The sequence below is a fragment of the Noviherbaspirillum aerium genome, assembly GCF_008929045.1.
Lineage (GTDB): Bacteria > Pseudomonadota > Gammaproteobacteria > Burkholderiales > Burkholderiaceae_D > Noviherbaspirillum > Noviherbaspirillum aerium.
In genome coordinates this window covers 225,585-282,841 of record NZ_VFAH01000005.1, presented here as the reverse complement: position 1 = coordinate 282,841, position 57,257 = coordinate 225,585, and the positions used below count along the sequence as shown (strand labels likewise).

Annotated in this window: 55 protein-coding genes and 1 tRNA gene (2 of these 56 cut by a window edge); 23 read left to right on the top strand and 33 right to left on the bottom strand. The window is 60.8% G+C overall.

The genetic code is table 11. From position 1 onward, the window contains the following. The 4 genes in view from FH061_RS10670 to mpl are tightly spaced (at most 15 nt apart) and all read right to left on the bottom strand, a layout consistent with a single transcriptional unit that may run on beyond the window. Positions 1-1,962, bottom strand: partial view of a ribonuclease catalytic domain-containing protein gene (locus tag FH061_RS10670; RefSeq protein ID WP_151635740.1) — the 5' portion only. Its footprint begins 27 nt before the window's first position; 1,962 of the gene's 1,989 nt are visible here — the first part of the coding sequence; its start codon is at positions 1,960-1,962; the stop codon falls past the left edge of the window. A gap of 15 nt (positions 1,963-1,977) precedes the next feature. Next, positions 1,978-2,580: a chorismate--pyruvate lyase family protein gene (locus FH061_RS10665; RefSeq protein ID WP_151635738.1), complete on the bottom strand. Its 603-nt coding sequence runs from the start codon at positions 2,578-2,580 to the stop codon at positions 1,978-1,980. After that, complete coding sequence (locus tag FH061_RS10660; protein WP_151635736.1) at positions 2,577-3,161, bottom strand: YqiA/YcfP family alpha/beta fold hydrolase; 585 nt, start codon at positions 3,159-3,161, stop codon at positions 2,577-2,579. The genes FH061_RS10665 and FH061_RS10660 overlap by 4 nt, the downstream gene beginning before the upstream one ends. Continuing rightward, complete coding sequence (mpl, locus tag FH061_RS10655) at positions 3,158-4,534, bottom strand: UDP-N-acetylmuramate:L-alanyl-gamma-D-glutamyl-meso-diaminopimelate ligase (RefSeq protein WP_151635734.1); 1,377 nt, start codon at positions 4,532-4,534, stop codon at positions 3,158-3,160. The genes FH061_RS10660 and mpl overlap by 4 nt, the downstream gene beginning before the upstream one ends. Before the next feature lie 153 nt (positions 4,535-4,687). Between mpl and FH061_RS10650 the strand changes: the two genes are divergently transcribed. From FH061_RS10650 to FH061_RS10610, 9 genes are all read left to right on the top strand, one after another. After that, complete coding sequence (locus FH061_RS10650) at positions 4,688-5,302, top strand: hypothetical protein (protein WP_151635732.1); 615 nt, start codon at positions 4,688-4,690, stop codon at positions 5,300-5,302. Beyond that, entirely contained in the window at positions 5,299-5,823 is a 525-nt protein-coding gene (locus FH061_RS10645) for a TlpA family protein disulfide reductase (RefSeq protein ID WP_151635730.1), read from the top strand. The genes FH061_RS10650 and FH061_RS10645 overlap by 4 nt, the downstream gene beginning before the upstream one ends. Before the next feature lie 81 nt (positions 5,824-5,904). Further along, positions 5,905-6,342 (top strand): type II 3-dehydroquinate dehydratase, encoded by a 438-nt coding sequence (gene aroQ / locus FH061_RS10640; RefSeq protein ID WP_151635728.1) that lies wholly within the window; start codon positions 5,905-5,907, stop codon positions 6,340-6,342. 80 nt (positions 6,343-6,422) lie between these two features. Beyond that, the gene (gene accB / locus FH061_RS10635) at positions 6,423-6,896 is read left to right on the top strand and encodes an acetyl-CoA carboxylase biotin carboxyl carrier protein (protein WP_151635726.1); all 474 of its coding nucleotides are present in this window, start codon (positions 6,423-6,425) and stop codon (positions 6,894-6,896) included. A 101-nt stretch (positions 6,897-6,997) separates the two neighbouring features. Beyond that, positions 6,998-8,377 carry an acetyl-CoA carboxylase biotin carboxylase subunit gene (gene accC, locus FH061_RS10630; protein WP_151635842.1) on the top strand — a complete coding sequence of 460 codons (1,380 nt, stop codon included), beginning with the start codon at positions 6,998-7,000 and terminating at the stop codon, positions 8,375-8,377. Between the two features lie 15 nt (positions 8,378-8,392). Beyond that, positions 8,393-9,301 (top strand): 50S ribosomal protein L11 methyltransferase, encoded by a 909-nt coding sequence (gene prmA, locus FH061_RS10625; protein ID WP_151635724.1) that lies wholly within the window; start codon positions 8,393-8,395, stop codon positions 9,299-9,301. A gap of 5 nt (positions 9,302-9,306) precedes the next feature. Beyond that, complete coding sequence (locus tag FH061_RS10620; protein WP_151635722.1) at positions 9,307-10,533, top strand: DUF3426 domain-containing protein; 1,227 nt, start codon at positions 9,307-9,309, stop codon at positions 10,531-10,533. A 46-nt stretch (positions 10,534-10,579) separates the two neighbouring features. Then, positions 10,580-11,515, top strand: a complete 936-nt coding sequence (locus FH061_RS10615; RefSeq protein ID WP_151635720.1) for a carbohydrate kinase family protein — start codon at positions 10,580-10,582, stop codon at positions 11,513-11,515. A 33-nt stretch (positions 11,516-11,548) separates the two neighbouring features. After that, positions 11,549-12,004, top strand: coding sequence for an outer membrane lipoprotein (locus FH061_RS10610; RefSeq protein WP_151635718.1), 456 nt, complete (start codon positions 11,549-11,551; stop codon positions 12,002-12,004). Between the two features lie 69 nt (positions 12,005-12,073). On the opposite strand, the gene FH061_RS10605 is transcribed toward FH061_RS10610, so the two are convergent. The 11 genes from FH061_RS10605 to FH061_RS10555 all read right to left on the bottom strand — a co-directional run bounded on the left by FH061_RS10605 (position 12,074) and on the right by FH061_RS10555 (position 23,761). Next, a complete protein-coding gene (locus tag FH061_RS10605; protein WP_264158735.1) occupies positions 12,074-12,331 on the bottom strand; it encodes a DUF167 domain-containing protein in 258 nt (85 codons plus the stop codon). A gap of 38 nt (positions 12,332-12,369) precedes the next feature. Beyond that, positions 12,370-12,912, bottom strand: coding sequence for a YggT family protein (locus tag FH061_RS10600; protein WP_151635714.1), 543 nt, complete (start codon positions 12,910-12,912; stop codon positions 12,370-12,372). Positions 12,913-13,008: 96 nt separating this feature from the next. Beyond that, on the bottom strand, positions 13,009-13,626 hold the full coding sequence (locus tag FH061_RS10595) for a histone (protein WP_151635712.1): 618 nt from the start codon (positions 13,624-13,626) through the stop codon (positions 13,009-13,011). Between the two features lie 233 nt (positions 13,627-13,859). Beyond that, positions 13,860-14,039, bottom strand: a complete 180-nt coding sequence (locus tag FH061_RS10590) for a hypothetical protein (protein ID WP_151635710.1) — start codon at positions 14,037-14,039, stop codon at positions 13,860-13,862. A 112-nt stretch (positions 14,040-14,151) separates the two neighbouring features. Continuing rightward, positions 14,152-15,342: a ribonucleotide-diphosphate reductase subunit beta gene (locus tag FH061_RS10585; protein WP_151635708.1), complete on the bottom strand. Its 1,191-nt coding sequence runs from the start codon at positions 15,340-15,342 to the stop codon at positions 14,152-14,154. Between the two features lie 97 nt (positions 15,343-15,439). Further along, positions 15,440-18,379 carry a ribonucleoside-diphosphate reductase subunit alpha gene (locus FH061_RS10580; protein ID WP_151635706.1) on the bottom strand — a complete coding sequence of 980 codons (2,940 nt, stop codon included), beginning with the start codon at positions 18,377-18,379 and terminating at the stop codon, positions 15,440-15,442. Between the two features lie 370 nt (positions 18,380-18,749). Then, entirely contained in the window at positions 18,750-19,343 is a 594-nt protein-coding gene (gene ampD / locus FH061_RS10575) for a 1,6-anhydro-N-acetylmuramyl-L-alanine amidase AmpD (RefSeq protein WP_151635704.1), read from the bottom strand. Next, positions 19,340-20,806: a sigma-54-dependent transcriptional regulator gene (locus FH061_RS10570; RefSeq protein WP_151635702.1), complete on the bottom strand. Its 1,467-nt coding sequence runs from the start codon at positions 20,804-20,806 to the stop codon at positions 19,340-19,342. The genes ampD and FH061_RS10570 overlap by 4 nt, the downstream gene beginning before the upstream one ends. 48 nt (positions 20,807-20,854) lie before the next feature. Continuing rightward, positions 20,855-22,534, bottom strand: a complete 1,680-nt coding sequence (locus FH061_RS10565; RefSeq protein ID WP_151635700.1) for a two-component system sensor histidine kinase NtrB — start codon at positions 22,532-22,534, stop codon at positions 20,855-20,857. A gap of 166 nt (positions 22,535-22,700) precedes the next feature. Then, positions 22,701-22,955: a PP0621 family protein gene (locus FH061_RS10560; RefSeq protein WP_151635698.1), complete on the bottom strand. Its 255-nt coding sequence runs from the start codon at positions 22,953-22,955 to the stop codon at positions 22,701-22,703. Continuing rightward, on the bottom strand, positions 22,952-23,761 hold the full coding sequence (locus FH061_RS10555) for a cytochrome C assembly family protein (protein ID WP_151635696.1): 810 nt from the start codon (positions 23,759-23,761) through the stop codon (positions 22,952-22,954). Before FH061_RS10555 ends, FH061_RS10560 begins: the two co-directional genes overlap by 4 nt. 344 nt (positions 23,762-24,105) lie before the next feature. Between FH061_RS10555 and ffh the strand changes: the two genes are divergently transcribed. Then, the gene (gene ffh, locus FH061_RS10550) at positions 24,106-25,473 is read left to right on the top strand and encodes a signal recognition particle protein (RefSeq protein WP_151635694.1); all 1,368 of its coding nucleotides are present in this window, start codon (positions 24,106-24,108) and stop codon (positions 25,471-25,473) included. 529 nt (positions 25,474-26,002) lie between these two features. Beyond that, positions 26,003-26,509 (top strand): SWIB/MDM2 domain-containing protein, encoded by a 507-nt coding sequence (locus FH061_RS10545; RefSeq protein ID WP_151635692.1) that lies wholly within the window; start codon positions 26,003-26,005, stop codon positions 26,507-26,509. A 252-nt stretch (positions 26,510-26,761) separates the two neighbouring features. Here FH061_RS10545 and FH061_RS10540 read toward each other — a convergent pair whose 3' ends face one another. Together FH061_RS10540 and FH061_RS10535 are read right to left on the bottom strand one after the other, a co-directional pair. Next, a complete protein-coding gene (locus FH061_RS10540) occupies positions 26,762-27,391 on the bottom strand; it encodes a lytic transglycosylase domain-containing protein (protein WP_225984590.1) in 630 nt (209 codons plus the stop codon). Between the two features lie 8 nt (positions 27,392-27,399). Continuing rightward, the gene (locus tag FH061_RS10535; protein WP_151635690.1) at positions 27,400-29,124 is read right to left on the bottom strand and encodes a proline--tRNA ligase; all 1,725 of its coding nucleotides are present in this window, start codon (positions 29,122-29,124) and stop codon (positions 27,400-27,402) included. A 197-nt stretch (positions 29,125-29,321) separates the two neighbouring features. Here FH061_RS10535 and FH061_RS10530 point away from each other — a divergent pair, with 197 nt between their 5' ends. Continuing rightward, on the top strand, positions 29,322-29,897 hold the full coding sequence (locus FH061_RS10530) for an RNA pyrophosphohydrolase (RefSeq protein WP_151635688.1): 576 nt from the start codon (positions 29,322-29,324) through the stop codon (positions 29,895-29,897). A 55-nt stretch (positions 29,898-29,952) separates the two neighbouring features. Beyond that, a complete protein-coding gene (locus tag FH061_RS10525) occupies positions 29,953-30,483 on the top strand; it encodes a CNP1-like family protein (RefSeq protein ID WP_225984589.1) in 531 nt (176 codons plus the stop codon). Between the two features lie 87 nt (positions 30,484-30,570). Here FH061_RS10525 and proB read toward each other — a convergent pair whose 3' ends face one another. The 4 genes from proB to rplU all read right to left on the bottom strand — a co-directional run bounded on the left by proB (position 30,571) and on the right by rplU (position 33,636). Beyond that, the gene (proB, locus tag FH061_RS10520; RefSeq protein WP_151635686.1) at positions 30,571-31,689 is read right to left on the bottom strand and encodes a glutamate 5-kinase; all 1,119 of its coding nucleotides are present in this window, start codon (positions 31,687-31,689) and stop codon (positions 30,571-30,573) included. A 127-nt stretch (positions 31,690-31,816) separates the two neighbouring features. Next, a complete protein-coding gene (gene obgE, locus FH061_RS10515; RefSeq protein WP_151635684.1) occupies positions 31,817-32,926 on the bottom strand; it encodes a GTPase ObgE in 1,110 nt (369 codons plus the stop codon). Between the two features lie 104 nt (positions 32,927-33,030). Further along, positions 33,031-33,288, bottom strand: a complete 258-nt coding sequence (gene rpmA, locus FH061_RS10510; protein WP_151635682.1) for a 50S ribosomal protein L27 — start codon at positions 33,286-33,288, stop codon at positions 33,031-33,033. Between the two features lie 36 nt (positions 33,289-33,324). Beyond that, positions 33,325-33,636 carry a 50S ribosomal protein L21 gene (gene rplU, locus FH061_RS10505; RefSeq protein ID WP_151635680.1) on the bottom strand — a complete coding sequence of 104 codons (312 nt, stop codon included), beginning with the start codon at positions 33,634-33,636 and terminating at the stop codon, positions 33,325-33,327. A gap of 280 nt (positions 33,637-33,916) precedes the next feature. On the opposite strand from rplU, the gene ispB reads away from it, so the two are divergent. The 9 genes from ispB to yacG all read left to right on the top strand — a co-directional run bounded on the left by ispB (position 33,917) and on the right by yacG (position 42,129). Further along, on the top strand, positions 33,917-34,867 hold the full coding sequence (gene ispB / locus FH061_RS10500; protein ID WP_151635839.1) for an octaprenyl diphosphate synthase: 951 nt from the start codon (positions 33,917-33,919) through the stop codon (positions 34,865-34,867). Positions 34,868-34,907: 40 nt separating this feature from the next. Further along, a tRNA-Pro gene (locus FH061_RS10495) sits at positions 34,908-34,984 on the top strand. A 120-nt stretch (positions 34,985-35,104) separates the two neighbouring features. After that, a complete protein-coding gene (locus FH061_RS10490) occupies positions 35,105-36,370 on the top strand; it encodes an HlyC/CorC family transporter (protein ID WP_151635678.1) in 1,266 nt (421 codons plus the stop codon). 221 nt (positions 36,371-36,591) lie between these two features. Continuing rightward, entirely contained in the window at positions 36,592-38,283 is a 1,692-nt protein-coding gene (gene pilB / locus FH061_RS10485; protein ID WP_225984599.1) for a type IV-A pilus assembly ATPase PilB, read from the top strand. Between the two features lie 13 nt (positions 38,284-38,296). Further along, a complete protein-coding gene (locus FH061_RS10480; RefSeq protein WP_151635674.1) occupies positions 38,297-39,529 on the top strand; it encodes a type II secretion system F family protein in 1,233 nt (410 codons plus the stop codon). Further along, entirely contained in the window at positions 39,529-40,395 is an 867-nt protein-coding gene (locus FH061_RS10475) for a prepilin peptidase (protein ID WP_151635672.1), read from the top strand. The genes FH061_RS10480 and FH061_RS10475 overlap by 1 nt, the downstream gene beginning before the upstream one ends. A gap of 26 nt (positions 40,396-40,421) precedes the next feature. Next, positions 40,422-41,039, top strand: a complete 618-nt coding sequence (gene coaE, locus FH061_RS10470) for a dephospho-CoA kinase (protein ID WP_151635670.1) — start codon at positions 40,422-40,424, stop codon at positions 41,037-41,039. 140 nt (positions 41,040-41,179) lie between these two features. Then, entirely contained in the window at positions 41,180-41,935 is a 756-nt protein-coding gene (gene zapD, locus FH061_RS10465) for a cell division protein ZapD (RefSeq protein WP_151635668.1), read from the top strand. Positions 41,936-41,943: 8 nt separating this feature from the next. Then, complete coding sequence (gene yacG, locus FH061_RS10460) at positions 41,944-42,129, top strand: DNA gyrase inhibitor YacG (protein ID WP_151635666.1); 186 nt, start codon at positions 41,944-41,946, stop codon at positions 42,127-42,129. Positions 42,130-42,150: 21 nt separating this feature from the next. Here yacG and FH061_RS10455 read toward each other — a convergent pair whose 3' ends face one another. From FH061_RS10455 to FH061_RS10415, 9 genes are all read right to left on the bottom strand, one after another. Then, entirely contained in the window at positions 42,151-43,719 is a 1,569-nt protein-coding gene (locus FH061_RS10455) for a sigma 54-interacting transcriptional regulator (protein ID WP_151635664.1), read from the bottom strand. A gap of 124 nt (positions 43,720-43,843) precedes the next feature. Beyond that, the gene (locus FH061_RS10450) at positions 43,844-44,380 is read right to left on the bottom strand and encodes an Rrf2 family transcriptional regulator (protein WP_151635662.1); all 537 of its coding nucleotides are present in this window, start codon (positions 44,378-44,380) and stop codon (positions 43,844-43,846) included. Further along, positions 44,377-45,672: a D-amino acid dehydrogenase gene (locus tag FH061_RS10445; protein WP_151635660.1), complete on the bottom strand. Its 1,296-nt coding sequence runs from the start codon at positions 45,670-45,672 to the stop codon at positions 44,377-44,379. Before FH061_RS10445 ends, FH061_RS10450 begins: the two co-directional genes overlap by 4 nt. Before the next feature lie 14 nt (positions 45,673-45,686). Beyond that, positions 45,687-46,874: an alanine racemase gene (alr, locus tag FH061_RS10440; protein WP_151635658.1), complete on the bottom strand. Its 1,188-nt coding sequence runs from the start codon at positions 46,872-46,874 to the stop codon at positions 45,687-45,689. A 266-nt stretch (positions 46,875-47,140) separates the two neighbouring features. Then, the gene (locus tag FH061_RS10435; RefSeq protein WP_151635656.1) at positions 47,141-47,548 is read right to left on the bottom strand and encodes an NUDIX domain-containing protein; all 408 of its coding nucleotides are present in this window, start codon (positions 47,546-47,548) and stop codon (positions 47,141-47,143) included. Positions 47,549-47,562: 14 nt separating this feature from the next. Next, on the bottom strand, positions 47,563-48,438 hold the full coding sequence (locus tag FH061_RS10430; RefSeq protein WP_151635654.1) for an ATP-binding protein: 876 nt from the start codon (positions 48,436-48,438) through the stop codon (positions 47,563-47,565). An 8-nt stretch (positions 48,439-48,446) separates the two neighbouring features. Beyond that, a complete protein-coding gene (argJ, locus tag FH061_RS10425; protein WP_151635652.1) occupies positions 48,447-49,685 on the bottom strand; it encodes a bifunctional glutamate N-acetyltransferase/amino-acid acetyltransferase ArgJ in 1,239 nt (412 codons plus the stop codon). Positions 49,686-49,899: 214 nt separating this feature from the next. After that, positions 49,900-52,665 carry a preprotein translocase subunit SecA gene (gene secA / locus FH061_RS10420; protein WP_151635650.1) on the bottom strand — a complete coding sequence of 922 codons (2,766 nt, stop codon included), beginning with the start codon at positions 52,663-52,665 and terminating at the stop codon, positions 49,900-49,902. Positions 52,666-52,877: 212 nt separating this feature from the next. Then, on the bottom strand, positions 52,878-53,831 hold the full coding sequence (locus FH061_RS10415) for a M23 family metallopeptidase (RefSeq protein WP_151635648.1): 954 nt from the start codon (positions 53,829-53,831) through the stop codon (positions 52,878-52,880). 52 nt (positions 53,832-53,883) lie between these two features. On the opposite strand from FH061_RS10415, the gene FH061_RS10410 reads away from it, so the two are divergent. After that, positions 53,884-54,396: a DciA family protein gene (locus tag FH061_RS10410; protein ID WP_151635646.1), complete on the top strand. Its 513-nt coding sequence runs from the start codon at positions 53,884-53,886 to the stop codon at positions 54,394-54,396. 145 nt (positions 54,397-54,541) lie between these two features. On the opposite strand, the gene lpxC is transcribed toward FH061_RS10410, so the two are convergent. From lpxC to FH061_RS10395, 3 genes are all read right to left on the bottom strand, one after another. Next, a complete protein-coding gene (gene lpxC / locus FH061_RS10405) occupies positions 54,542-55,477 on the bottom strand; it encodes a UDP-3-O-acyl-N-acetylglucosamine deacetylase (protein ID WP_151635644.1) in 936 nt (311 codons plus the stop codon). Between the two features lie 125 nt (positions 55,478-55,602). Continuing rightward, on the bottom strand, positions 55,603-57,087 hold the full coding sequence (gene glpK / locus FH061_RS10400) for a glycerol kinase GlpK (RefSeq protein WP_151635642.1): 1,485 nt from the start codon (positions 57,085-57,087) through the stop codon (positions 55,603-55,605). Between the two features lie 116 nt (positions 57,088-57,203). Continuing rightward, on the bottom strand, positions 57,204-57,257 hold the final stretch of the coding sequence (locus FH061_RS10395; RefSeq protein WP_151635640.1) for an ABC transporter substrate-binding protein. The gene runs 1,671 nt beyond the window's last position; only the last 54 of its 1,725 coding nucleotides appear in the window; the start codon falls outside the window, past its right edge; its stop codon occupies positions 57,204-57,206.

The following is a 57,257-nucleotide window of genomic DNA, read 5'->3' as shown; positions in this document are numbered from 1 at the left end:
TTCGGTCTCGCTTGTGGCGATTTCACCATCGATGCTTTCCGTACTTTCAACTTCCGGAGCGCTTGCGCTTGTCAATTCGATCAGGCGGGCCTCGATGTTGAGGTCGACCTCATCCCAGCGGATCAGATCCAGCTTGACCTGGGTACCGCGCGCCGCCTGCGGCATGGCCGGCAGGCGAATGATGAGCGGAATGTCAACCAGCCTGAGCACCTCATCCTTGAGCACCACGGCTTCCACATGTTTGGCGTTTTCCTGCGACAGCCAGCGCAGACACCAGAAACGTTCCATGTTGCTCTGGAAATCGGCATAGGCGCCATAGGCCGCATCGAACGCGGACACCACCGCGAACAGGTCGGCATCCTTGGGCTTGAACGGCGCCGCCAGCGGGGCGGTGACGCCGTGTTCGATACAGGCAAGGATCTGCCACTGGTTGACAAGGTCGGTATAGCGGCGCAGCGGCGAGGTGCTCCAGGCATACTGGTCGACCCCCAGTCCCTGGTGCGGCGCCGCATGCGTGAGCATGCGCACCTGCATCTTGGCCGCCCAGCCGCCGCCGGATGCTCCCTGCGTGCGGTAGATGCCGGGCACGCCGTGGTCGTGCATCAGCTTGCCCCAGGTGCTGTTGGCGAAAATCATCAGCTCGGCGACGATCTTGTCGAGCGGCGCGCCGCGCTTGCGGCGCACGATGGAGACGATGTCGTCCTCGACATAGAAGTTGAAGTCGACCCGGTTGTTCTGCTCGGGCCGGAGTCCGAAGCTCTCGCGCTTGGCCATGCGGCCCTGTTCGAGCACCTGCGACCATTGCCACAACAGCGCGATGTCGCTCTTGTAGGGATAATCGCCGGTGCCGGCCGCGAGATTGTCTTCGGTGACCAGCGCATCGAGGTCGTTGTGGCGCAGATTGGCTGCGATCGGTACTGCCTCGGCGCGGGTTTCGGTCGAGATGATGGACCAGTCCGCGGTATTGAGCGTGGCATACAGCGACAAGGCGGGACAGGTGCGGCCTTCCGCCAGCGTGAAGGCGTCTACCAGTTCATCGGGCAGCATCGTGATCTTGTCGCCGGGCATGTACACGGTGGACATGCGCTGGCGGGCGATGCCGTCGATCGCATCGCCGCGCCGGATGCCGAGTCCCGGTGCCGCGATATGAATGCCAACGCGGATCTTGCCATCGCCGAGTTCGACCACCGAGAAGGCATCATCGATTTCGGTCGTGGTGACGTCATCGATGGAAAATGCCCCGACCTCCGCCACCGGCAGCTGCGGCGACTGCGGTATGGCGATGGCCGGGAAACCCGTGCCCTTCGGGAAGTATTCCTGCAGGAAGCGCATCATGTGCAGCTGCTTTGCCGAGGCGATGCCGCCGACGGCGAGCATCAGGCGCTGCGGCGTGGTCTGCAGCTCCGAGCAGGCGGCTTCCAGCGCCTTGTACTCGATGCCGTTCTTGTCCGGCTTGAACAGCAGCTGCATCACGATCGGCTTGAAGCTGTCGGGCAGACGGCCGGCCTTGAGCTCTTCCACATACTGTGCCTGGATCAAGGCCTGCTGCTTTTTCTTTTCGATGCCGGCGAGCGCCGCCTTGAGCGAATCTTCCGGGGCCGCCTTGTAACGTCCCTTGCCCTTCTTGTAAAAATAGATCGGCGCGTTATGCAGGCGCAGCAGCAGGCCGGCCGCTTCATGCGGCTTGGGATCATGGCCGAAATATTCCGTGCCGAGTTCGGCGAATCCGAATTCCTCCTGTCCCGCGACCTCCCACAGGAAGTCGAGATCGATGTCGTCGGCGATGGTCTTGGCATCGGACAGCAACTGTGCCGGCTCGGGCGAGGAAAACTGCAGCAGCACGTCGCGCGCCTTGACCTTGGTCCGCTTGCCGGATTGCATTTCGACCTGGTAGGCCTCGCCCTGCTGGGAAAGAACCGCGCCGGCCTTGAAATCGCCGGACTCTTCAAAGAATAGATTCATGGATTGCTTCGCTTTTCAGCGTGTTGATTCGTCATGTCGCCCAAGCTGCTGCCGTGGAGTCGACCCGAGGTCGGCGATGGCTGGAAGAAACACTTCGGTCACCAGCAGTACGCCCTTCTTTCTTTGATACAGGCATCGTCGCGCAAACAGCGGCGATGCGAATACTTGTCCTTCCAGTGCGCGGCTTGCGCGGCGCGTCAGCGGATGCTGCGCGGGCAGTCGCGCGTATTGCAGCCGGCCGCGCGCAACGCGCGGATCGCCGAACAGCGTGGTGCCCAGCGACCGGTCGCCCAGGGTGCCGAAGAACGGCCAGTCGGCGGCGCTTGCCGCCAGCGGCACGACGGTGTGCGCAAACACTACCGGCCTGCCGTCGCAGCGCAGCAGCACTTCCCTTTCCTGCACCTGCAGCGGACGCGGCAAACCCGCGAGCTGATATTCATCCCGCAGGCACACGCCGCGTGCCTGGCGCAGGCGCTGCACGCGGAATTGCCCGCTGCGTGCGCTGAGCTTCTGCGTCAGCGACATGTCGTCCACCAGCCAGTCGCGCAGCATGCGCTCCGGGCATACGGCATTGACATGCGTGCTCCAGCGCGCATGCGTGAAGGAACGAGCGGTCACCGCGGCGATCCCGTCTCGATGCCGCAGAACTGCAGTACCCGGTCGGCATAATCCGCGAATTCGGAAATGCCGTGATCGCTGCCGTTGATGACGATATGCCGCGCTCCCGGATAATGCGCCACCATCTCCTGCCAGTCGAGCACTTCATCGCCCGTGGCTGCAATCAGGAAATAGCGCTGCGGCAAGCTGATCCTTTCGACCGCGAGCGATTTCAGCTCATCGATATATTCCCGCTTGAATTCGAAGCGTTCATTCGAATGATAGGCCGTTGTGACGCCGACATATTTTTCCAGGTCGCGCGGCGGCTGCACCGCGGGATTGAGCAGCACCGCACGGCAGCCCAAGGCTTCCGCCAGATGGGTGGCGTAGTATCCACCCAGTGAGGAACCGACCAGGCAGAGCTCATCGGGTGTTGTGCCGGCGGCAATTTCACGCGCCAGGGCGATGGCTTCGCGCGGCGACGCCGGCAGTTGCGGACACCGGTATTCCGAAGCGCGGCCGAGCGCCTCCATCCTCTGCGCCAGGACGCGCGCCTTGAACGACTGCGGTGACGAGCGGAAGCCGTGCAGGTAAAGAATCATTGCGCCAGCGCGTCCAGGATCTTCTGATGCACGCCGCCGAAGCCGCCGTTGCTCATGACCAGCACATGGTCGCCCGGGCGGGCCGCCTTCACGATCGCCTGGACCAGTGCACCGATATCGTCATAGGCGCCAGCCTTTTGTCCGAGCGGCGCGAGCGCCTCGCCCAGATTCCAGCCGAGCGCATCCTTGCCCGCCCTGGCGCCGTAGCCGAATACGAGGTCGGCATCGACCAGGCTGCCCGGCAGCGCTTCCTTCATGGTGCCCAGTTTCATGGTGTTCGAACGCGGCTCCAGCACGGCAAGAATGCGCGACGATCCGATTTTCTTGCGCAGGCCGGCCACCGTGGTGGCGATCGCGGTGGGATGATGGGCGAAGTCGTCGTAGACCGTGATGTCGCGCACCGCGCCTCGCACTTCCATGCGGCGCTTGACGTTTTCGAACTTCGACAGCGCTTCGATGGCGACCGCGGGCACCACGCCGACATGGCGCGCCGCGGCGATCGAGGCCAGCGCATTCATCCGGTTGTGCTCGCCGGTGAGCGCCCAGTTCACGGTGCCCTGCAATTCATTATTGAACAGCACGTCGAAGCGGCCGTCATCATGCTCCGTGAGCGACCAGCCCTGGCCTTGCGCAACACCGAACCATTCCTGTTCGCTCCAGCATCCGCGGTCGACCACCCGGCGCAATGATTCTTCCCGCGCATTGACGATCAGTCGTCCGACGCCGGGAACGGTCCGGACCAGGTGATGAAACTGGGTTTCGATGGCGCCCAGGTCGGGGAAGATGTCCGCATGGTCATATTCAAGATTGTTCAGGACCGCGGTCTTGGTCCGATAGTGAACGAACTTGCTGCGCTTGTCGAAAAACGCCGTATCGTATTCATCGGCCTCGATCACGAAAAACGGGGATTCCTCGCCCTTGCCGGAAAGCCGCGCGGAAATGCCGAAATTCATCGGCACGCCGCCGATCAGGAAGCCGGGATCATAGCCCGCGTCTTCCAGTATCCAGGCCAGCATCGACGAGGTGGTCGTCTTGCCGTGCGTACCCGCCACCGACAACACCCACTTGTTGCGCAGGATGTGCTCGCCTATCCACTGCGGGCCGGATACATAAGCCAGGCCGCGGTTGAGGATTTCCTCCATCAGCGGATTGCCGCGGGATACGACATTGCCGATCACATACAGGTCGGGCTGAAGGCTGACCTGAGCGGGATCGAAGCCCTCGATCAGCTCGATGCCCTGCGCCTGCAGCTGGGTGCTCATCGGCGGATAGACATTGGCGTCGCAGCCGGTTACCTTGTGGCCGGCCTGTTTTGCCAAAACTGCAAGTCCGCCCATGAAGGTACCGCAGATGCCGAGAATGTGGATGTGCATTTGTGCTGTTTCAATGAAAAGGAAATCTGACTGGAATGCCGAAAGAAAGGTCCAATGACAGGAGGTCAAATCCGCCGGTGGCCGGCGAATCCGGAATTTTACCCGACCGGCGCCTGCCCGCGTCCACCCGCCTTACGGAGTATCATCAGTCAGATGAGCAACTTTACAAATAATACCGACATGCTGCGCGCGGAAATCGCCGCAGCCGCCGCCCGCATGATCGCCGAAGACGGCGCCGACTATGCCACCGCCAAGCGCAAGGCGGCAAAGCAGCTGCTGGGCAATACCAAGGTGCGCGGCGAGTACATGCCCGACAATGCGCAGATCGAAGAGGAAGTACGCGCCTACAATGAATTGTTCTTCGGCGACACTCAGCCGGCCAGGCTGTTGCATCTTCGCAAGCTGGCGGTTCGGCTGATGACGGATCTGCAACTGTTTTCCCCCTACCTGACCGGCGCCGTCCTTAACGGCACTGCCGGCGAGCACTCGGACATCCATCTGCAGCTGTTCCCGGAAAGCGCCAAGGATGTGGAAATTTTCCTGATCAACAAGAATGTCGACTTCGAAGTCTCGGAGACGGCCCACTTCAAGGGACGCGGAGAACCGGTGGAAACCGTCAGCTTCATGTGGCACAACGAAGGGGTGCATCTGGCCTTGTATGAAACGGATGACTTGCGCGGCGCCCTCAGAACGCCGTCCGACGGTAAAATGGCGCGCGCCAATATCGAGGCGGTACTTCAACTGATCGCGGAAAGCGAAGGGACATGAAAAGAACTTGGGGAATTTTCGGCGCAGTTGCCGTTATTTGCATTGCTCTTGGCGCTTATATAGGCCACAAGCAGACGAGCCCGCAGCAGGCCGACACTTCTGCGGTCGCGGCGCTGTTCTCCCAATCCATGCCGGATGCACAGGGCAAGCCGCAGGAATTGTCGCAATGGAAAGACCGTCCCTTGGTGGTTAATTTCTGGGCAACCTGGTGCGCACCCTGCGTTGAGGAAATGCCGGAATTGTCGGCACTGCAGTCCGAGCTGGACGTCGGGAAGAAAGCCCAGATCATCGGCATCGGCATTGATTCGCCATCGAACATCGCTGAATTCGTCGGCAAGTACAAGATTACCTATCCTATTTACGTGGGCGGCCTCAACGGAACGGAATTGTCCCGTCAACTCGGCAATCAGGCAGGCGGCCTCCCGTTCACCCTGCTGATCGACAGTACGGGAAAGGTCCGCAAATCGTATCTGGGCCGTCTGAAAATGGATGAATTGCGCAAGGATATTGCGAGTTTATAAATCAAACGCCATCTTTTTCTTGCCAATCAGCATCATTTGGCGGCAAAATGCGGCATCGTCGTCAAACGGAATCTGATCTAGATGGCAAAAAAAATTCTTCTGGTCAATGGCCCGAACCTGAATCTGCTGGGCACACGTGAACCGGAGGTGTACGGATCGACGACGCTTGCCGATGTAGAGCAAGCCGCTGCCGCCCAGGCCTCGGCTGCCGGCGCGGTCCTTGCCACTTTTCAGAGCAATCATGAAGGCGCCCTGATCGACCGCATCCATGCCGCCCGCGGCGAGGGCATCGATGCCATCATCATCAATCCGGCAGGTCTGACGCATACCAGCGTCGCCTTGCGCGATGCGCTTGCCGGCGTTGCCATTCCCTTCGTTGAAGTCCACATCTCCAATATCCACAAGCGTGAAGCCTTCCGCCATCACTCCTACCTGTCGGAGATCGCCGTCGGCGTGATCTGCGGCCTTGGCGTGGATGGCTATGGCGCAGCCATCGATTTCGCGCTCAAAAAGCTTTAAGTTTCCTTATCTCGCCACGAACCACTTATAATCGTGGCGGCTCCAATTGGTAAAAAAATATTAATCTGAGGGATTTTCATATGGATCTACGAAAACTCAAGACGCTGATCGACCTCGTGGCCGAATCAGACATCGCCGAACTGGAAGTGACAGAAGGCGAAAGCAAAGTCCGTATCGTCAAATCCTCCGGAGCGCCGCAAAGCCAGGTCGTGATGATGCAGCCGCAGTCGATGCCGCAGACCGTGTCGGTCCCCGCGCCGGCCGCCACGCCGCAAGCCGCGAGCGCGCCGGTCGCTCCCGCCGCACCGGCCGAACCGGAAGGCCATGTGGTGAAGTCGCCGATGGTCGGCACCTTCTACCGCGCTTCCGCGCCCGGCAATCCCGCGTTCGTCGAAGTCGGCGCAACGGTCAAGGAAGGCGATACGCTGTGCATCATCGAAGCGATGAAGCTCCTCAATGAAATCGATGCCGATGCTTCCGGCGTCATCAAGCAAATCCTGGTAGAGAACGGCCAGCCGGTGGAATACGGCCAGCCGCTGTTTGTGATCGGTTGAGCGTTCCGCAGCAGGAATCCATGACTGCATCATGGAGCCTGCCGCACCGCAAGACAGTCCCCGAACGCATTCCAACGCATCACAACGCAATTCACCCCACCATGTTCGAAAAAATTCTCATTGCCAATCGTGGTGAAATCGCGCTGCGCATTCAGCGCGCGTGCCGTGAAATGGGCATCAAGACCGTAGTCGTCCACTCCGAGGCCGACCGCGAAGCGAAATACGTCAAGCTTGCCGACGAATCCGTCTGCATCGGCCCGGCGCCGTCGGCGCAGAGCTATCTCAACATGCCGGCCATCATCAGCGCCGCGGAAGTGACCGACGCCGAGGCGATCCATCCCGGCTACGGCTTCCTTTCCGAGAACGCCGACTTTGCCGAACGCGTGGAAAAGTCGGGCTTTGTCTTCATCGGCCCGCGGCCGGAATCGATCCGCATGATGGGCGACAAGGTTTCGGCCAAACAGGCCATGATCAAGGCAGGCGTGCCCTGCGTTCCGGGCTCGGACGGCGCACTGCCGGAAGATCCGAAGGAAATCATCCGCATCGCCCGCAAGGTGGGCTACCCCGTCATCATCAAGGCGGCCGGCGGCGGCGGCGGACGCGGCATGCGCGTGGTCCATACCGAAGCGGCATTGCTCAATGCCGTCACCATGACCAGGTCCGAAGCCGGCACCGCTTTCGGCAACCCCGAGGTCTACATGGAGAAATATCTGGAGAATCCGCGCCATGTGGAAATCCAGATCCTCGCCGACGAATACAAGAATGCGATCTGGCTGGGCGAACGCGATTGTTCGATGCAACGCCGCCATCAGAAAGTGATCGAAGAAGCACCGGCGCCCGGCATTCCGCGCAAGCTGATCGAGCGCATCGGCGACCGCTGCGCGGAAGCCTGCCGCAAGATCGGTTATCGCGGCGCGGGCACCTTCGAGTTTCTGTATGAGAACGGCGAGTTCTACTTCATTGAAATGAACACGCGTATCCAGGTGGAGCATCCGGTCACCGAAATGATCACCGGCGTCGATCTGGTGCAGGAGCAGATCCGCGTTGCCTGCGGCGAGAAGCTGCGCTTCCGCCAGCGTGACATCGAGCTGTCCGGCCATGCGATCGAGTGCCGCATCAACGCGGAAGACCCGTTCAAGTTTACGCCGTCGCCAGGCAGGATCGTTGCATGGCATGCCCCGGGCGGTCCCGGCATTCGCGTCGATTCGCATGCGTATGCCGGCTATTTCGTGCCGCCGACCTACGATTCGATGGTGGGCAAGGTAATTGCCTATGGCGCAACCCGCGAGCAGGCGATCCGCCGCATGCAGATCGCGCTGTCGGAAATGGTGGTCGAAGGCATTCAGACCAATATTCCGCTGCATCGCGAGCTGATGGTGGATGCGCGCTTCTTTGAAGGCGGCACCAATATCCACTATCTTGAACAGAAGCTGGCGGCCAAGCCGGATCTGCAGAAGGCCAATGCCAAGAACGGCAAGTAAACAACAAGGTGCATCATGAGCTGGACTGAAATCGTCATTGAAGTTGCACGCGACCATGCCGAGGCGCTGTCCGACGCATTGATGGAAGCAGGCGCATTGTCGGTTTCCGTGGAAGATGCTGATGAAGGCACCGACGCCGAACGCCCGCTTTTCGGCGAGCCGGGCATGGAGCCGACCGAGACTGCGTGGGACCACAGCCGCGTCGTGGCGCTGTCGGAGCTGGATGCCGACCACGCCGCGATCGTCAACGAGGCGGCTGCCGCCTGCAGCATCGAGCCGCCCCGGTTCATCCTGCGCCCGGTGGCCGAGCAGGACTGGGTCAGGCTGACGCAGTCGCAGTTCGAGCCCATCCATATCGGCAAGAACATCTGGGTCGTGCCCAGCTGGCATGACGCTCCCGATCCCAATGGCCTGGTGCTCGAACTCGATCCCGGCCTTGCCTTCGGCACCGGCAGCCATCCGACCACCCGGCTGTGCATGGAATGGCTGGAAAGCCATCCGCCGCAGGGCGCCTCGGTGCTCGACTACGGCTGCGGCTCCGGCATTCTGGCGCTGGTGGCCAAGAAGCTTGGCGCGGCGACGGTCTACGGCGTCGACATCGATCCGCAAGCCATCGAGTCGGCCCGCTATAACAGCGAGCGCAATCATTGCGAGATCGAGTATCACCTTCCCGAGGAATTCGCCGGCGCCGGGCATCCCCAGACCTTTGACGTGGTCGTCGCCAATATTCTTTCCAGCCCGTTGAAGCTGATGGCGCCGATGCTGTCATCGCGCGTTGCTCCCGGCGGCATGCTGGTGCTCTCGGGCATCCTGGCCCGCCAGGCCGATGAAGTGGCTGCCGCCTACGCACCCTTCATCTCGATGTCGGTCTGGGCCGAACATGAAGGCTGGATTGTCCTCGCCGGCCGCGCCGCCGGACACTGATCGCAATGGCGCTGGCTACCCAATGTCCGCATTGCCATACGACATTCCGGGTCGCGCATGACCAGCTAAAACTGCGTGCCGGACTGGTACGCTGCGGCGCCTGCAAGCAGATTTTCAACGGCATCGAAAATCTGCTGCGTCCCGAGGAATTCCAGACCCCAGGGAAACCGCAAGGCCCGTCCGTGGCAAGTGCGGCAACTGCCCCCGTTCCCCCGGCTGCTTCCTCCTCCTTTGCCCAGGCATCGCCGGCATTCGCGGCGCCCTCTGGAAAGCAGGACGCGCATCACTCCCTGGATCAGGCGGATGCCGGTTCCGAATCAAGCGGCTCGACAAACGGCTCGACAAGCAACCCGGCAGCCGCCATGCCGGAGCAATCTGCCACGCCGGCGACCAGCGATACCATCCCAAGCGGCGATGTTGCGCATGAAGCGCCAAGCGCCTCCATGCCCCCGCGGTCGGACGACCATTCCCCCCAAGCCGCGGGCGACGGGGAAAGTCCGCCCGATCCTTTGTTGCGCATGACCCTGATGGATATCGCGCATTTACCCCTGCGCCCTTCCCGCGATGAGCCTGCTCCCGCAGCGGATGCCCAACATGATCCGGTGGAGCGGGCCATTGATGACCTGCAATCCAAGCCATGGAGAAGCAAGCCGGCGGATTCCGACGATGCGGACGCGCTCGATCAGGCGGATGCTTCCGATTATGAAGAACCGGGGTTTGTCCGCGAGGCGCGCCGCAAGCAGCGGATGACTCGCGGCCTGAATGTCTTCATGGTGCTGGCCTCGGCGCTCCTGCTGGGGATATTGCTGGCGCAGGCCGCCTACGTTTTCCGCGACCAGATTGCCGCCTATATTCCTCAGATCCGGCCGCTGCTCGCAGCCGCCTGCGCCCGCAGCGGATGCCAGGTCGGTCTGCCGGCCGAAGTGGACTCGGTCTCGATCGAGTCCAGCGAGCTGCAGGCCCTGGCACCGGACAGCGATAGTTTCGGCCTGACGGTTCTCCTGCGAAACCGCGGCAATACCGCACAGGCCTGGCCGAGCATTGAGCTGACGCTCAACGACAGCAGCGAAAAGCCGCTGCTGCGCCGGGTATTCGCACCGCGCGACTATCTTCCCGCGGGCCAGGATCTGAATCAGGGTTTTCCGGCAAAATCCGAACAGGCTTTCAAACTTCATTTCCGGCTATCGCAACTGAAGGCGGCCGGATACCGGGTCTACGTGTTCTACCCCTGAGTGCCGGATCCGTTTCCGCCTTTCCACATCACTGGACAACAACATCATGACATCCCTTATCTGTGGTTCGCTCGCATTCGATTCCATCATGCAGTTTGGCGGACGCTTTTCGGAAGCGCTGCTGGCCGACCAGCTGCACAAGATCAATGTGGCGTTCCTGGTGCCGGCGTTGCGGCGCGAATATGGCGGTTGCGCAGGCAACATCGCGTACAACCTCAAGCTGCTTGACGGCGATCCCCTGATCATGGCGACGGTCGGCCAGGACAGCGCTCCCTATCTGGAACGGCTTGACCAGCTGCAGATTTCGCGTCGCTGCGTGCGTGTCATCGATGAAACCTATACCGCGCAAGCCTTCATCACGACCGATGCCGACAACAACCAGATCACCGCCTTCCATCCCGGAGCAATGACCATGTCGCATCTGAACAAGGTCGCCGACGCCGGCCAGGTCACGCTGGCCATCGTCGCGCCGGACGGCCGCGACGGCATGCTGCAGCATGCGCAGCATTGCGCGGAATTGAACATCCCGTTTATCTTTGATCCGGGTCAGGGCCTGCCGATGTTTAACGGCCCGGAACTGGAACGTTTCATTGAACTGGCCACTTATGTTGCAGTCAATGATTATGAAGCGGAACTATTGACCGAGCGGACCGGCCTGTCGCTCGAACAGATCGCTGCGCGCGTGTCGGCCCTGATCGTCACGCGCGGCGAACAGGGAGCCGACATCTTTGCCGGCAGCAAGCGCGTCGAGATTCCCTGCGTGGCTGCCGAACGAGTCGTCGACCCCACAGGTTGTGGCGATGCATTCCGCGCCGGCCTGCTGTACGGTCTGACCAAGGGCATGGACTGGGAAACCACCGGCCGCCTGGCAAGCCTGATGGGGGCCATCAAGATCGCGCATCAGGGCGGGCAGAATCACGCGCCCGCGCTCGCCGATATCGAAGCACAGTTCGAACGGGCCTTCGGCTACCGCTTCCAATAGGCGTCCACATATCTTGTTGCAGGAGGAAGCAGTATGCATTTCAAGAGCCTGACAATGACTGCGATACTCGCCGCCTTGGCGCTTGCCGCCTGCTCCTCCACGCCCGCACCGCCCCCCGTCACTTCCTCGACCCAGGGTGTCACCATGGTCCAGACGGGACAGGTGACTGAAGTGAAGGACGTTACCCGGCATGACGGCCGCAGCACCGGGCTGGGCTCGTTCATCGGAAGCATTCTTGGCGGTATTGCGGGCAGCAACATCGGCAGCGGCACCGGCAGCGCCGTCGCCGGAATTGGTGGCGCGATTGCCGGAGGCATGGCGGGCCAGCACGCCGAACAATCGAATTCGAGCACCAACAGGACGGAAGTCACGGTCCGTTTCGACAATGGAGAGGCACGCACTTATGCCGTCGCAGCGGAAGACAATTTTCGGGTGGGCGAAACGGTGCGCGTCACTTCCAGCAACGGCGTGGCGCGCGTCACCCGTTGATCATCGCGGCAAGCCGGCGGCGCTGCCGCCCGGCTTGCCGGCTTGAGACAGGCCAACTCCGGCAGCGCATTACAGCAGCGATATCACGCTACGTATCGCCTCATCTGCCTTCGCGCCCGAAATTTCCACCAACTTGCGTCTGCTGGCCTGTCCATGGCTGATTGCCACCCTGCTCTTCGGGATGTCAAGCAGGTCGGCGATAAATCTGATCAAGGCTTCGTTGGCCTTGCCATCCACGGGCGGCGCCTGCAATCGGATTTTGACGGCATCATCATGCAGACCCGCTATTTCGCTCTTCCTGGCATTGGGCTGTACCTGTACGGTCAAGCGTACTCCCGTCTCACTCGGAATGCACCATACCGTGGTCATAGCAACGAGGTAATGACCGTCCTCGCCACCATCATCGCAATCTGAAGCAGAATAAGAGCCACCAGCGGACTCAGGTCGATATTGCCGACCAGCGGTACGACGCGGCGCAGAGGACGCAGCAGCGGATCATTCAAGGCATGGATGAAAGGGGCGAGCGGCGCATGAGGGTTCACCCAGCTGAAAATGGCTTCAATGATGAGCAGGCCGATGAAGCCATAGAAGACCCATTCACAGAAACGCAGCAACGACAGCACCACCAGGAAATCGGGCGCGAAGCGAGACGCGATCGCGAGATCGATGGCGACCGACAAAACGATGATCAGTACCGCGCCGATCAGACTAGCCCAATCATATCCCCCCACGCCCGGCAGCAGGCGTCGCAATGGACGCACAAGCCAGTCGGTCAACTGGAAGATGAACTGCCCGAGTGACGTCGGGGGTCTTACTCTTACTACCTGCATCCAGAATCGCAACAACAGAACACCACCAAGTACACTTGCGATGGTATCGACGATCAAGGTAAGTATGCTAGTCAGCACTATCTGGTCTCCACATGAAAAAGCCCGTTGTGCGGCTAAGGGCCACGCAACGGGCATTTTGCCTGAACTTAATCAGGCGCGTGAGCAATCTCTGCTTTAAGGACGTGTGCCGGTCGGAAACGGCCAAGCCGCTGCCGGGTTCAACACAGTCTTCACTGCAGGTGCAGCCGCGGGTTTGGCAGCGGGTTTTGCTGCAGGCTTCTTGGCGGCAGCGGCCTTTTTCGGAGCTGCTGCTTTCTTAGGGGCTGCGGCCTTCTTAGGAGCTGCGGCCTTCTTCGGAGCTGCTGCTTTTTTAGGAGCTGCGGCCTTCTTCGCTGCAGGCTTCTTGGCAGCGGCGGCTTTCTTGGGAGCCGCTGCTTTCTTAGGAGCTGCTGCTTTCTTCGCTGCCGGCTTCTTGGCTGCTGCCGCTTTCTTCGGAGCTGCTGCTTTCTTCGCTACCGGCTTCTTGGCTGCTGCCGCTTTCTTAGGAGCTGCTGCTTTCTTCGCTACCGGCTTCTTGGCTGCTGCCGCTTTCTTAGGAGCTGCTGCCTTCTTCGCTACCGGCTTCTTGGCTGCTGCTGCTTTCTTCGGAGCTGCCGTTTTCTTCGCTACCGGCTTCTTGGCTGCTGCTGCTTTCTTCGGGGCTGCTGCTTTCTTCGCTGCAGGCTTCTTGGCTGCTGCCGGCTTCTTCGCCGGGGCTGCCTTCTTAGCAGCCGCTTTCTTTGCTGTTGCCATTTGTTTCTCCTTCACGTGATGGAAAATTCAAACTTCGAGGTTGGAAACCCGCCTGTCCCATCGCGATGAGCCATGCGGATTATTCATCGGCACAAGCAAGCGTCTGCTTGCACTAATGAATTCGGCACCAGCTGAACTGCTGCATCACCTCAAACATGCAGCACTTCAGCCTCTTCCAGCTACGCCTCTCTTCTGCAAATCACTGCTGCGCGTCAGCAATGATGGAGGACTTCTTACCGCGCGCAAATGGCGCTGCGATTGCCGTAGCCAAAAAAAACGCCGGCAACAAAGCCGGCGCGGGAATACGCTTTCAGAAAAACCACCAGGTTTTTCAGAGAAAAAGCCGCCTTGCCCGACGGCGTCGGGGTCAGCGGCGTTAACAGTAATGATCCTGTCGTTCGTCTACTGTCCATCAAATTTGGTGATAGTCCTTGAGTGATCGGTCAGCCTTCTTGTTTCGTTTCCGGCACCTTGTTGGCCGACCGTTTTATCTCCATCACCTCGCTCTTTACGAGTCGAGAGTTTTTATTCCCAGCTCAGTGCACCACCGGTCTGGTATTCGATCACGCGAGTCTCGAAGAAGTTGCGCTCCTTCTTCAGGTCGATCATCTCGCTCATCCACGGGAAGGGATTCTCTTCCTGGGGGAACATTGGATCGAGACCGATCTGCTGTGCTCGACGATTCGCGATGAACCTCAGGTACCCTTTGAACATCGGCGCATTCAATCCAAGCACTCCACGCGGCATTGTATCCTCTGCGTAGCGATATTCCAACTCTACCGCGCGCAAAAACAACGATTTAATCTCTTCGCGGAATTCCGCGGTCCACAGATGCGGATTCTCGAGCTTGATTGTATTGATGAGATCAATCCCGAAGTTGCAGTGCATCGACTCATCGCGCAGGATGTATTGATACTGCTCAGCTGCACCCATCATCTTGTTCTGACGGCCGAGCGCGAGGATCTGCGTGAAGCCGACATAGAAGAACAGGCCTTCCATCAGGCAGGCGAACACGATCAGCGAACGCAGCAGCGTCTGATCGGCTTCGACGGTGCCGGTCTTGAATTCCGGATTGGTCAGCACGTCGATGAACGGGATCAGGAATTCATCCTTGTCGCGGATCGATGCGACTTCGTGATACGCGTTGAAGATTTCGCCCTCGTCGAGGCCGAGCGATTCCACGATGTACTGGTAGGCATGCGTATGAATTGCTTCCTCGAATGCCTGGCGCAGCAGATACTGGCGGCACTCGGGCGCCGTGATGTGGCGGTAGGTACCCAGCACGATGTTGTTGGCGGCCAGCGAATCGGCCGTCACGAAGAAGCCGAGGTTGCGCTTGACGAGGCGGCGCTCGTCTTCGGTCAGGCCGTTCGGATTCTTCCACAGCTCGATATCGCGCTGCATGTTGATTTCCTGCGGCATCCAGTGGTTGGCGCAGCCGGCCAGATACTTGTCCCAGGCCCACTTGTACTTGAAGGGCACGAGCTGGTTGACGTCGGTCTGGCCGTTGATGATGCGCTTGTCGGCGGCATTGACGCGGCGCGAAGCATCTGCGGCCGGAGCCTTGGCTGTCTGCGACGGCGTCAGTCCGGCATTGGCGAACTGGGCGCCGAGGGACTGCGATGGCGATGCGGACGGAGTGACCGGCGCCAGCATCGGTTGCGGAGCCTGAGCGGGTTTGGCGGCTGGAGTTACTTCGTCATCCCAACTAAGCATGGTTATTCTTCCTTACGAATATTGTAGTGGTACTAGCGTGATGTTCAAGCCGGCACCGCAAACAATCGATGATTGCGGGCCGGCTTCATGCCGAATATTACTGGCAGGCTTCGCATTCATCGAAGCCGGGATCGCCCGGGCGCAGCATGCATGCCGGTCCGGCGAGCTCAACTTCCGCTGCGGATGCGGCAGGGACCGCCGGGGCCGCAGCCACGGGTGCGGACGCACCCACGCCGCTGCCTACGCCCGACGTGACGGACACCGCATTGAGCGCACCGGCCTTGGTGGTCGATTTTTCGGCATGGGTGGCGCCGATCGTGCGCAGGTAGTACGTGGTTTTCAGTCCGCGCAGCCATGCCAGCTTGTATGTTTCGTCGAGCTTCTTGCCCGATGCGCCGGCCATGTAGATGTTCAGTGATTGCGCCTGGTCAATCCATTTCTGGCGACGGGATGCCGCTTCCACCAGCCACTTCGGCTCGACTTCGAATGCCGTTGCGTAGATCTCGCGCAGATCCTGCGGGATGCGGTCGATCTTGGCGAGGCTGCCGTCGAAATACTTGAGGTCGGCGACCATCACTTCGTCCCACAGTCCGCGCGCCTTCAGGTCGCGCACCAGGTGCTCGTTGATCTCGGTAAATTCGCCCGACAGGTTCGACTTCACGTACAGGTTCTGGTAAGTCGGCTCGATGCAGGCGGACACGTCGATGATGTTGGAAATGGTCGCCGTCGGAGCGATCGCCACACAGTTCGAATTGCGCATGCCGAACTGCTTGATGCGGGAGCGCAGGGCCGACCAGTCCATGGTCTCAGTGGTATCGACCTCAAGATAGCCGCCGCGTTCCTCTGCCAGCAGCTTGAGGGAATCCTGGGGCAGGATGCCGCGATCCCACAGCGAACCGCGGTAGGAGCTGTAACGGCCGCGTTCTTCCGCCAGTTCGGTCGATGCCCAGTAGGCGTAGTAGCAGACGGCTTCCATCGAACGGTCGGCGAATTCCACCGCGTCCATCGATGCATACGGGATGCGCATCATGTGCAGGCAGTCCTGGAATCCCATGATGCCCATGCCGACCGGACGGTGGCGCAGGTTGGAATCACGTGCCTTCTTGACCGCGTAATAGTTGATGTCGATCACGTTGTCGAGCATGCGCATCGCGGTGCGGATGGTCTTCTCGAGCTTGGCGTGGTCCAGCTTGCCGTCCTTCATGTGCGCCGGCAGGTTGACCGAACCGAGATTGCAGACCGCGATTTCGGATTCGTTGGTGTTGAGCGTGATCTCGGTGCACAGGTTGGAGCTGTGGACGACGCCGACATGCTGCTGCGGGGAACGGATATTGCAGGGATCCTTGAATGTGATCCACGGATGTCCGGTCTCGAACAGCATCGACAGCATCTTGCGCCACAGGTCGAGCGCCTGGACTTTCTTGAACAGCTTGAGCTCGCCGCGCGCAGCCTTGGCTTCGTAGCCGGTGTAGGCATCCTCGAAGGCCCTGCCGTATTTCTCGTGCAGGTCGGGAACATCGGACGGCGAAAACAGCGTCCATTCGCCCTTCTCCATCACGCGCTTCATGAACAGGTCGGGAATCCAGTTCGCGGTGTTCATGTCGTGCGTGCGGCGGCGGTCGTCGCCGGTGTTCTTGCGCAGGTCGAGGAATTCCTCGATATCCATGTGCCAGGTTTCCAGGTAGGCACAGACCGCGCCCTTGCGCTTGCCGCCCTGGTTGACCGCGACGGCGGTGTCGTTGACCACCTTCAGGAAGGGGACCACGCCCTGGGACTTGCCGTTGGTGCCCTTGATGTGGGCGCCGAGCGCGCGCACCGGGGTCCAGTCATTGCCCAGGCCGCCTGCGAACTTGGCCAGCAGCGCGTTTTCCTTGATCGCCTCGTAGATGCCGTCGAGGTCGTCGGCGACGGTGGTCAGGTAGCAGGAGGAGAGCTGCGAACGTTGTGTGCCGGAATTGAACAGCGTCGGCGTCGAGCTCATGAAGTCGAACGAGGACAGCAGGTTGTAGAACTCGATCGCGCGTTCTTCGCGGTTGATTTCGTTGAGGGACAGACCCATCGCGACACGCATGTAGAAGGCCTGCGGCATTTCGATGCGGGTGCCTTCGATATGCAGGAAGTAGCGGTCGTACAGGGTCTGCAGGCCGAGGTAGCCGAACTGCAGGTCGCGGTCCGGCTGCAATGCTTCGGCCAGCTTCTTGAGGTCGAACTGGGCCAGCTTGGTGTCGAGCAGATCCGCCTCGATGCCCTTCTTGATGTATTGGGGGAAGTAATCGATGTAGTGCGCCGCGGCATCGGCCTGCGCGACTTCCTGGCCGAAGACTTCCTTGCGGATGGTGTGCATCAGCAGACGCGCGGTCACCCTGCTGTACGCCGGGTCCTTTTCCATCAGCGCGCGGGCAGCCAGGATGGCGGACTTGTGGAGCTCTTCGACGGGAACGCCGTCGTACAGATTCTTGACGGTCTCGGCCAGGATGGCTTCGGCATCGACATGCTTTTCCAGGCCAACGCAAGCTGCCGCGATGAGTGCGCGCACCTGGTTGATGTCGAGCGGACGGCGCTGGCCGTCTTCGATGACATGCATCTGCGGCTCGTCGGACGGCTTGGCGGCCTGCTGCTGGGCGCGCTCTTCCATGCGTTTGGCGCGATACAGCACATAGGCGCGGGCGACATCATGTTCGCCGGAACGCATCAGCGCCAGTTCCACCTGGTCCTGGATGTCTTCGATATGGAAGGTCCCGCCCGCCGGCTGGCGGCGCACCAGCGCCGACACCACACCGGCGGTGAGCTGCTCGACCAGTTCACGCACGCGTGCCGAAGCGGCACCCTGCCCGCCGTTCACGGCGAGGAAGGCCTTCGTCATCGCAATGGAAATCTTCGACGGCTCGAAGCCAACAACTGCACCATTGCGGCGAATGATCTTGTAATCGCCGAGGTTGATGTTCATGTTGGCTGTGGAAGCTGAGGTAGGAGCATGAGGAGGGACCAGGCCGAATTCTGTGCCAGACTTTAGTGAAACTTCTTGCGTTGAGTGCATCTCGCCTCCTGACGTATCGCGACAGCTGTGCAGCTGTGGTGGTTATTAATTAGAACGCCCCTTGCAGGCAACGTTCGCTGTCCAATGCAAACCGGTCCCAGCAGCGCGAGCGACACCCTGCCGGGGTCTGGCATCGCACCGTTCGGATTGCATTCGTATGGGAGAGCTGTTCGCTGCCCGCCCGCAACTGCATGTTTACATTGAGGAACTACTTGAACAGCCCTTATTGGGGGTATCGGGGGTGACTACTAGATCTAGTGGTGCATGCCTCGATTGATACTAATTCTAGTGCCGGGTGGGGAGCTATGCAACCCTTTTTATTTGATGCGCAATAAAAATAGGCCTGTTCGGCGCTTGACATTTTTGCGATTCACTCAGGAAATTTAAGCGGATTCGACGACGATTTCTGGACCGATTGATGAATCAAGGACTTGCGATAACGATGCCAGTCGAAGAAGGGACCGGGGTCGGTTTTGCGTCCCGGCGCGATATGTTCATGGCCTGCCACGGCCGCGAGCGGATAGCGCCGGCACAGCGCCTCGGTCAGCTCGGCGAGCGCTTCGTATTGTGCGGATTCGAACGGCTGGAAGTCGCTGCCCTCAAGTTCGATGCCAATCGAGAAGTCGTTGCAGCGCTCGCGTCCGCAGAACGAGGACAGGCCGGCATGCCATGCCCGGTGATTCGCCGAAACGAATTGCATGACGTGGCCGTCGCGGCGAATCAGAAAATGGGCCGAGACTTTCAGCGACCGGAGCTGATCGAAATAGGGATGCGCCTCGCAGTCGAGGCGATTGCCGAACAGGTCGGCGATATAGGGTCCGCCGAACTGGTCGGGCGGCAGGCTGATGTTATGAATGACGAGCAGGTCGATCGCGGTGCCGGGAAGGCGCTCGTCGAAATTGGGCGACGGCTGGCGCTCGGCATTGCTCGCCCAGCCATCCTCATCTATGAGGCAGGTTTTCATTGTTTTGGCTGTGAAATGGATAGGCGCTGCATGCGGTATTGCATCTGCCGGTGGCTCAAGCCAAGCATTTCGGCTGCTTGCGGCAAGTCGAATCGAGCGCTTTCCAGCGCGCCCAGGATGATCCCGCGCTCCACCTTGTCCAGTTGCTCGACCAATGAAACGGGGCCGGAGGATCGAGCCGCCGGCTCAGCGGACCGGACCGATTCGGCGGCTTCGGCGGGAGCCGGAGAAGCATGCGCCGCGGGAGCCGAAGGAATTGCCGCTGATCGGCCGGCCGCTTGTGCCGCCTCGGGCGGCGGGGATGCGGTGCGCCTGAGCGCAAGGTCCGCCACTTCGATGACGCCGTCGTTGGCGAACGCCATGGCGCGCTCGAGCACGTTTTCAAGCTCGCGCACATTGCCGGGGAATGAATAGCCGCGCAGCGCTTCGAGCGCGGCCGGCGACAATACCGTGGGCGTTCCGGAACCTGAAAGGCGGGCGAGAATCGCATCCGAGAGCAGTCCGATGTCGTCGAGCCGTTCACGCAGCGGCGGCAGCCGCAGTTCGATCACATTGAGCCGGTAATAGAGATCCTGCCGGAATTTGCCGTTCTCGACGCACTCGGCCAGATTTTGATGCGTTGCGCTGATCAGGCGCACATCCACCGGTTCCTCCGTGGTCGCACCCACCTTGCGCACCCGCCGTTCCTGGATGGCGCGCAACAGCTTGACCTGCATCGGCAAGGGCAGGTCGGCGACTTCATCGAGCATCAGCGTGCCGCCGTTGGCCGCCTGGAAGAAACCTTCGCGATCATCGTTGGCGCCCGTGAATGCGCCCTTGCGATAGCCGAAGAACTCGGCTTCCATCAGAGCTTCCGGGATCGCACCGCAATTGACGGCGATGAACGGCTTGTCCGCCCGCGCGCTATGCGCATGGATGTCGCGCGCCGCCAGTTCCTTGCCGCTGCCGGATTCGCCGGTGATCGCTACCGGCGCCATGCTGCGCGCAAGACGGATGATCTGCGCGCGCAGGTCCTGCATCACGCCCGACTGCCCTACCAGCGGCGATGCGCTTCCGGGAGCCGGCATCGGAGCTCCGGCTGCTTGCGAGTCGGTCTTGCGAATGCGCAAAGCCGATTGCACCATCAGGCGCAGCTGGTCCAGGGCCACCGGCTTGCTGAGATAATCGAAGGCGCCCGCCTTCAGTGCCGATACCGCATTGTCGGTGCTGCCATACGCGGTGATGACCGCGATAGGCGTGTTCTTGTGAAGAGCGCTGACTTCACGCACCAGTTCAATACCCAATCCGTCCGGCAGCCGCATGTCGGTCAGGACCAGTCCATATTCCGTTTGCGCCAGCCGGCTGCGGGCAGCCGCGAGGCAATCGGCACTGTCGACGTCGAGGCCCATCTTGATCAGCGTGATCTCGAGCAATTCGCGCAGATCGGCTTCATCATCGACCACCAGGATGCGAGGTGCAGTCATGTCTATATATATAGTAGGGTTGAACTGGAAAAGCGAGCCGCCAGCCGTCTAGACGGCGAAGGTGATCACAAAGCGCCCGCTCGGTTCGTCCAGCGCGCCGCCCGGCGAATCCGTCCGGTATTCGTAATCCAGCATGGCGTCGTTATTCAAACACAATTCCCGCGCGACGTAGAGGCCCAGGCCGGTACCCTTGCTGGAGGTGGTGTAGAACGGCTCGAACAGATGCGCCCGCACTTCGGGGGTAATGGCTGGACCATCGTCCTGTATATGGAGTTCCAGACGATTGGCCATGGGTAACACTGCATGGATGCAAATGCTGCCCGGCCGGCCGCTGGCATATCGGAGCGCGTTCGAGAGCAGATTGACGACGACTTCGCGCAGATGCAGCGCGTCGAAGCGGACTTGAAGCTGCGCCATGTCTTCCAGCCGGATGAGGTCCGGCGCCATCTTGTGGGTCGCCCTGAGTTCACCCACGAGCTCCGACAGGAACGGCGCCAGTTTCACCGGATCGGCCTGCGCATGGGCCTTGCGCGACAGCTTCAGAATATCCTCGATCATGCGGTTGAGACGCACCACGTTGTCGCTGACGATGTTCAGAAGGCGCTTGTGGGTCGGCTCAATGACATCTTCGCCAAGCAGCGACGCCGCATGCGAAATGGCCGAGAGCGGATTGCGCACTTCATGCGCGATGCTGGCAGTCAGGCGCCCCATGGAGGCAAGTTTGAGCTGCTGCGCCTGGTTTTCGATCTCACTGACGTCCTGCAGAAAGATGACGGTACGGTCATTGGTGAGCCCGGCCCCCTCGACGGTGGCGAAGCGCAGTTTGAGATGTGCCGCAAGCTCCCGCCAGGCATCACGCGTACCGCCGCGGGTATTGCCTCCCACGGGCTTGACCTTGACATAGATCGAGGCCCCGTCATGCGCCATTCGCACGGAATCCCCCTTGCGCCATGCCGTGAAGGCATCGGCGATCGGCGCCAGCGCGGGCAGATCGGCCAGCTTGTAGCGCGGCTGACCATAGGCGACGGACATGCCCAGCATGCGCTCCGCCGCCGGATTCCCGGCAAACACCTCGGTATCGTCGCCCACCACAAGAATGCCGTCGCCCATATCGGCAATTACCAGCCGGTTGATGGCTTCCTGCAGCTGCAAGTCCCTGCCCCGCTGCGCGGCCAGAGCCTCCTGCTTGATCAGCCTGGCCGCCAGGCGGTTGACCAGGAAGACGGCGGCGAAAAAGGCCGCGCCGTACAAGCCGGCCTGGGAAGGCGATACTTCGGCAACCGAACTGAGCGCCTGAAGAACGCTTTCGGCCAACAGAGTCAGGGTGACGATCGATACGAAAAACAAGGCGATCACCAGGGGTGCCAAAACCGCAGCCCCCGACAGCGGAAACAGGTAAAGAATCGCAAGTCCGCTGCGCGCGCCGCCGGCAAAGACGTACAGCAATGAAATGGCGCCGATATCGATGGCCACCTGAGTCAGAAGCTGCAGCATGAAACGCCGGCGCACATAGGCCGACATCAGGCCGAAGCCGATGGCAGTCAGCAAGTACAGAACGCAGGTTTGCCAGTCCGCAAAACGGTCGGCGCCCCTGTCGTCGCGGATGGCATTGAAGCTGAAATAGGCCAGCAGCACCACCGTGATCAGGATGCGGGTAATGCAATAGGTCTGGAGCGTTCGCCAGAAGGTGTCGCGGCTCTCCGGCAACGTGGCAGGTGTCGTGTACATGGATTATCGTCCGTCCGTTATCCGGATCGCGGACGGCTCCGGTCTGCACAGCGCCTGACGAGCTGCAGTTCGGTCAGGCTCCGCGCCTGCCGTGCTCGGCGTACGTCCGTGCGTGTGCCCTCCCCGACGCCACTCCGAACCGGTCGCGACGCTGAGCAAACACAGCCTAGCGCCGGTCATGCTGAAGGCGATGCGCTTCGCTGCAGAAAGGCGCGCCTGCTGCGCCGATCACAGCTTCGGAATACGGCAAATGGATGCCGCACTGGGTGCAGGGAATCATGATTTCCGCATCGCCGGTGCCGGTGCGCCCGGCTGATTCCCGTGGGCGCTTGCGGGATGCCTTCGCCTTCTGCTTTTTCCTGCTGAGGAAAACCCAGAAAACGATCAGTGCCGCGAGCAGCACCCATATCAAAAGTTTCATGCGAGGCTCCGGTGCAGCACCACTTCAAGCACGAAGCGGCTGCCGACATAGGCAAGCAGCAGCGTGGCAAAACCGGTGAGGGTGAAGCGCAGCGCGGTCTTGCCGCGCCATCCTCGCCAGACGCGTCCAGCCAGCAACAGGCCGAACAGCATCCAGGACAACATCGTGAAAATGGTCTTGTGATCCCAGCGGAAGGCCGTGCCGAACAGCTCTTCGGAGAAGAACACGCCCGATAACACGGTCAGTGTCAGCAGCGTAAAACCGAAGCTGATCATGCGGAACAGCAGCTTTTCCATGGTCAGCAGGGCGGGCAGCCGCTCGATCGCCACGGCCAGCCAGCGGCCGCGCGCCTCGCTCGGGGATGCATGCAGCTGCGACTCCTGCAGCGCCATCAGCACCGCATGGAATGCCGCAATCGTCAGCGAGCTGTAAGCTAGGATGGCAATGGCGACATGCCACGGAAACAGGGCGGAGCGTCCCTGCAGGGGAATCAGGCTGCCCGGGAACATCACTGGCAGCATGACTGCCAGCGCCGCCGTTGGCAGTACCAGCACGCGCAGTCCGTCGAGCGAGAAATTGCGGTTTTCAAGCCAGTATGCCGCGACGGAAATCCACAGGGTGGCCGACAAGACGATCGCAAAACCGATGCGCAGCGTACCGGGACTGAGCATGTCCGCCCACAATGCCCCGCCGTGCAGCGCCCAGCCGATCGCGGTACCCGTTGAAATGGCCGTGCGCTGCTTCGATGGCAGGGCGGCACAGGCCGCATAAAGCAGGGCTGCCAATACGAAAAAATAGGTATGCATTCTGCAGGGAGGTGTTGGCCGGGTTCGTTGGAAATCCGAGTTTACTACACCATGTGTGTCCGGTGCGGGTCTGGTTCCGGCATCCGAGGAGTCGTTGCCATGACCGCTACGCCGCGGTTGCTGCCAGTCCCGGCCGGCGGGAATGCCTGCCGGAGTCTCGGCGGAAGAAGCGGGAACGCGTTTTTTCTTCGCTGGCGCAAAGCTTTGCATCCTGGCATGTTTGCTTGCCACCGGAAGAAGAGCGCGTTCCGCGCAGCGGGAGGAAAGGCGGCATCGGGTAGAATGAACGTTTTCCGCTGCCCTTTCGCGCAGCGTCTGTTCAATCGCAGAGATACCGTCATCCCATGCTCGACAATCTGACCCAACGGCTTGCCAAAGTCGTCAAAACGATGCGCGGCGAAGCGCGTCTGACCGAATCCAATACCGCGGACATGCTGCGCGAGGTCCGCCTCGCCCTGCTCGAAGCCGACGTCGCGCTGCCCGCCGTGCGCGAATTCATTGCCCGCGTCAAGGAAAAGGCCGTGGGCGAGGAAGTCATCGGCTCGCTGACGCCGGGACAGGCGCTGGTCGGCGTCGTGCAGCGCGAGCTGGCGTCGCTCATGGGCGGCGATCTCGGCCCGGAAGCATCCCAGCTCAATTTTGCAACGCAGCCGCCGGCGATCATCCTGATGGCCGGCCTGCAGGGTGCCGGCAAGACGACAACCGTCGGCAAGCTTGCCAAATTTCTCAAGGAACAGAAGAAGAAAAAGGTGCTGACCGTCTCGGCCGACGTCTATCGTCCGGCGGCGATCGGGCAGCTGCAGACGGTGACGGCCCAGGTCGGCGCCGATTTCTTCCCGTCCCAGCCGACCGACAAGCCGGTCGACATCGCGCTCGCGGCGCTCGACTATGCAAAGAAGCATTATCACGACGTGCTGATCGTCGATACCGCCGGCCGGCTGGGCATCGACGAGGCGATGATGCAGGAGATCGCCGCCCTGCACGGCGCGCTCAAGCCAATCGAAACCCTGTTCGTCGTGGATGCGATGCTGGGCCAGGATGCCATCAATACCGCCAAGGCCTTCAACGATGCCCTGCCGCTGACCGGCATCGTTCTGACCAAGCTCGACGGCGATGCCCGGGGCGGCGCGGCACTGTCGGTACGCCATATCACGGGCAAGCCGGTCAAGTTCGCCGGCGTGGCCGAAAAGCTGGACGGCCTGGAACCCTTCGATCCGAACCGCATGGCCAACCGCATCCTCGGCATGGGCGACATTCTTGCCCTGGTCGAGGAAGCCCGCAAGGGTGTCGATGTGGAGGCCGCAAAAGGCCTGGCCGACAAGATCAAGGGCGGCGGCAAGTTTGACCTCAACGATTTCAAGTCGCAGATCAGCCAGATGAAGAAGATGGGCGGACTGTCCGGCCTCATCGACAAGCTGCCGGCGCAGTTCCAGCAGGCGGCCGGCAATGCCGACATGGATCAGGCCGAAAAGCAGGTGCGCCGCATGGAAGGCATCATCAATTCCATGACGCCGCAGGAACGCGCCAAACCCGAGCTGATCAAGGCCTCGCGCAAGCGGCGCATTGCGGCGGGGGCCGGCGTGCAAGTCCAGGAAGTCAACCGCATGCTGGCGCAGTTCGAGCAGATGCAATCCATGATGAAAAAGCTCAAGGGCGGCGGCATGATGAAAATGATGCGCAGCATGAAGGGGATGATGCCGGGCGCAAGGTAGTCAACCCTGGCGTTCCCTATCCTATAGCGCGGCGGTTTCTGCCTGATACAGCCCTTCGCCGCCGCGCCTTCCTCCTTCCCTTCCCCGCCTTTCCCTATTCTCCTGAAACTGAAGTTTCGTTGGCACGCCGGCTGCTGCCGCGTCCGAACGGGATGGATCATGCCCGGCGACGGCCGTCCGATCTCACGGCCGCCGAAGGCGCTGCTCCCCGGTCCGCATGCATCCATCGGCCTTGCCGCGCCAGGATGTCCTGCATTTATCTGCTCTTATGGTCCGCGCCACTTCGACCGCGGTCCATTGCGGCTTTCGTGCAGCGATTCCGATGACGGCATCGGACGTACTGGACGCACACGGACATCGTCCTGTTCCGATTCATGTGTTTTCCCCTATGAAGAAAGGCCTTGACTGCCTCTAGAGAATTCATAACAAAACGATCAAAAAACACTTGCATACCTCGCAAAACCGCACCACTATTAGCGTTGCGTGATATGACGCAATTTCCCACACACTTTGTGAAGGAGGCTTGAAGATGGCAACAGCCAAGAAACCCGCGGCCAAGACGGCCGCCAAGAAGCCCGCAGCGAAGAAGGCCGCGGCAAAACCCGCAGCGAAGAAAGCCGCTCCGGCGAAGAAGGCAGCAGCACCCGCCAAGAAGGCCGCTGCAAAGCCGGCGGCAAAGAAGGCAGCAGCAAAGCCCGTAGCAAAGAAGGCAGCCGCTCCGGCAAAGAAGGCGGCAGCACCTGCGAAGAAAGCCGCACCGGCAAAGAAAGTCGCGAAAGCGCCCCGCAAGCCGAATGCTGCATTCATGAAGCCCCTGACCCCGTCCGAAACGCTGGGCGCGGTAATCGGCGCCAATCCGCTGCCGCGCACTGAAGTCACCAAGAAGGTCTGGGACTACATCAAGAAGAACAAGCTGCAGGATGATGCGAACAAGCGCATGATCAATGCAGACGATAAGTTGAAAGCCGTGTTTGGCGGAAAGAAGCAAGTGTCCATGTTTGAAATGACCAAACTCATTTCCAGCCACCTGCAATAATTTGTCTTTCCGGAAGCCAAACAAAAACGCCCGCATCGCGCGGGCGTTTTTGTTTGTGCGGGGCTTTCCACAACAGGATTTCAAGCCCCTTATACCGGCCCTCAAGTCATACCCGGCCGGTGTGACAGATCAGGAATCCATGGCGGAGCGATGGACGATGGATGACGAGCGCAACGCGGCCAGGCGGAAAAAGACCCGATCTCATGGCATGTCTCCGGATTGGGATTCCATGAAAACCTGCCCAACTCAGCTTTACTGCTTGCCCGGGGTTGGCTCTTCCGTGAATTCCCAGCGCTTCCATGCCGCCAGAACCGCGTTGGGATATTCGGGTTTGCCCCGGCTGCCGTTGTAGCGGCCAAGCGCCAGATACAGATTTCCCTTCTCCATGTCGAGATAAAGGCGAAGGATCGAGCAGCCGTAGCGCAGATTGGTCTGCATGTTGAACAGCTTGCGGCGGTCGCCGTCGCCGATGACCCGCGTCCAGAAAGGCATCACCTGCATGTAGCCGTGAGCACCCACCGGCGAGACCGCATACTTGCGGAAGCCGGATTCGACCTGGATCAGGCCCAGCACCAGCGAGGGATCGAGCCCTGCCCGCTTGGCCTCGTACCAGGCGGTTTGCAGAAATTCCCGCCTGACTTGCATGTCAGGCAGACGCTTCTTGAGCCGTTCCGACATTTCGCCCAGCCAGCGCAGGTATTTGATCCGGTCCTCGATATCGGAAAATTCCGGCTTCGGCGGACGAGGATCGCTGATGGCTCGCGCAAGGGCGAGGCGGACCGGATCCGCCAGCGCCTCTTCCTTCTGATTGCCGGCATGGGCGCAGACCGTAGCCGCCAGGGCCGCGAGCACGGCGAGGCGGCGCAGAGACAGGCATTTCACGCTGTCGCTCAGGCTGCGAGTTTGGCCTTGATGAAGTCGAGCATCTCGGACGCCGGCACGGGCGTCGCCGCAGCATCGCGGCGCCCCTGGTATTCGAGCTTGCCTTCCTTGAGGCCGCGATCGCCGACGACAATGCGATGGGGCACGCCGATCAGTTCCCAATCGGCAAACATGACCCCGGGACGTTCTCCGCGGTCATCCACGATGACATCCACTCCGGCGGCCAGCAGGCCCTCATACAGCCGGTCCGTTTCAGCTTTGACGGCTTCGCTGCGGTCGTACCCCATCGGGCACAGGACGATCTCGAACGGAGCGATCGAGGTTGGCCAGATGATGCCCTTGTCGTCGAAGTTCTGTTCGATCGCCGCCCCCAGGATGCGGGTGATGCCGATGCCGTAGCAGCCCATCTGCATCAGTTGCGGTTTTCCGGTTTCGTCGAGATAGGTCGCCTTCATGTCCTCGGAATAGCGGGTTCCAAGCTGGAACACATGTCCCACCTCGATGCCGCGCTGGATGGCGAGCGTTCCCTTGCCGTCGGGCGAAGCATCGCCTGCCGCCACATTGCGCAGGTCAGCCACCATCGGCTCGGGCAGATCGCGTCCCCAGTTGACGCCGGTATAGTGGAAGTCCTCTTCATTGGCGCCGCATACGAAGTCGGCCATCATGGCGGCGGCACGGTCGGCGACCACCTTGACCGGTTTCTTCGTGCCGATCGGTCCGAGATAGCCTGGCTTGGTGCCGAACCATTCCAGGATTTCACCTTCGTTGGCGAAACGGTAATTGGTCAGGCCGGCTACCTTGCTTGCCTTGATTTCATTCAACTCATGGTCGCCGCGCAACAGCAGCAGCCATATTTCCTTTTCCGCATCCTCTTTTTCTACCGCGAGGACGATCGACTTGACGGTTTGCGACAGCGGCAGCCCCAGCAATTCGGCGACATGCTCGCATTTCGCCTTGCCCGGCGTGGGCGTTTTCGCAAGCGCTTGCGCCGCGGCCGCACGCTCGCCGGCCGGCGCGAGGGCTTCGGCTGCTTCGATATTGGCTGCGTAGTCCGAGTCCGGGCAATAGACCAGTGCATCTTCGCCGGTATCGGCGATGACATGGAACTCATGCGAACCTGATCCGCCGATGGCGCCGTTGTCGGCCGCCACCGCGCGGAACTGCAGTCCGAAACGGTCGAAGATGCGCACATAGGCGTCGTACATCGACTTGTAGGATGTTTGCATTCCTTCCACATCGCGGTCGAACGAGTATGCATCCTTCATCGTGAATTCGCGGCCGCGCATCAGGCCGAAACGGGGGCGGCGCTCGTCGCGGAACTTGGTCTGGATATGGTAGAAGTTGATCGGCAGCTGCCGGTAAGACCGGATCTCGGTGCGGACGACATCCGTGATCACCTCTTCGGAGGTCGGCTGGATGGCGTAATCGCGGCCGTGCCGGTCCTTGACGCGCATCAGTTCGGGACCCATCTTGTCCCAGCGGCCGGTCTCCTGCCACAGTTCGGCGGGCTGGACTACCGGCATCAGCAATTCGACCGCGCCGGCACGGTTCATTTCTTCACGCACGATATTTTCCACCTTGCGGATCACGCGCAGCCCCATCGGCATGTAGGTATAGATGCCGGAACCGAGACGTTTGATCATCCCGGCGCGCATCATCAGCTTATGGCTGATGATTTCGGCGTCGGAGGGAGCTTCTTTAAGGGTGGAAATAAAAAATCGTGATGCGCGCATGGCGGTGAATTCTTTTTAAAAAGAGAGGGTTATAATCGACTCAATTTTAAAGGATTAGCTGGCTGATGCATCCATTCCCGACACATTTGATTCGCGCTTCCGCTGCCGGCCTGCTCACGCAGACTTGCAGTGCCCTGGCGCATGCAAAATTTGTAACGATGAGGATCGTCTAGCCGCAGAAAGTTTTGAGGTGCAACATGCTGGATCGGGAAGGCTTCCGCCCGAACGTCGGCATTATTCTGCTCAACACCCATAACGAGGTGTGGTGGGGTAAAAGGGTGCGCGAACATTCGTGGCAATTTCCACAAGGCGGCATCAAGTTCGGGGAAACTCCCGAGCAGGCGATGTACCGTGAACTGGAGGAAGAAGTTGGCCTGAAGGCCGAACATGTCAAGATTATCGGCCGCACGCGCGATTGGCTGCGTTATGAAGTCCCGGATCGCTTCATCAAGCGGGAGATTCGCGGACATTACAAGGGACAAAAACAGATCTGGTTCCTGTTGCGCATGGTTGGCCGCGACTGCGACATCAACCTGAGGGGTACCGACCATCCGGAATTCGATGCGTGGCGCTGGCACAATTACTGGGTGCCGCTCGATGTGGTGATCGAATTCAAGCGCGAGGTTTACCAGAAGGCGCTGCAGGAGCTGTCGCGGTTCCTGACCAGGCCGCCTCACGGCCAGCGGCATGGCGGTGCACGCTATCTCCGTCAAAGCCATGGCGGCCGCAATGCGGTAGAGATACAGCCCGCAGCCAAACCGAAAACAGATTGAGATGCAGCGCGGGCCGTGCATGCGGCCCGCGCTGCATGCCAAGAGAGGACATTCAATGACCGCAGGATTTTTCCGCACGGCGGTGGCGGCAAGCGTGCTGCTTTTCGCCGCGAACGCACAGGGCCAATCCCGATTCGAGGAAGACTTCGACGACAAGGACAAGCCCTGGCAGGAAGTCGCCATCCAGCTTCCGGCAGCGCCGAAGCCCGAGAATCTGTTGCCGTTCTATGCCAGCGGAAGCCAGTCGTTCGCCATCGATGCGGCCTCCGTATCGCGCGGCGCGGACAACGTGGTGCGCTATACGCTGATCGCCACCAGCGATGCCGGCGCGCGCAATGTCAGTTACGAGGGAATCCGCTGCGAAAACTACGAGCGCAAGCTCTATGCGTTCGGCCAGCCGGACGGTTCCTGGTCGCGTTCCCGGCGAGATCAATGGGAAAGAATTACCGCCAACGCAGTGAACCGGCAGCATGCCGTGCTGGCGAAGGATTATCTATGCGAACAGCTTACCGTCGCGGGAACGGCCGAGCAAATGGTCGCCAGGATCAGGAACAAGCGGCCGCTGACTTCGCAGTTCTACAAGTAGCAAGCCGCACAAGCAACAAGCCTGACAGGGCCGGATCAGCGGCTTGTCAGGCTTGTCTGGTTTATGGGGCCGGCGTGATTCGCGGGCTCAGAGCAAGACCATATTGTCGCGGTGTATCAGCTCCGGGTCTTCCATGAATCCGAGAATGGAGAGAATCTCGGTCGAGGGGCGGCGCATGATGCGGCGCGCCTCCGAACTGGAGTAATTGCTCATGCCGCGCGCCACAGCGCGTCCCTGCTCGTCGACGCAGGTAATGACGTCGCCGCGGCCGAAATCGCCGGCCACTTCAATCACGCCGATCGGCAGCAAGGACTTCCCTTCGCCGGTCAGTTTCTGGACCGCTCCGGCGTCAAGTACGACCTTGCCGGCCGTCTGCAGATGATCGGCCATCCACTGCTTGCGGGCAGTCAGTTGCGCCGTCTGGGCGGAAAGCTGGGTGCCGATTGCCTCTCCCTGCGCCAGGCGGGTCAGCACCTGTTCTTCCCTGCCCCAGGCAATGACGGTATGCGCCCCTGATGTCGCGGCACGCTTGGCGGCCAGGATCTTGGTGAGCATGCCGCCGCGGCCGATGCCGGTGCCGGCACCGCCGGCCATGGCTTCGAGCGCGGGATCGCCGGCCTTGGCCTCGTGCACGAATTGCGCCGACGGATCCTTGCGCGGGTCGGCGGTATACAGCCCCTTCTGATCGGTCAGAATCACCAGCGCATCGCCTTCGATCAGGTTGGCAACCAGCGCGCCAAGCGTATCGTTGTCGCCGAACTTGATTTCATCGGTGACGACCGTGTCGTTCTCGTTGATGATGGGAATGACGCCGAGATGCAGGAGAGTGAAAAGCGTGGAACGCGCATTCAGATAACGCTCCCTGTCCGCGAGGTCGGCATGGGTCAGCAGAACCTGCGCGGTCCGCAGCGCATGGTGCCTGAAGCTGGTCTCGTAGATCTGCGCCAGCCCCATCTGCCCGACCGCCGCGCATGCCTGCAATTCATGAATCGAAGTCGGTCGGCGGTCGAAGCCGAGACGCTGCATGCCTTCGGCAATCGCCCCCGAACTGACCAGCACCACTTCCTTGCCAAGCGCGCGCAATTGCGCAATCTGCTCAGCCCACTTTGCGATGGCAGCCGCATCAAGACCCTTGCCGTCGTTGGTCACCAGCGACGAGCCGACCTTGATGATAAGACGTTTGGCCTTCTGAATGACAGAATTCATATGTATTGGAATCGGATACACGCAAGGACGCGAAGATACGCTAACGGCTTGCCGGCGACGCGTTCACCGCGCGAACCGGCACCATGAGGCGCCGTGTCCGCACTGCGGAGGCAGCAAGCCGTGATCATTATTCCATGACTTTGAAGCGCGGGTCATCCGGATCAATGGAGTTGATGGCCCGTGCCTGCTCGGTGATCTGGGTCTCCTCGGACCTGAACTCCTGCTGGCGCTGCTCCGCAAGGTACTCGTAGATGGCCATGACGAGGTCTTCGCAGCCTTCACGCGTCAGTGCCGATATTTCAAATACCGGCCCTTTCCAGCCGAAGCGCTTGATGAAATCCTTGACTCGTTTCTTGCGCTCGTCTTCCGGCACCACGTCGAGCTTGTTCAATACCAGCCAGCGCGGCTTGTCATGGAGCGATTCATCGTATTTCTTCAACTCCTTGACGATCGCCTTGGCTTCCTTGACCGGATCCACCGTCTCCTCGAATGGAGCGAGATCGACGATATGCAGCAGCACACGGGTACGCTGCAGATGGCGCAGGAATTGATGCCCCAGGCCGGCGCCTTCCGCCGCGCCCTCGATCAAGCCGGGAATGTCGGCAATGACGAAGCTCTTTTCGTGACTGACCCGCACCACACCCAGGTTGGGATGCAAGGTGGTGAAGGGATAATCCGCAATCTTGGGACGCGCGTTGGAGACCGCGGTAATGAAGGTGGACTTGCCCGCATTGGGCATGCCGAGCAGGCCCACATCGGCAAGCACCTTCAATTCCAGCTTGAGTTCGCGGCGCTCGCCTTCCTTGCCGTCGGTTTTCTGGCGCGGAGCACGATTGGTCGACGACTTGAAATGGATATTGCCCCAGCCGCCTTCGCCACCCTTGGCCAGCAGGACCACCTGGCCATGATCGGTCAGGTCGGCGATGATTTCGCCGGTGTTGTAGTCGCTGATGAGGGTGCCGACCGGCATGCGCAAGGTCACATCGTCCGCGCCCTTGCCATAGCAGTCGGAACCGCGTCCGTTTTCGCCATTCTTTGCCTTGTGCAGCTTGGAATAGCGGTAATCAACCAGCGTATTGATATTCCGGTCGGCCACAGCCCAGATACTGCCGCCCTTGCCGCCGTCGCCGCCGTCCGGACCGCCGAAAGGACGGAATTTTTCGCGGCAAAACGACGCGACGCCGTTACCGCCGTCACCAGCAATGACTTCAATTTTTGCTTCGTCGATGAATTTCATGATTTGCCGCCAAAAATTGCTGTAAAAACTAAAAAGGCCCTACCGCCGGCAGAGCCTTTTTCATGGAAGGCTTTCGCCTTGTTACTGCTTTGTCAGTTCAGGCCTTATGCCGGCTCGACAATAACAGTGTGGCGCTGCAGGGCGCCTTTGGTGGTGAACTTCACCTTGCCGTCGATCAGGGCGAACAGGGTGTGATCCTTGCCCATGCCGACGTTTTCACCAGCGTGCACGCGTGTGCCGCGCTGACGGATGATGATGCCGCCAGCATTGATGGCTTGACCGCCGTAGACCTTGACGCCCAGTCGTTTCGACTCGGAATCGCGGCCGTTGCGCGTGGTGCCGCCGCCTTTTTTGTGTGCCATTTCAGACTCCTTGGTATCCGGTTAGCTCGTCAACGATTAGGCGTTGATCGAGACGATTTGCAATTCGGTGTAGTTTTGACGATGGCCCTGACGCTTCTGGTAGTGCTTGCGGCGGCGCATCTTGAAAATTTTCACCTTATCGTGGCGACCGTGCGCCACTACCGTAGCCTGGACCTTGGCACCATCGACCAGCGGCGCACCAAATTTGATGGTGTCACCAGCGCCCACTGCGAGCACTTGATCAAGGGTGATTTCGGAACCAATGTCTGCCGGTATCTGTTCTACTTTAAGTTTTTCGCCAGCAGCAACCTTGTATTGCTTGCCGCCGGTTTTTATGACCGCGTACATGTGAAACCTCATCAGATAGTTTAAATAACTTTTCCCCCGACCTCGAAAGCTTGCGCATTCGTTGCATATCCGCAATCGGGAAAACCCCTGATTATACATGGACTTAGATTGAGCGTCAAAATGCTTTCGCGCTTGAAATCCAGTCGACCGCCGCACCGCGGATTGGTCCGGAAGATGGTTAGCGGAGAGCCATGCTTGTCGTCGTATAATTCCGGAAATTCATGAATTTGCAGGTTTCATCTTGTCTGCCCCCTCCCAGCCCTCTTTCCAACAAAGTGTCATCCAGCCGATCGCTTCCGACATGGAGGCCGTCAACACGGTCATTCGCCAGCAGCTTTATTCGACGGTGCCGCTGGTCAATCAGATTGCGGAATACATCATCGGCGCCGGCGGAAAACGCATCCGCCCGATACTTGTGCTGCTGACGGCCAATGCATTCGGTTATCGCGGGACCCATCACCACGACCTGGCGGCGGTAGTGGAATTCATTCATACGGCCACGCTGCTGCATGACGATGTCGTGGACGAATCCTCGATGCGCAGGGGCCGGGAGACCGCGAATGCGATGTTCGGTAACGCCGCCTCGGTACTGGTGGGCGACTTCGTATACTCGCGGGCATTCCAGATCATGGTGGCAGTGCGGAACATGCGCGTCATGCAGATCCTGGCGGACGCAACAAACGTGATCGCCGAAGGGGAAGTGCTCCAGCTGCTCAACATGCATGATCCGGATGTCACCGAAGAACGCTACCTGCAGGTCATCCGCTCGAAGACAGCCAAGCTTTTCGAAGCCGCGGCCGAACTGGGAGCCCTGATCGCCGGCGCATCCGAACCCGATATCGCTTCCGCCGCAGAATATGGCCGCTCGCTCGGCACCGCCTTTCAACTGATCGACGATGTCCTGGACTATTCAGGCAATGCCAGCGACATCGGCAAGAACATCGGGGACGATCTGCGCGAAGGCAAACCCACGCTGCCACTGATCCACCTGATGCAGCATGGCACGGAGCAGCAGCGGGAGCTGGTACGCGCCTGCATCACGAACGGCGACGAACAGCACTTCGACGAAATTCTGTCGGCCATCACCACGTCCGGCGCGCTCGACTACACAAAACAGGAAGCGGACAAGGCTGCCAATCGGGCTGCGAATGCGATTGCCTCATTCGCAAATAGCCAATTCAAGGATTCTTTGCTACAATTGTGCGCTTTCGCAGTCGACCGAAATCATTGACCGGATTTTCCCGGTGATGATTGGTTCGGAGAATTGCAAGCGGGGTGTAGCTTAGCCTGGTAGAGCGCTACGTTCGGGACGTAGAGGCCGGAGGTTCGAATCCTCTCACCCCGACCAGTCTTCATTGGCATGAAGTTGTAAAAAATCTATAAGAAGTGTCTCGGCAATTCCAGCGTTTCCGCATCGCCGAGATCATCTTCCAGACGATTTTCATGCACATTTTCCTTGGGTGACCCGTTGGACGCAGTCCCCTTATGGGCCCAGATACTGGGTCTTGCCTTCCTCTTATTTCTCTCCGGTTTTTTCTCCATATCCGAAACGGCAATGATGGCGCTGAGCCGCTATCGCATGCGGCATCTGGCTTCCGCAGGCAGCCGGCGCGCCAAGCTCGTCCTGCACCTCCTTGAACAGACCGAGCGCCTGCTCGGCGTCATCCTGCTTGGCAACAACATGATCAATTCGGCCGCTTCTGCACTGGCCGCCACATTTGCCATCTACTACTTTGGCGAAAGCAAATATGCGCTGGCCCTGGCCTCGACCGCTGTTTCCTTCGCCATCATCATCTTCGCAGAGATCACGCCGAAGGTCATCGGCGCAGCCTATCCGGAACATATCGCCATGGGAGTCGCGCCCGTTCTGCGCGTCCTGATGGTGGTAATGAACCCATTGGTGTGGCTGACGAATCTCATTGTCAAATTCCTTCTGCGCCTCATGCGCATTCCCGAAAAAAGCGCGGAAACATCCGTATCGACCGAGGAATTGCGCTCGATCGTGCTGGAAAGCGGGCATTTCATCCCGAAAAAACATAAGAGCATTCTGCTGAACCTGTTCGCGCTGGAAGACCTGTCGGTCGAGGATGTGATGACGCCACGCGCCCAGATCGAAGCGCTGAATCTGTCCATGCCGGTCGAGGAAATCAGGCACCAGCTTGCCACCTGCTATCACAACAAATTGCCGGTGTATGAAGGAGAAATCAACCGGGTCATCGGGATCCTGCACGTACGCAAGGCAATCGCACTGCTCGACCAGGAGGCCGAACTGACATCGGAACATTTCCGCCAGCTGCTCACGCCTCCCTATTTCATTCCGGAAGATACCGGAGTCTTCGCACAGCTTCAGTACTTCCAGGAGAATCACGAAAGACTGGGAATCATCGTCGACGAGTACGGCGAAGTGCAAGGACTGGTCACCCTGGAGGACATCATTGAAGAAATGATCGGCGAGTTCACCACTTCGATGCCGGGCACGACACGCGCGGACACCTTCGCCTGGGATGACAAGGGCGAGTGCCTGGTCGAAGGCGTCATGACGCTGCGCGACATCAACAAGCATCTCGGGCTGAATCTGCCCCTCGATGGACCGAAAACCGTGAATGGCCTGCTGCTCGAGGAACTGCGCGACATCCCGGAAGCCAGTGTCAGCCTGAAAATGAATGACTGCATCATTGAAATCATTCAGGTTCAGAACCAGGCGATCAAGGTCGTCAAGCTGATAAAACCCTGACCAACGCATTTCGCACCTCCCGCATCGCAAGCGGATCCCCAGGCCAAAGCGTTTCCTGGATGTGACAGATCCCCTGCATTATTCATGTCTCTTTGTCCCATTTGCTTTACAAATCAGATGCCTGTAGGCATCATCTAATGCAATTTGGACGACTCTGACCTCATCCCGGCTTACTTATCTACATGGCGGCGGTTCTCCCCAATCAGGCAGCAAATCCAGTGATGTCCGGCCTTGCGCGCGCGCTTGTGCAAGCCGGCAAGCTGACTGCGCAGCAAGCCGATACGCTCGGCAAGCAGGCTGCCGCGGAAAAGCTGCCGTTCATTGACGTCCTTCTGCAAAGCGGCAGCATCGATGCCCGTGCGCTTGCCGCATTCTGCTCGGAGACCTTCGGTTATCCGATGGCGGATTTTTCCGCTTTCAACCTGAGCCATCTGCCTCAGAACATCATCGATATCAAGCTGGCGCAGAAGCAGCGCGTCATTGCCCTTTCCAAGCGCGGCAACAAGGTATCGGTCGCCATTTCCGATCCGACCAACAGCCCTGCTCTGGACCAGATCAAATTCCAGACCCAGCTGACGGTGGAGCCGATCATCGTCGAGCATCCGCTGCTGGTGCAGCTGATCGAGAAGCTTGGCAAGACCACCGAGGAAAATCTCGATGAACTGATCGGTGACGATCTGGAAATCGATCTCAGCGAAGAGGAAGCCGCGGCACCGGCTGCGGGCGAATCGCTGAATGCCGATATCGACGACGCTCCCGTTGTCAGGTTCCTGCAAAAGATACTGATGGATGCAATCAACATGGGTGCATCCGATCTGCATTTCGAGCCGTTCGAAAAGTTTTACCGGATCCGCTTCCGGGTTGACGGCGTACTGCGCGAAGTCGCCCAGCCGCCGCTGGCGATCAAGGAAAAGCTGGCCTCGCGCATCAAGGTCATTTCCAAACTGGACATCTCGGAAAAGCGCGTGCCCCAGGACGGGCGCATGAAACTGGTGGTATCCAAGAACAAGGCGATCGATTTCCGGGTGAGCACGCTGCCGACGCTGTTCGGCGAAAAGATCGTGATGCGTATTCTCGATCCGAGCCAGGCGCAGCTGGGCATCGATGCGCTCGGCTACGACCCGGATCAGAAGGAGCTTCTGCTCAAGGCGATCGAGCGTCCCTACGGCATGGTGCTGGTAACCGGACCTACCGGTTCCGGCAAGACGGTGTCGCTTTACACCTGCCTGAATATCCTGAACAAGCCCGGCATCAATATTTCGACGGCCGAGGATCCGGCGGAAATCAATCTGCCGGGAGTCAATCAGGTCAATGTCAACGACCGTGCGGGCCTGAGCTTTGCCGCGGCGCTGAAGGCCTTCCTGCGCCAGGATCCGGACATCATCATGGTCGGCGAGATCCGCGATCTGGAAACCGCGGACATCGCGATCAAGGCAGCGCAGACCGGCCACATGGTATTTTCCACGCTGCACACGAATGATGCGCCGTCGACGCTGACACGCCTGATGAACATGGGCGTGGCCCCGTTCAACATCGCCTCGTCGGTCATCATGATCACCGCGCAGCGGCTCGCCCGCCGCCTGTGCACCTGCAAGCAGCCGGTGGTCATCCCGGACGAGGCCCTGCTGGAAGCGGGCTACCGGGAGGACGAACTGGACGGCACCTGGACGCCCTACAAGCCGGTCGGCTGCGAGCGCTGCAGCGGCAGCGGCTACAAGGGCCGCGTCGGCATCTACCAGATCATGCCGATCTCCGAAGACATCGAGCGCATCATCCTGGCGCACGGTACCGCACTGGAAATCGAAGAGCAGGCCCGGCGCGACGGGGTGAGGACCCTGCGCGAATCAGGGCTGGTCAAGGTGAAACAGGGATTGACGAGCCTGGAAGAAGTGCTCGGCTGCACCAACGAATAGCAAGGGGAACACTATGGCAATTACTGCCAGCAGAAGCGCCGGCGCTTCAGGCGTCAAGGAACAGGTCTATGTCTGGGAGGGCAAGGACAAGTCGGGCAAGACGGTCAAGGGCGAACAGCGTGCCAACAGCGAAACCATCGTCAATGTAACGCTGCGCCGCCAGGGCATTCTGGTTACCAAGGTCAAGAAGAAGACCTTCTCCAGCGGCAAAAAAATCAGCGACAAGGACATCACCTTGTTTACCCGCCAGCTGGCGACGATGATGAAGGCAGGCGTGCCGCTTCTGCAATCCTTCGACATCGTGGCCAAGGGCCATGCCAATCCGTCTGTCGCCAAGCTGATCCACGACATCCGCACCGATATCGAGACCGGCAGCAGCCTGAACCAGGCGTTCCGCAAGTTCCCTCTGTATTTCGACAGCCTGTTCTGCAATCTCATCGCCGCCGGCGAACAGGCCGGCATCCTGGAAGACCTGCTGACCCGCCTCGCGGTCTACAAGGAAAAGACCCAGGCCATCAAGGGCAAGATCAAGTCGGCATTGTTCTATCCGATCTCCATCCTGGTGGTGGCCTTCGTCGTTACTTCAGTCATCATGATCTGGGTCGTGCCGGCGTTCAAGGACGTGTTCGCAAGCTTCGGCGCCGACCTTCCCGCCCCCACGCTGTTCGTGATGGCGATTTCGGATTTCTTCGTCGCCAACTGGTACATCATCTTCGGCGGCCTGTTTGCCGGACTCTATCTGTTCTTCCAGTCCTGGAAACGCTCGCCCAAGGTGCAGCGCTTCATGGACAAGGTGCTGCTGCGGGCGCCGATTTTCGGCGAAGTGATCCGCAAGGCGACCATTGCGCGCTGGACCCGGACACTGGCCACCATGTTCGCCGCCGGCGTACCGCTGGTGGAGTCGCTCGACTCGGTCGGCGGCGCTTCCGGCAACACCATCTATATCGATGCGACCAAGAAGATCCAGACCGAAGTCAGTACCGGCACCAGCCTCACTTCGGCAATGCAGAACGCCAACGTTTTCCCCAACATGGTCACGCAGATGGTGGCCATCGGCGAAGAATCGGGCGCGCTCGACCAGATGCTGAGCAAGGTGGCGGATTTCTATGAGGCCGAAGTCGACGACGCCGTCGAATCGCTGTCGAGCCTGATGGAGCCGCTGATCATGGCGATTCTCGGCGTGCTGATCGGCGGCCTGGTCATTGCCATGTACCTGCCCATCTTCAAGCTGGGAGCCGTGGTCTGATGTTTGATCTTTACCTGTTCGCGCCGCCGGCAAGCGTCATTCCGACCGTGTTTGCCGGCGTGCTCGGCCTGCTGATCGGCAGTTTCCTGAATGTCGTGATCCATCGCGTGCCGAAGATGATGCAGCGCGAATCCGACAACTATGTCGCCCATGAAAGCGGGAAACCGCTGCCGCACACCGACCGCTACAACCTGATGGTGCCGCGCTCGGCCTGCCCCCACTGCGGCCATCGCATCACGGCCATGGAAAACATCCCGGTGCTCAGCTATCTGGTCCTGCGCGGCAAGTGCGCGCAATGCAAGGCCCACATCTCGGCGCGCTACCCGGCGGTCGAATTGCTGACGGGCCTGCTGTCGGCGTTTCTCGTCTGGCGCTTCGGCAGCGGTCTTGCGGGTCTGGCGACATTGCTGTTCGCCTATCTGCTAATTGCGATGACCTTCATCGACGCCGACACCCAGCTGCTGCCGGACGACCTTACCCTGCCGCTGCTGTGGTGCGGCCTGCTGGTCAATCTGAACAGCACTTTCGTGCCGCTTGCCGACGCCGTCATCGGCGCGGCGGCCGGCTACCTGGTGCTGTGGGCCGTGTACTGGCTGTTCAAGCTTGTCACCGGCAAGGAAGGCATGGGCTATGGCGACTTCAAGCTGCTTGCCGCCCTGGGCGCCTGGCTCGGCTGGAAAATGCTTCCGATCATTATCCTGCTGTCTTCGCTGGTCGGCGCGGCGGTCGGCATCGCGCTGATCGTCTTTGCCAAGCACGGCCGCAACAATCCCATTCCTTTCGGCCCCTATCTTGCCGTTGCCGGCATGATTGCGCTGCTCTACGGCAAACCGCTGGCGCAGGCCTATCTCGGTTTCCCGGTTTAATACCGCGGGCATGTAGAATCGCGGGCATGGAACAAGGCAAACGCAGGTTTTCAATCGGACTCACCGGCGGTATCGGCAGCGGCAAGACGACCGTGGCCGACATGCTCGGCGCACGCGGCGCGGCATTGGTCGATACCGACCTCATCGCCCATCAACTGACCGCTCCCGGCGGCTCGGCGATACCCGAGATCCATGCCCAGTTCGGCGCCGCCTTTCTGACCGCCGAAGGTGCACTGGACCGTGGCCGCATGCGGCAATATGTGTTCTCCGATCCGCAGGCCAAGTCCAGGTTGGAATCCATCCTTCATCCGCTCATTCGCATCGAGACCGAGCGTGCGGCAGAGGCCGCGCAAGGCGCTTATCTCATTTTTGTCGTCCCGCTGCTCGTGGAATCTTCCAGCTGGAAAGAGCGTGTCTCGCGCGTCCTGGTGGTCGACTGTTCGGAAGAGACGCAGCTGCGGCGTGTGATCAGCCGCAGCGGCCTGCCCGAAGCGCAGGTGCGCGCCATCATGGCGGCACAGGCAACGCGCGCGCAGCGGCTGGCCGCGGCTGACGATGTGATTGACAATGATGGCGAACCCGCTGCGCTTGCGCCGCAGGTCGACCGCCTGCATGCGCTGTACAGCCGCCTGGCAATGCAATAGCTGCTTGCGTGGCGCATACTGGCGCAGGCGGACATGTTTGCTTACTCTTTTAGGGCTTCGCTTTATTTGTATTTTTTCATGGCTTCGTTCAGAATCACATAATTGTTTCCAGCCCACCTCTTGTCCAAAGGGAAGCCATTTTGATCACCTACGAATACCCTTTCAATGAGCGTATTCGCACACTGTTGCGGCTGGAAGACCTGTACGAAAAGTTCGTTTTTTTTCTGCATCAGGAACATCCGCAGCACCACCATGTCGCACTGTCGACGATTTTCGAGATGCTGGAGGTGGCCGGCCGCGCGGACCTGAAATCCGACCTGCTTCAGGAACTCGAGCGTCAGAAGCAGACTCTGCTCGGGTTCAAGGCCAATCCCAATGTATTGTCCGACCGCCTCGACGAGGTGCTGGCCGCAATAGACCGCACCAGCACCGCGCTGATGGGCTCCCAAGGCAAGACCGGGCAGAATGTTCGGGACAACGAATGGCTGATGAGCATCCGCGGACGCACCATCATTCCGGGCGGCGCCTGCGAGTTCGACCTGCCGTCGTATTACGCATGGCAGCACCGCAGCCCGCAGCAGCGTTACGACGACATATCCGGCTGGTTTGCCCCGCTGGCGCCGTTGTTCGATGCGATCGGCATGGTGCTTCGCCTGCTGCGCGAGTCGGGAAAGACAACCACCACGATCGCGCAGGCGGGCAGCTTCCAGCAGATGTTGCAAGGAAAGATTTATCAGATGCTGCGCCTGACCATTGACGAATCGCTCGGTGCGATTCCGGAAATATCGGCCAACAAGTACATGTTATGGGTCCGCTTCACGCTGCAGGGCGGCGACCTGAAACCCAGGCCGTTCGAAAGCGATATTCCGTTTGAACTGACTCTTTGCAATTTTTGAGGTGTGTGATGCCGACCGTAGTGGATTGCCCGACATGCGGCAAAAAGGTCGAATGGACCGAAGCGAACAAATTTCGCCCGTTCTGCTCGGAGCGCTGCAAGCAGATCGACCTTGGCGCCTGGGCCGAGGAAAAGTATTCGATTCCGGTCGTCGCGCCGCCGGCAGACCCGGATGAGGACGGACCGCTGCGCTGAACCGCCCTTCGGATCAGGCGCTCAGCCTCCCGAACCCTTCGGAATACCGTATTTGCGCAGCTTGTTGGCTATCATCGAATGCGATGTCTTCAGGCGCACAGCCAGCTTGCGGCTTGACGGATACTGCGGATACAGCTTCTCCAGCAATGTCCGTTCGAACTGCGAAACCGAATTTTCCCAGTCATCGGCCGCCTGCGCGGCCGCTCCCCGCTCGACATGAGCGACCGGGCGCACCGCTCCCTCCGCAAGATCCAGATCCGTTTCTTCCAGCAGGCGCTTGTCGGTCATCGTGATGGCCCGGAACACCACATTCTGCAATTGCCGCACATTGCCCGGCCAGTTGTTGGCGACGAGCGCGGCGCAGGCCTGCGCACTGAGCCTGCAGATGGGCTTCTGTGCCTGGGCGCAGGCGCGTTCGATGAAGTGGCGCGCCAGGAGCAGGATGTCATCCGGCCGTTCGCGCAATGCCGGTACTTCGAGCTGCAGCACATTGAGCCGGTAATACAGGTCTTCGCGGAATGCGCCTTCGGCCACCATCTTGCGCAGGTTGCGATGCGTGGCGCTGATGATGCGCACATTGACCTTGATTTCGCGATCGCTGCCGATGCGGCGGAACCTGCCGTCATTCAGGAAGCGCAGCAGCTTGGCCTGAAGATAGAGCGACATCTCGCCGATCTCGTCGAGGAAGACGGTACCGCCGTCGGCCATTTCGATCAGCCCCGGTTTGCCGCCGCGCTGGGCGCCGCTGAAGGCGCCGGACATGTAGCCGAACAATTCGCTTTCGGCCAGGCTTTCCGGCAAGGCTGCGCAGTTCAATGCGAGGAACGGTGCATTGGCGCGCTGGCTGGCGGCATGGCAGGCCTGGGCGACCAGTTCCTTGCCGGTGCCCGTTTCGCCCACGATCAGCAGGGGCGCATCCACCACGGCTACCCGCGCGGCGCGGGCCTTGAGGGCGCGGATCGGTTCGGCATCGCCGATGATGGCATCGAAGCCGCCGCCGCCGTGCTGCAGCGCATGCAGTCTTCCGCCGAGGCGGCGCGGCGCATGCAGCGTGATGACGCCGCCGATGGTCTGGCCCAGCGCGGAGTCGAGCGCTTCGGCTACCGGAGTGACTTCCAGCAGGAAGGGCTCTCCGTGAAGACGCACTTCGCGAGCCGGCGCCAGGAAGTTGCCGGCGAGGAGTTCCGCCTGCAGCGCCGCTTCGCCAAACAATTCCTCCAGCGTTTTTCCGTCCAGCTCGCTTTCCCGCAGATGCGTGACGGCCGCCGCCGCGGCATTGGCGGCGACGATGCGCCCCGCCGCATCGACCGCCATCACCGGATCGGCCATCACCGCCATGAGCGTGTCGAGATGCAGGCGCCGCCGCGCTCCGGGCAGCACGTCGACCACCACCACGTTGAGCACGCCGGCGATGCCCAGGAAATCCTGGCGCAGCGAGGGAAGCAGCTCGGCCGTCAGCTGCGGTATGTCGATGAAGACATCGGAGGAGTCCACCTCCACCGCCACCACATTCATATTGCGGCGGGCAAGCACGGCGAGGATTTCGTGGGCAATGCCGACACGGTCGGCAAACTGAACATCTATCCGCATGGTTTCCGGTGTCTGGCGGTGCGTGAATTCTTGAGCGGCGCCTTTACGGCCGCCGCCATGTGCCTGCCATCATAGGGCAAGTCAGGCGGTTTTTCAGCCGGAACATTTTCAGCCCCGAAACCGGCTACACCGGTTCAGCCAGATATCCTCGCGTGGCCGACATGCCGGCATGCCAGCCCGAAGCATGCGACATGACTTTCAATCGGGACAGGTCGAACGACTGCAGATGCTGCAGCACGAGCTGATTGATGGCCATGGTGGCCTGCATCAGCAGCAGTTCGACGCCGGCCTGGGTCGCCGATGGGGAAGCGCCATCCGTGTCGCTGCGTTTCTTCGCCGATGACGGTTCGGCTTTCGCCGCCGACACGCACAGGAAGACATCGGCCAGCGTGAAGGTGTCCGGCGAGCAGGGACAGCTCCAGGCATCCTTGAGCTTGCCATTGGCCGAGACCAGACCGGCCGCATGAAGCGAGGCAAGCAAGGTGCGCACGGTACGCGGCGATTGCCCTGAAGCTTCAGCCAGCTGCGCTGCCGTCAGGGTTCCCGGACTTGCCAGGACAAGGCGGGCGAGCAGTTCGATCGCCATGGAAAAGCGGGTATGCAACAACAGATCACCAAGGATGAATTCCTGCATGGCTGGCTCCATGGCGCGGGCGTTCATGCATGCGCCTCTTGGGGAACGGACAAGGAGCCGCCGGCGGCGCCGTAGCGGTTCAGGAACAGGCCTTCGGTATCGATTTCCGGCCGCCTGCCCGATACGAGATCGGCCAGCAGCCGTCCCGATCCGCAGGCCATGGTCCAGCCGAGGGTGCCATGGCCGGTGTTGAGGAACAGATTGCGGTAAGGCGTCGGACCGACCACCGGCGTGCCGTCCGGCGTCATCGGCCGCAGGCCGGACCAGAATTCGGCGCGCGCGACGTCGCCGCCGAGCGGGAACAGGTCGACCACCGAATGTTCGAGCGTTTCGCGCCGGGAGTTGTGCAGGCTGAGATCATATCCCGCGATTTCCGCGGTGCCGCCGACCCGGATGCGGTCGCCGAGGCGGGTGATGGCCACCTTGTAGGTTTCATCCATGATGGTCGATTCTGGCGCGCAGGCGGCATCATGAATCGGCACCGTGATCGAATAGCCCTTGATCGGATAGACCGGGATGCGGATGCCGATCTCGCGCAGCAGCAGCGGCGAGTAACTGCCGAGCGCCACCACATAGCCGTCGGCCTTGAGTTCGCCCTGCGAGGTGCTCACACCCGAGATACGCCCGCCGTCGGTGATCAGCCGCTCGATCGAGACGCCGTAACGGAAGCTCACTCCCGCGCCCTCGGCGAGTGCCGCGAGGCGTTGCGTGAACTTGAAGCAGTCGCCGGTTTCGTCATTCGGCAGGCGCAAGGCGCCGACGAATTTTTCCTGCACATGGGCCAGTGCCGGTTCCACCGCGATGCAGCCGCGCGGGTCGAGCACCTCGTAAGGAACGCCGTAGCGCTGGAGCACGGCGATGTCGTTCGCGGAGGCATCGAGCTGCTTGCGGGTGCGGAACAGCTGCAGGGTGCCCTGGGTGCGCTCGTCGTAGCGGATGCCGGTCGCCGCGCGCAGGTCGATCATGCAGTCGCGGCTGTATTCGGCCAGGCGCACCATCCGGCCCTTGTTGGTTTCGTAGCGGGCGGTGGTGCAATTGAGCAGCATCTGAAAAACCCAGCGCCACATGTCGCGGTCCAGCGAGGGGCGGATCACCAGCGGACTGTGGCGCATCAGCAGCCACTTCAAGGCTTTGACGGGAATGCCCGGCGCCGCCCACGGCGCGGAATAGCCGGGGGACACTTCGCCGGCATTGGCGTAGCTCGTCTCCATGGCGGCAGCCGGCTGGCGGTCGACGACGGTGACTTCATGCCCTGCTTGCGCCAGATAATAGGCAGTGGCGGTACCGATGACGCCGCTGCCGAGTACGATGATTTTCACGATGCTTCTCCCAATCAGTTATATGTTGAATTCGATACGGTGACATTCCGTGGCAGTTTGGCGGCTTGCCGCTCGACCGGCGTGGTGCGCGGCGGTTCGGCGTCGAGATAGCGGCGGTGATAGCGCCGGCCAAGGCTGGTCAGGATTTCATAGGCAATCGTGCCGGCATCGGCGGCAACGGCATCAATGGGCCGGGCCGGCGAAATCAGATCGACCAGGGCGCCCGGCTGCACTGTGGCCGGGTCGGCGTCGGTGACATCGATCGTGCAGGTATCCATCGACACCCTGCCGAGGATGGGCACGCTTGCCGCGCCCGCCATGACGATCCCGCGATTGCTGAATGCACGCAGCCAGCCGTCCGCATAACCGACTGACAGCGTGGCAAGACGCCGCGTGGAAGCGGCCCTGTAGGTGGCGCCATAGCCGACCGCATCCCCTGCTCCGATCAAGCGCGTCTGGATGACGCGCGCCTGCAGCCGCACCACCGGCTTCATCGGGTTGGCCGCGCCGGCGACGGGCGCGATGCCGTACAGGGCGGCGCCGGGCCGCAGCAGGTCGAAGTGGTAGCGGGGGCCGAGAAAGATTCCCGAGGAATTGGCGAGGCTTGCCTTGCAGGCCGGAAAGCGGGCACGCACTGCTTCGAAGGCCGACAGCTGTGCCTCGTTCATGGGGTGATCCTGGGCTTCGGCACAGGCCAGATGGCTCATCAGATAGCGCAACTCGACGCCATGCAAGCCTTCCGGATCGTCCAGCAGCGCATCGACTTCCGCTCCGGAAAGCCCGAGGCGCGACATGCCGCTGTCGACCTGGACGATGGCTGGCAGGGCGCGGTCCAGCCGCCTCGCCAGTGCGCGCCAATCTGCGATCTGGTTGGTGCTGTTGAGTACGGGCGTCAGGCGATGGTAAACGCATTCCATCTCCGCGCCCGGAGACTGGCCGTGGAGGACATAGATTTCAGCATGCGCCGGGAGATGCCGCCTGAGCTGGATGCCTTCGTCAAGGTGGGCGACAAAGAAATGCCGGCAGCCCGCGTTCGCCAGTGCTGTGGCAACCCGATCTGCTCCCAGTCCGTAGGCATCCGCCTTGACGGCCGCACCGCATACCGCTTGCGGCGAGCGCTGACGCAGCAGCCGGTAATTGTCAGCTATCGCGCCGAGATCGATGGTCAAGACCGCGCCTGCGCACGCTCCCTGCTCTGACATGGGTTTTGTCTCCGAAGATGCCGGCCATGGCGCAAAGTAGCCGCACCGGTCGAAGGCATTTCAGCAACATATGTGCCAAGCAAAAACCCTCGCGGATTCAAGGACTTAACGGACGAACCCGTACATACGCGAAGAACAGGCGTACACAATTCGATACACACCCGGCGTTCGATAACATTTTTTCTTATATTTCAGAGGCTTACGGATGTGTATACGAATACATACAGCGTATTGAATTCAATACGCTCATTGCATCGGTTGAGACTTCAGGCGTAACGAACCCGATCCAGCCATTCGATCAGAGGAATGGTGGCGGGCAGCAGCGGCTCGACGCCGAGCGTGCCCTGCCAGGCGAAAGCTTGTCCTTCCAGGCTTTGCGGCTCGCCTCTCCATTCGCGGCTGATGTAGAAATGCAGGCGCACATGCGCGTGCGGGTAGACATGTTCGACGCCGCACCAGGGTTCGGCCGATACCACCTCGATGCCCAGTTCCTCGACGAATTCCCGCTTGAGCGCCTCCAGGATCGATTCATCCGGCTCGACCTTGCCGCCGGGGAATTCCCAATAGCCCGAATAGGGCTTGCCCTCCGGGCGCTGGCCGAGCAGCACGTCGCCGTTGGGTTTCATCAGGATGCCGACGGCGACGTCGATGGGGGAAGCGGACTTGGCGGTCATGGGATCAACGCCGTTCAGCGCGCCGTCTTGCCCGCATGATCGCGGGCGAATTGGAAGGCCACGCGGCCGGAGCGGGAGCCGCGCTGCAGCGCCCAGCGCAGTGCGTCGCCGCGGGACTCTTCGATCTGCTGCGCATCGCAGCCGAAGTGGCGCAGCCAGTGGGCCACGATGTCGAGATAATCGTCCTGCTTGAACGGATAGAACGACACCCACAGGCCAAAGCGCTCGGACAGCGAAATCTTTTCCTCGACCGTTTCGCCAGGATGCAGGTCACCGTCCTCGGTATGGGTATAGCCGGCATTGTCGGACATGCGCTCCGGCAGCAGGTGGCGCCGGTTCGATGTCGCATAGATCAGCACGTTGTCGGACTGCGCGGCAATGCTGCCGTCGAGCGCCACCTTCAACGCCTTGTAGCCGCTCTCGCCTTCCTCGAACGACAGGTCGTCGCAGAAGATCACGAAGCGTTCCGGACGCGAGGCCACCAGGTCGACGATATCGGGCAGGTCGCTGAGGTCGTCCTTGTCGACTTCGATCAGGCGCAGGCCCTGGTCGGAAAACTGGTTCAGGCAGGCCTTGATCAGCGAGGATTTGCCGGTGCCGCGCGCACCCGTCAGCAGCACATTATTGGCCGGACGGCCTTCAACGAATTGCCGGGTGTTCTGCTCGATCTGCTGTTTCTGCGCTTCGATGTTATGCAGGTCGGACAGGGCGATGCGCGCCGGATGGGATACCGGCTGCAGGTAGCCTCGGGCTTCCTTGCCGCCCCGCTTGCGCCAGCGGAAGGCGGTAGCCGCGCTCCAGTCGGGCGCCGGGGTGGCTTGCGGAAGAAAGGCTTCGATGCGGGCGAGCAGCGCTTCGGCGCGCGTCAGGAACTGGTCGAGTTGCGTCATGGAGTCAATCAGGAACGGTAATCGGCATTGATGCTGACGTAGTCATGCGAGAGGTCGCAGGTCCAGATGGTGGCCGCAGCGCTGCCGCGGGCCAGCCTGACGCGGATCGTGATCTCGCTCTGCTTCATCACGCGCTGGCCGTCCTCTTCCTTGTAGTCGGGGTTGCGCCCGCCGTCCTTGGCGACCCAGACATCGTCGAGGTAGAGATTGATCTTGCTGACATCGAGATCGCCGATGCCGGCATAGCCGATCGCGGCAAGAATGCGGCCGAGGTTGGGATCGGACGCATAGAAAGCCGTCTTGACCAGGGGCGAGTGGCCGATCGAGTATGCGATCTGGCGGCACTCCTCGACACTGCCACCCTCTTCCACGGTGATGGTCATGAACTTGGTCGCGCCTTCGCCGTCGCGCACGATCATCTGCGCGAGCTCCTGGGAAATCGATGTGACCGCCGCCGACAGTTCCGCATAGTCGGGCGACTGGGCATCGCTGACTTCGAGCTGGCCGGCGCCAGTGGCGATCAGCATGAAGGAATCGTTGGTCGAGGTGTCGCCGTCGATGGTGATGCAGTTGAAGGACTTGTCGGCCGCATCCCTGACCATGCGTTCGAGCAGCGGCTGCGGCACTTTCGCATCCATCGCGAGGTAGCCGAGCATGGTCGCCATGTTGGGCTTGATCATGCCCGCGCCCTTGCTGATGCCGGTCAGCGTGACGCTCTTGCCGGAGATGGTCACCGTGCGCGATGCCGCCTTCGGCTGCGTGTCGGTGGTCATGATGGACTCGGCGGCGTTGTACCAGTTGTCGGCCTTGAGATTGGCAATCGCCTGCGGCAGGCCGGCCTTGATGCGGTCGACCGGCAAGGGCTCGAGGATGACGCCGGTGGAAAACGGCAGGATCTGCGACGCGTCGCAACCCAGCAGTTCCGCCAGCGCGGCACAGGTGGTATTGGCATTGGCAAGGCCGGACTCGCCGGTGCCGGCATTGGCATTGCCGGTATTGATCACCAGCGCGCGGATCGGCGCACTGGATGTAGCCAGCTTGTCGAGATGGGTCTTGCAAACCTGCACGGGTGCCGCGCAGAAACGGTTTTTAGTGAAGACTCCGGCAACGGTTGCCGTCGGCGCCAGGCGTATTACCAGCAGGTCCTTGCGGTTGGTCTTGCGGACGCCGGCTTCGGCATAACCGAGCTCGATGCCGGCGACGGGTTTCAGATTGGCAGGTACGGGAAGCGGAAGATTGACGGCCATGGCGGAGTTGCTCGTGGGGCGATTGGACAAGAGCGGTATTGTAAACGCATCGGACGCTTGATGCGCCTGACCATGCAGGGCCATGCCGGGCCAGTGCATTCAGATCGCGCCGGCATGCAGCACAGGCGGGCACTCCGCCGCAATGAAAAAGGGACAGGTTGCCCTGTCCCTTTTTCATTTCCCGCCTCTCTTGCAGGCGTCTTGCGTTCGACTGTCAGCTCAGCTTGCCATGGCACTGCTTGTACTTCTTGCCGCTGCCGCAGGGGCAAGGGTCGTTGCGGCCAACCTTCGGAAGATTGGCTGCTTCCGCCTGGCGCTGCGCATCCTCGGCGGTCGCCACGGGTGCCAGCAATTCTTCGGGAGCGGCATTCGGATTGAAGTCTGCATGCTGGAAATGCAGGTTTTCCACGTGCGAATGCGACAGCTGCTCTTCGGCCGCATCGATTTCCTCGCGCGACTGGATGCGGACGGTCATTACGATGCGCACCACCTCGTTCTTGATCAGGTCCAGCATCTGGCCGAACAGCTCGAAGGCTTCGCGCTTGTATTCCTGCTTCGGATTCTTTTGCGCATAGCCGCGCAGGTGGATGCCCTGGCGCAGGTGGTCCAGCGCCGCCAGATGCTCGCGCCAGTGGGTATCGATGCTCTGCAACATCACGCTGCGCTCGAAGCCGCCGAAGGCTTCCTTGCCGATCACTTCCACCTTGGCGTTATAGGCGTCATCGGCTGCCTTGAGCACGCGCTCCAGCAGATCCTCATCGGTCAGGTTGGGTTCGGCCTCCAGCATGCTCGACAGCGGAACGTCGAGCTGCCAGTCATTGGACAGCACGGCTTCGAGACCCTTGATGTCCCACTGCTCTTCCATCGAGTCGGCCGGAACATGTTCGCGGAACAGGTCGCTGAACATGCCCTGGCGCAGCGCGGCGATCAGTTCGGAAACGTCCTTGGATTCCAGCAGCTCATTGCGCTGCTGGTAGATCACCTTACGCTGGTCGTTGGCGACATCGTCGTATTCGAGCAGCTGCTTGCGGATATCGAAGTTGCGCGCCTCCACCTTGCGCTGCGCCGATTCGATCGAGCGGCTGACGATGCCGGCCTCGATCGGCTCGCCTTCCGGCATCTTCAGGCGGTCCATGATGGCGCGCACGCGGTCGCCGGCGAAGATGCGCAGTAGCGGATCGTCGAGCGACAGGTAGAAGCGGGAGGAACCCGGATCGCCCTGGCGTCCGGAACGGCCGCGCAGCTGGTTGTCGACGCGCCGCGACTCATGGCGCTCGGTGCCGATGATGTGCAGGCCGCCCGCCGTGACGACATGGTCGTGCAGCGACTGCCATTCATCGCGCAGGGTCTTGGCCTGCGCAGCCTTGTCGGCATCGCTCAGGCTGGGATCGCTTTCGATGATCTGGATCTGCTTCTCGACATTGCCGCCCAAAACGATGTCGGTGCCGCGGCCCGCCATGTTGGTGGCGATGGTGATCATCTTCGGACGCCCTGCCTGGGCGACGATTTCCGCTTCGCGCGCATGCTGTTTCGCATTCAGCACATTGTGCGGCAGCTGCGCCTTGGTCAGGATGCCCGACAGGAGTTCGGAGTTCTCGATCGAGGTGGTGCCCACCAGCACCGGCTGGCCGCGCTCGTAGCAGTCCTGGATGTCGGCGAGCATCGCGTTGTATTTCTCCTGCGCGCTCTTGTACACCTGATCCTGGCGATCCTTGCGCTGGCTCGGACGATTGGGCGGAATGACCACGGTTTCGAGGCCGTAGATTTCCTGGAATTCGTAAGCTTCGGTATCGGCGGTGCCGGTCATGCCGGCTAGCTTGCCGTACATGCGGAAGTAATTCTGGAAGGTGATCGAGGCCAGCGTCTGGTTCTCGTTCTGGATCTTGACGCCTTCCTTGGCTTCGACCGCCTGGTGCAGGCCTTCGGACCAGCGGCGGCCCGTCATCAGGCGTCCGGTGAATTCGTCGACGATCACCACTTCGCCGTTCTGCACCACGTAATGCTGGTCCTTGTGGTACAGCGTATGGGCGCGCAGCGCCGCGTACAGGTGATGGATCAGGGTGATGTTGGCCGGGTCGTACAGCGATGCCCCTTCCGGCAGCAGGCCCATGCGGGTCAGGATCTGCTCGGCCTTTTCATGGCCTGACTCGGTCAGCAGCACCTGGTGGGTTTTCTCGTCCTTGGTATAGTCGCCGGGCACCTCGATCTTGCCCTTGCCGTCCGGCGTTTCTTCGCCGATCTGCAATGTCAGCAGCGGCGGCACGCCATTCATCTTGACGTACATGTCGGTGTGATCTTCGGCCTGGCCGGAAATGATCAGCGGCGTCCGCGCTTCATCGATCAGGATGGAATCGACTTCATCGACGATGGCGAAATTCAGGCTGCGCTGCACGCGGTCGCCCGTGTCGTACACCATGTTGTCGCGCAGGTAATCGAAACCGAATTCGTTGTTGGTGCCGTAGGTGATGTCGGCGGCATAGGCTGCCTGCTTGACGTCGTGCGCCATCTGCGACAGATTGATGCCGGTGGTCAGTCCCAGCCAGCCGTACAGCCTGCCCATCCACTCGGCATCGCGCTGGGCGAGGTAGTCGTTGACGGTCACCACATGCACGCCCTTGCCGGACAGCGCATTGAGATAGGCCGCCAGCGTCGCCATCAGAGTCTTGCCCTCGCCGGTTCCCATTTCGGCGATCTTGCCGTAATGGAGCACCATGCCGCCGATCAGCTGGACATCGAAATGCCGCATCTTGAGCACGCGCTTGCTGGCCTCGCGGCACACCGCGAATGCCTCGGGCAGAATGGCGTCGAGGGAGGTGCCCTTGGCGATGCGCTCCTTGAACTCCGGCGTCTTTGCCTGCAACTCGGCGTCGGACAGCTTTTCCATGGCCGGCTCGAGCGCGTTGATCTCGCGGACGATCTTTTGGTATTGCTTGACCAGTCGCTGGTTGCGACTGCCGAAAATCTGGGTCAGTAATGACATGCTTGAATTCTGATAATGGCCCGCGAGTCCCGGGATTAAGCTCGCAGTGTCCGAACCTTGGCTAAATTGCGGATTCTATCATGCAGCCCGCAGAGCTTCGCTTGATCCATGATCAGTGCCTTGCGGATAGATGCGGACGATGCATTCGCGAGGAACATGGGGATTGATCTTCAGGAAACAATAGCGCCCCCTCAACACTCTGCCGGCAAGACTCAGTTCTTCGCCGCCAGCGCGGCAAGCTTGGCCTGGTCCGCCCCGGCAGCGAGAAACTTGTGGGGATCCTGCTGCACCCCCTTGACCAGGACTTCGAAGTGCAGATGCGCCCCCGTCGAACGGCCGGTGGAACCGATGTCGGCCACATGCTGGCCGCGCTTGACGATATCGCCCAGCTTGACGTGCAGCCGGGATGCATGGGCATAGCGGGTGACCATGTCGTTGCCGTGGTCGATCTCCAGCATGTTGCCGAATTGGTGATGATATTCCGCGGCGATCACGACACCTCCGGCGGCGGCAACAATGGGTGTGCCGGGCGCGGCGGCGAAATCAATGCCTTCGTGGAAGGCGCTGCGTCCGCTGAAGGGATCGAGGCGCCAGCCGAAGCCGGAAGCGTTATAGCTGCCATTGACCGGCTGCGTGGTCGGCAGCAGCTTGGACTTGATCTTCTGGCTCATCAAAGTGCTTTCCACCACGTTCATGTAGTCGGCACGGTGTTCGACATCCTTCGCGGTGGCTTCCAGCAATTGCTGGAATTCGCTCATGCTCAGGTTTTTCTGCTTGAGGCTCGACGGCGCGGCACCGCCTCGTCCCGGCAATTCCTTGAAATTGAATTCCTGCGGCTTGACCCCCGCAAGTCCCTGCACCCGTTCTCCCAGCGCGTCGAGACGCATCAATTGCGCCTGCATCTCGCCCAGCTTCATTGCCATGGCGGTCAGGTTCTCCCTGACATACCTGTCTTTCTTGTCGGTGTCATCCTGGGTAGCGGATGCGAGTGCTTCGCGCACGAGCGGGATATTGAGTTCGGTGGCGTGGCGGAAGGTGAAATAGTAGAGAAGCGAGGCCGATGCGATGACGGCAATGAGGAAAGCCAGCGCTGCGAGGATCAGATGCCAATGGGTAAGCGTGACAGACTTGGCATTAAAGCGCGGGTGCAACAGGATAATTTGCATTACGACTCCTGCGATTCGTCCATCATGGATGAGGTGTGATAAGGTTCCGGGCATGACTCGCCCGCCCTCATTTCTCAATTTTCAGCCAGGCACAAGAACAACTCGCGGTTCGGCTAAGCGAACCGCTCAAGGCATAACTGATTATTTGCGCGCCGACGACAAGATGGCTGCGCTGTTGCCTGCGGTGAAACGGATGGCTGCGCTGCAACAGGATTGCAGGGCAATTCTTCCCGCGGTATTTGACGTCTGTTCGGTAGTGCAGTTCGACGCCGGACAACTTGTTTTTTCGATACCTAACGCCGCACTTGCCGCCAGGCTGAAGCAACAATTGCCGAAGTTGCAAGAAGCCCTGCTGCAGCGGGGCTGGCAGGTTAGCGCAATACGGTTGAAAGTGCAAGTAAGAAAGCTTGTCGAAAGACCAAGGCCGGTCAAGCAGATAAAGCTGCCTTCGCAAGCCTTGTCGGCGCTGGCCGACCTGAAGGAATCGCTCGACGATTCCCCGCAGAATGAAGCCTTGAAGGCGGCGCTGGATGCCATGGTGAGGCGGCATCACGGCAGTCGCTAGAGCGTTTTCGCCCTGACCGGCCTGGTGGCTTAGTCAGGGCCGAGGCAGATTGCTGCTGGAACAAGGCGTGACGACGCGACATGGCAAGCGCCTCAAACATGGGGCGCTAACCGCACGGCATGACTATGGCATCAGCTGCAGCAAATTAATTGAAAGCCCATTCCTGCCGCGTCTGCTGCGCATAGGCGCGGGGTGCGCCGTCGGCTGAGGAAAAGGTCACGATCTCGTAGGCGTCGGGGTGGGCCAGCAGTTCCCGCAGCAAGAGATTGTTGAGCGTATGCCCGGACTTGTGTGCGGTGTAGCTTGCCAGCAGCGGATGACCGACCAGGTACAGGTCGCCGATGGCGTCGAGGATCTTGTGCCGCACGAATTCATTGTCATACCGGAGACCGTCGGCATTCAGGATGCGGTACTCGTCCATCACGATCGCGTTCTCCAGCGAACCGCCGCGGGCCAGCCCCATGCCGCGCAGCGTCTCGACATCCTGCATGAAACCGAAGGTGCGCGCACGGGCGATTTCCTTGACATAGGATTCCGCTTCGAAATCGACTTCCGCGTACTGCCCGGTGACATCGACGGCGGGATGGTTGAATTCGATGAAGAACTTCAGGCGGAAACCGTCGTACGGCTCAAGACGGGCCCATTTCTCCTGGGCGCCCTTGCCTTCGCGGACTTCAACCGGCTTCTTCACGCGAATGAATTTCTTGGGAACATTCTGTTCCTGCAATCCGGCCTGCTGCAGGAGAAAGACAAAGGAGGCGGCCGAGCCGTCCATGATCGGAATTTCTTCGGCGGTGACATCGACATACAGATTGTCGATGCCGAGACCGGCACAGGCCGACATCAGATGCTCGACCGTCGACACCCTTGCCCCGTCACGATCCAGCACGGAAGCCATGCGGGTATCGCCGACGCCGGTGGCGCTCGCGGGCAGGTCGACCGGCGGAGTCAGGTCGACGCGGCGGAACACGATACCGGTGTCCGGCGCGGCGGGACGCAGGGTAAGCTCGACCTTGGTGCCGGAATGCAGCCCGACGCCAGTGGTTTTGACGAGTTGTTTGACGGTTCTTTGTTTGAGCATTGTGGAAGTATAACAACTTACCCATGGGTCAGTTGTTAAGGGATGTAAGCCATGTTGGGCTTACACCACGCTAAAGTACTTCCTGGCAAGCTTGCAAATATATTGCCTGACGAAGTCAGGCAAACTCATTCCAGCCATTGCTGGGACCGCTGCACGGCCCGCCGCCATTGCGCCAGCCGCTCGGTCCTTTCCTCGGCCGACATGACAGGCTCGAAGCGTTTTTCCGCCTGCCATTGCGCGGCGATTTCCTCCTGCGACTGCCAGTAGCCGACCGCCAGCCCGGCAAGATAGGCTGCGCCGAGGGAAGTTGTTTCGGTAACGGTGGGCCGCACCACCGGCACGCCGAGCACATCCGCCTGGAACTGCATCAGGAGATCATTGCGGGCGGCGCCGCCATCGACGCGCAATTCGGTCAGGCTTATCGCGGCATCACGCTGCATCGCTTCCAGCACGTCGGCGCTTTGATAGGCAATGCCTGCCAGGGTGGCGCGTGCGATGTGCGCCTTTGTCGTGCCGCGGCTGATGCCGACGATGGTGCCGCGCGCATAGGCATCCCAGTACGGCGCGCCGAGGCCGGCAAATGCGGGCACGAAAAAGACGCCGCCGGTGTCGGGCACGCTTTGCGCAAGCGCTTCCACTTCGGCCGAAGTGTTGATGATGCCCAGACCGTCGCGCAGCCATTGCACCGCGGCGCCGGCGTTGAACACGCTGCCTTCGAGCATGTAATCCGACTGGCCGTTGAGCGTCCAGCCGACCGTGGTGAGCAAATTGTTGCGCGAGGCGATCGCCTGCTTGCCGGTATTAAGCAGCATGAAGCAGCCTGTCCCGTAGGTATTCTTTGCCATGCCGGGCCGGTGGCAGGCCTGGCCGAAGGTGGCGGCCTGCTGGTCGCCAGCGATGCCAGCAATCGGGATGGGAGCGCCGAACAGATCGGCGCCGCTGTGGCCGACGATGCCGCTGCTCGGCACCACTTCCGGCAGCAGGCTGGCCGGCACGTCGAGCAAGGCCAGCAGTTCCTCGTCCCATTGCATGGTGTGGATATTGAACAGCAGGGTGCGGGAAGCATTGCTGGTGTCGGCGACATGGCGTCCGCACAATTTGTAGATCAGCCAGGAGTCGACCGTGCCGAACGCAAGTTCGCCGCGCTCGGCACGGGCGCGCGCTCCGGGCACATTGTCGAGCAGCCACTTGAGCTTGGTGCCTGAAAAATAGGCGTCCAGCACAAGACCCGTCTTCTTCAGGAAAATGTCGGCCTTGCCCTGCTCCCGCAAGGCATCGCACAGGCCGGCGGTGCGGTGGTCCTGCCAGACGATGGCATTGGCGACCGGTTCGCCGCTGGCGCGGTCCCACAGCACCACGGTCTCGCGCTGGTTGGTGATGCCGATGGCGGCAATGTCCTTCGCGCTGACGCCGTTTTCCTTCAATACCTGCTGCGCCACCGCCAGCTGGCTTTGCCAGATCTCGCCGGCGTCATGCTCCACCCAGCCGGAATGCGGGAATATCTGGCGGAATTCCTGCTGCGCGATGCCGTGCGGAAGACCCGCATGGTCGAAAAGAATCGCGCGTGAGCTGGTCGTACCCTGGTCGAGGGCAAGAATGTATTGTGTCACCGGACGCACTCCATGATGATGCCAATCCAATTGCTGCTTGCTGCTGATTGCGAAACGACGGAAAACCCGAATGGCAGGCGCAGCCTGCGCCGCGCCTGCCATCAACCAGCATGATATTACTTCACGCGGCCTTCCTTCCAGGCCTGCAGCAGCTTGTCGTAGGCAATGGT

Bases quoted from the DNA above. Each gene is read 5' to 3' on its own strand.
- FH061_RS10585 (WP_151635708.1), bottom strand. From the start codon at position 15,342: ATGCTTAGTTGGGATGACGAAGTAACTCCAGCCGCCAAACCCGCTCAG.
- FH061_RS10610 (WP_151635718.1), top strand. From the start codon at position 11,549: ATGCATTTCAAGAGCCTGACAATGACTGCGATACTCGCCGCCTTGGCG.
- rplU (WP_151635680.1), bottom strand. From the start codon at position 33,636: ATGTACGCGGTCATAAAAACCGGCGGCAAGCAATACAAGGTTGCTGCT.
- FH061_RS10620 (WP_151635722.1), top strand. From the start codon at position 9,307: ATGGCGCTGGCTACCCAATGTCCGCATTGCCATACGACATTCCGGGTC.
- prmA (WP_151635724.1), top strand. From the start codon at position 8,393: ATGAGCTGGACTGAAATCGTCATTGAAGTTGCACGCGACCATGCCGAG.
- alr (WP_151635658.1), bottom strand. From the start codon at position 46,874: ATGTCAGAGCAGGGAGCGTGCGCAGGCGCGGTCTTGACCATCGATCTC.
- FH061_RS10430 (WP_151635654.1), bottom strand. From the start codon at position 48,438: ATGACGCAACTCGACCAGTTCCTGACGCGCGCCGAAGCGCTGCTCGCC.
- FH061_RS10570 (WP_151635702.1), bottom strand. From the start codon at position 20,806: ATGACTGCACCTCGCATCCTGGTGGTCGATGATGAAGCCGATCTGCGC.
- FH061_RS10480 (WP_151635674.1), top strand. From the start codon at position 38,297: ATGGCAATTACTGCCAGCAGAAGCGCCGGCGCTTCAGGCGTCAAGGAA.
- FH061_RS10415 (WP_151635648.1), bottom strand. From the start codon at position 53,831: ATGCAAATTATCCTGTTGCACCCGCGCTTTAATGCCAAGTCTGTCACG.
- pilB (WP_225984599.1), top strand. From the start codon at position 36,592: ATGTCCGGCCTTGCGCGCGCGCTTGTGCAAGCCGGCAAGCTGACTGCG.
- FH061_RS10580 (WP_151635706.1), bottom strand. From the start codon at position 18,379: ATGCACTCAACGCAAGAAGTTTCACTAAAGTCTGGCACAGAATTCGGC.
- ampD (WP_151635704.1), bottom strand. From the start codon at position 19,343: ATGAAAACCTGCCTCATAGATGAGGATGGCTGGGCGAGCAATGCCGAG.
- FH061_RS10660 (WP_151635736.1), bottom strand. From the start codon at position 3,161: ATGATTCTTTACCTGCACGGCTTCCGCTCGTCACCGCAGTCGTTCAAG.
- FH061_RS10535 (WP_151635690.1), bottom strand. From the start codon at position 29,124: ATGCGCGCATCACGATTTTTTATTTCCACCCTTAAAGAAGCTCCCTCC.
- FH061_RS10555 (WP_151635696.1), bottom strand. From the start codon at position 23,761: ATGCATACCTATTTTTTCGTATTGGCAGCCCTGCTTTATGCGGCCTGT.
- proB (WP_151635686.1), bottom strand. From the start codon at position 31,689: ATGAATTCTGTCATTCAGAAGGCCAAACGTCTTATCATCAAGGTCGGC.
- FH061_RS10450 (WP_151635662.1), bottom strand. From the start codon at position 44,380: ATGAACGCCCGCGCCATGGAGCCAGCCATGCAGGAATTCATCCTTGGT.
- aroQ (WP_151635728.1), top strand. From the start codon at position 5,905: ATGGCAAAAAAAATTCTTCTGGTCAATGGCCCGAACCTGAATCTGCTG.
- FH061_RS10615 (WP_151635720.1), top strand. From the start codon at position 10,580: ATGACATCCCTTATCTGTGGTTCGCTCGCATTCGATTCCATCATGCAG.
- obgE (WP_151635684.1), bottom strand. From the start codon at position 32,926: ATGAAATTCATCGACGAAGCAAAAATTGAAGTCATTGCTGGTGACGGC.
- FH061_RS10545 (WP_151635692.1), top strand. From the start codon at position 26,003: ATGGCAACAGCCAAGAAACCCGCGGCCAAGACGGCCGCCAAGAAGCCC.
- FH061_RS10590 (WP_151635710.1), bottom strand. From the start codon at position 14,039: ATGGACAGTAGACGAACGACAGGATCATTACTGTTAACGCCGCTGACC.
- FH061_RS10565 (WP_151635700.1), bottom strand. From the start codon at position 22,534: ATGTACACGACACCTGCCACGTTGCCGGAGAGCCGCGACACCTTCTGG.
- FH061_RS10530 (WP_151635688.1), top strand. From the start codon at position 29,322: ATGCTGGATCGGGAAGGCTTCCGCCCGAACGTCGGCATTATTCTGCTC.
- FH061_RS10595 (WP_151635712.1), bottom strand. From the start codon at position 13,626: ATGGCAACAGCAAAGAAAGCGGCTGCTAAGAAGGCAGCCCCGGCGAAG.
- argJ (WP_151635652.1), bottom strand. From the start codon at position 49,685: ATGGCCGTCAATCTTCCGCTTCCCGTACCTGCCAATCTGAAACCCGTC.
- accC (WP_151635842.1), top strand. From the start codon at position 6,998: ATGTTCGAAAAAATTCTCATTGCCAATCGTGGTGAAATCGCGCTGCGC.
- FH061_RS10560 (WP_151635698.1), bottom strand. From the start codon at position 22,955: ATGAAACTTTTGATATGGGTGCTGCTCGCGGCACTGATCGTTTTCTGG.
- accB (WP_151635726.1), top strand. From the start codon at position 6,423: ATGGATCTACGAAAACTCAAGACGCTGATCGACCTCGTGGCCGAATCA.
- FH061_RS10645 (WP_151635730.1), top strand. From the start codon at position 5,299: ATGAAAAGAACTTGGGGAATTTTCGGCGCAGTTGCCGTTATTTGCATT.
- FH061_RS10410 (WP_151635646.1), top strand. From the start codon at position 53,884: ATGACTCGCCCGCCCTCATTTCTCAATTTTCAGCCAGGCACAAGAACA.
- FH061_RS10475 (WP_151635672.1), top strand. From the start codon at position 39,529: ATGTTTGATCTTTACCTGTTCGCGCCGCCGGCAAGCGTCATTCCGACC.
- secA (WP_151635650.1), bottom strand. From the start codon at position 52,665: ATGTCATTACTGACCCAGATTTTCGGCAGTCGCAACCAGCGACTGGTC.
- FH061_RS10435 (WP_151635656.1), bottom strand. From the start codon at position 47,548: ATGACCGCCAAGTCCGCTTCCCCCATCGACGTCGCCGTCGGCATCCTG.
- ffh (WP_151635694.1), top strand. From the start codon at position 24,106: ATGCTCGACAATCTGACCCAACGGCTTGCCAAAGTCGTCAAAACGATG.
- mpl (WP_151635734.1), bottom strand. From the start codon at position 4,534: ATGCACATCCACATTCTCGGCATCTGCGGTACCTTCATGGGCGGACTT.
- FH061_RS10525 (WP_225984589.1), top strand. From the start codon at position 29,953: ATGACCGCAGGATTTTTCCGCACGGCGGTGGCGGCAAGCGTGCTGCTT.
- yacG (WP_151635666.1), top strand. From the start codon at position 41,944: ATGCCGACCGTAGTGGATTGCCCGACATGCGGCAAAAAGGTCGAATGG.
- FH061_RS10650 (WP_151635732.1), top strand. From the start codon at position 4,688: ATGAGCAACTTTACAAATAATACCGACATGCTGCGCGCGGAAATCGCC.
- lpxC (WP_151635644.1), bottom strand. From the start codon at position 55,477: ATGCTCAAACAAAGAACCGTCAAACAACTCGTCAAAACCACTGGCGTC.
- coaE (WP_151635670.1), top strand. From the start codon at position 40,422: ATGGAACAAGGCAAACGCAGGTTTTCAATCGGACTCACCGGCGGTATC.
- rpmA (WP_151635682.1), bottom strand. From the start codon at position 33,288: ATGGCACACAAAAAAGGCGGCGGCACCACGCGCAACGGCCGCGATTCC.
- FH061_RS10455 (WP_151635664.1), bottom strand. From the start codon at position 43,719: ATGCGGATAGATGTTCAGTTTGCCGACCGTGTCGGCATTGCCCACGAA.